Raw genomic sequence first — 57,671 nt, 5'->3', positions numbered from 1 at the left:
TTTAAAAACTCTGTTGTAAGGGGAACACTAAACCCAATTGTTGTTAAATCAGCTTCAATTTTATCTACAGCAAATAATTTCTTCCACTCTTCGATTTGCTCTTTATTATCAATGATTTCTTGGTAAAGTTCTTCCGGGACCCTGTCTAACGTTACGCAATAATTTGTTTCAACAACAAATTTCTTCTTAAGCCATAGTTTCTTTTGGAAATTCTCAATTTGCTCCAAAAACTTAATAATTTTGTTACCAATAGACTTGATTACTTTTACCTTTGAGATATATTGTTCAAAGCGTTTCTCATTTTCTGTATCTAAATCATCAAGATGCATAATTTCGTTTTTTATATAAAAGTCAAGTTCTCTTCGCAGGAAACCACCTAAATCTTTATGAATAAAATAATCGAATGTGTTCCTCGCTGTATAATCATTTAAATGTTTTTCTAAAATAGTTCGATTTTTATTTTTTTCTGTTGGTGATAATGTTTTTAGTTCGGCGATCCAATTTTCTAAACCGTCATAATTAAAAATTCGTTCAATCGTTTCCTCATTAATTTTTTCTCTTTTACGTTTTTGCTCATCTGGTCGATATTCAAAGCGAATAATTAATTCCCCATTTTCCTCAACTATTGGCTCATTATCGGTTAATATAAAACGCCGTTCTTTTCCTTCCTGCTCTTTATTGTTATTTTGTTCGGTACTTGCTTCAACTAACTTAAAATGAACTTTCCTTCCCGAAGGTAATGTAAACGTGTAATCCCGAAAATGTTCAGAAGATTTTACATAGTATTGATCAGCATTTGCCCAATGAAGTTTTACTTCTTCACCTTCATAAGGAATAGCATAAACATCTTTTTTATAACGGCGTAATGAAATAAAATCACCTTCATGGTAATAACGTTTAAAAAAGTTAGTTAAATCAGAATAGACTTCATTTTCTAAAGCAGTAATGTCTACTCCTTTATTTAATTGCTCTTGAAGTGCTCGATATTTTTCCGAGCTTTCTTTAGCAACCCCCATTTCAGCAAGCTGATTTTCTAACTTAACTATTTCTTGTATAATTGCTTCGATATCTGCATTTCGATATTTTTCAAAAGCCTTTTTTACTTGAGGCACTAATTCATTTTCTAAAAACCGCTTAATTTCTTCTCGCTTTTGATTCATAATGCGATAAATTCCAAAATCTAAATCAGCTTGATCAAACTGAAACATTTCTTCTAGCACTTTTATAAATTTTTCTAACTGCGTACTCACTTTCATTCCTCCTGTTACACGACTGTCCAACGTATCGTAAATAACTCTTCTTTTTCTGTTTTTTGCACAAGCTGTTTCTCAAGATCATCAATCAGTTTATCACGCTTTTCCATAATTTCATCTTCTATATCAAAAATTTGTTGTCTTTGCCTACGTTGTTTGCGCTCCATTTCTTTTATCTTTTTCTGTATCTCATGTTGTTCTTCTGTAGAAACTGCTAGGCGTGCACGTCGTTTTAATTCTTTTATTTTTGCTTTTGTATCACTTAACTCCCTTTCAGCAGCCAATATTAAATCATCTGCCCATTTCTCTAGGCGTTCGCGTTCCTCATGGAAAAAGCGGTTATTATTTTCAAGAGACTGGCTAATTGTCGCAGCTACATGGCGCTCAACATCAACTTTTAATTTTTGTTCAATCGTTTTTGACCATGTTGTTGGTTCTTTTACGATAGCAGAACAATTAAATAACTTCTCACAAATTTCTTGATCTAATACTTCTCCATCATCCGTTACAGCGTTAAACAACAAGTATTCTTCACGCTGATAAGAATGAGTAACTAATTTCGTTAGTGTTAGATAACCACTCTTTCCTTTTAATGCTTCAATAACAGAAATCTTAAAAGGATGATTCGTGATATCAAACACTAACTCTTTCGGTGGAGTAATAACCTTTTTACCTTGCTCTAGAACATACTCTCCTAAAGGATGGGATAAACGATATACCTGATATAAACTATTTTGTTTATCTTTATCCTTAGAGATTAACTGATAAGTTCCTGAATAAGTTTCACTGTTTTTAATTGGCTTAATTAGCTCAAACTGTAGTTTATCATCATTGAAACATGCATGATCCTCTAAAATAACCTTAGTTAATGACCAAAACATTTTAGTAAAGCGGTCTAAATGGTGTTTGGTATTATCAAGATGCAATTTAAAACGGCTATGAACATCCTCATCAAAGTATTCAAGTAAGCTCTTTCGTGTATCTTCCATTTTACTTTTAATTTGACTTTCTAACTCTTCTTGAAGTTGTTGAAAAGCAACTTGTATTTCTTCAGGTGTACGACACTGTTGGTAAATACTCAAAATTCTTTTTTCAAAATCCACGCCTGATTCGATGGTTCCTAAAACTTCATCAGAAGCACCTAAAACCCCAGTAAAAAGGTTAAATTTGTCTTTTAGAAGTTCATATACCCTTTTATCAGCATCGTTTCTTTGGTTTAAAAAATTGATAACAACTACATCATGTTGCTGGCCATAACGGTGACAGCGCCCAATACGTTGCTCAATTCTTTGCGGATTCCAAGGCAAATCATAGTTTATAATAAGTGAGCAAAATTGCAAGTTAACACCTTCAGCAGCCGATTCAGTTGCAATCATAATTTCCGCTTCATTGCGAAAATAATCAATAAGTGCCTGTCTCATGTCTGCTGTTTTAGAACCGCTTACTCGGTTTGTACCTTGATTTTTTTCAAGCCACTTTTCATAAATTCGTTTTGAATCACCATCTCTATTCGTGCCATTAAAAATAACTAACTTACCTGCAAATCCGTTCGACTCTAGAAAATTCTTTAGATATTCTTGTGTGCGTTTTGATTCTGTAAAAATTAATGCTTTCTGTTGCGCTCCCATCTTACTCATTTCTTTAAAACCTGTATCAATAGCAGTTAACAAAGCGCGTGTCTTACTGTCAATCTTAATAGAACGAGCCCATATAATGTAACGGTCTAATTCTTCAATTTCTTTCAGCAACTTTTCCTTATTGATTTGTGTTTTTATGTGCTCTGTATCTTCTTCATCTTCCTCATCAATGAAATCATATTCCATTTCATTTTCAGCTACTAATTCTTCAAGCCAATCATCTTTGTCTTCCTCTTGTTTCCCTTCGGATCTCAACAGTTCTACTAATCTTTCTTTCATTGTCTGTAGTGTACCAGCAACAGCTTGGGAAGAGGAAGCTAATAATTTTCGAAGAATAAGCGTGGTCAGTATGCGTTGTCGTTGAGGAATAGCATATGTATCTTCCCGTAATAAAAAATTTGAAATCGCTTGATAAAGCTCTTGCTCGTCATCTGTCGGTGTAAATGGTATAGTATACGCCTTTCTTTCAGTATAACGAATATATTCTTGCACTTGCGAACGTAATGTTCTATGGCAAAAACGCTTTAACCTCGCTTTTAATTCGTCCAAATCTCTATCATTACCCATATATTGGCTTCGGAAAGCACCAATATCCCCGAAAATTTGTTCGTCAATGAGTGTCGAAAGACCGTAAAGTTCTAATAACGAGTTTTGCAGCGGTGTTGCAGTTAATAAGAGCTTTTTTGTATCTTCGGTTGCCCATTTAATCCCTGTACCGAGTTTGTTATTTTTACGATATACATTTCTTAATTTATGGGCTTCATCAATCACTACTAAATCAAAGCCAGCTAAACGAATTTCATTACGCTTACGATTAGCAAAATGATATGATGTAATAATAATTTTATCTTGAGAAAACGGATTGCTATACCCGTTACGACAAAATTCATTAAATGATTTTGTTTCTAAAATCACATTGGGCAAGTTAAACTTTTCTGTTAACTCGGCACTCCATTGCTTACGAAGTGAAGCAGGGCAAATGATGAGTAATTTTCTCTTTCTTTCTGCCCAATATTGACAAAGCACAAGCCCCGCTTCAATCGTTTTCCCAAGACCGACTTCATCTGCCAATAACACACCTTTCGACAAAGGAGAACGAAACGCAAATAATGCTGCCTCAATTTGATGTGGGTTCAAATCAACGTTTGCATCAAATAACGAGCGAGAAAGCTTTTCAACTCCCCCATCTGCCGATTGTCGCGTTAATTCATTCGCAAAATATTTAGCATGATAAATTGTAGACATTATGACCACCCTGCGTTCTATTCCTATTTAACTTTTAATAACTTAGTAGACATAATCATGAATTATTTTTGCAAAAACGTATCCTTCGATGGCATGTTGTCAAATAATTGTTCCTAAAAAACTGTTAGATATTCGATCTTTACAGAAAACATTATCATATTTTTAAGGAAATTTTTCAAAATTCGTCACATATGTAAATAAACAGATACCCCTCTAGTTGTATCACCAGCCAGCGTTATTTTCCTTATAATACAAATTTGTTTCTTTAACATGTTTAAATATTTATTCTTTCTGTTTCTACGTACATTATAGACATACAAGAAAAAGTTGCTTTAGGAAGTGTCAAGTAGATCTATATATCGAAAGTTTAAGTTAGGCTTATACACTTTAGTTATATCCAAAGACTACATTAGCAATCGAAATTATATAAATATAGATTGATTTATCGGCATATATAAAATGTCTCAACAGCTCTTTTGCCTAACTTAAACGCCTTACTTTGTGAAATGTTTGCTTATTAATATGAGAGTTTTGCAAAATTAGATTTTTATTAGAATCAATTTCATAAATCATAGTATTTCTGAAGTATAGAGTACCCCTATACTAAAAACTTTGTTTTTTTTTAATTATGCAACTTGGTTTTGTTGCTGTAATAAAGCATTAATTCGATCAACTGCTAGTTTGCAGGTATTATAAATTAACGTCACCAGATTGAAATGCATTTTTGCTTTCTTTCCTGTACGATGACGGACATTGTTTAATTGAAAGTATTCCTTTAAATAAGCGTTAACGCGTTCGACTGCTGTACGTTCTTGATAAAGCAGTTTCCATCGTTCTGTCCCACGTGCTGGATAGGTAAATTTACGGATATCTATATCACATTTGATTTTGAAAACTTTTTGACAAAGGGTGTCTTCTCGTAATGGGCAAGTTGCACATTCCTTTGGACGTGTGAATTTTAATGTATTGTACTTAGCGTCAAAGCTGTCATATTGGTAACTATGTTCACGCACACAGGTTGGACGAAAATGTTCATCGAATCCTATATATTCTCCTTCTCGGCGAACGTTGTAAGGAATCACGACTCGCATGGACTGTGATACAGCTTGACGGTAAATAGGTTCAACATCATAACCAGCATCAAATATAGCTATTGTAAATTGACCGTTTCCTAAGTGATGAAGTTTTTTCAATAACGGAATCGCAGCTTTACAATCACTTAAATTACCTGAGGACATCAAGCGCGTGATGATATATTGACTTTTCGTCGAAACAGCTAAATGGGCTTTATAACCAAACCAAAATGTATTTTTTCCTTTACTATTCTTTTTCACACCCCATTTTGGCTCAATCGGTACATCCTTCCAAAGGGTTTCTAATGGGATATCCAGCTGTTCTTTCAGTTCTTTTTCATAGGTTGATTGATTTCCTTTTTTCTCTACTTGTTCGGCTAACCAAACAGCTCGTTCAGCTTTCGTTTTACGACCACGTTTTTTAGGAGTTTTAGGTGCTTTCTTTTCTGATGGTGTGAAAGCATCACGAGCTTCAAAGTGACTCGCATCGATGGCGACATGTTCATCATTTAGAAAGCCTTCCAACATCGCTGTTTTGATGAGTGTATCGTTCATTTTATCTAGCACATCTGATTCACTAATGACTTGAATCATGCGTGAATAAGAGCTTTCAGATGGTACGACATCAGACACAAGGAATCCACAGTCGAAACGAAATAAAGGATCATGAACCAAACGTTTGACTAAATCCTTGATTGTTGGAATACGTTCGACAATACGTATAATCAGCGATTGAATCATTGCACCATCATTCAATTCACGTGGTGCACCTTTCAATGTCTTTTTAGAAAACAATTGAAATATAGGCTGAATGTCGATTGCACTAAAAATGGCATCATAACGATGGGAACTTTCCATTTCTAATAATTGATGGATGTCAAAAAGAGAAATTTGTTTTACAATAGTCATAGGGTACTCACCTCTTTCGGATGGTTTGTTTGGTTACCTACCATTATAACGAAATTTGGGGAGGTACCCATTTTTTATTGTCTTGAATCCCTTGAAAATCGAGGGGTGAGAATTATGAAATCAACTCAATTAAAAAAATTTTTATTGCATTTTTGATGACGGAAATGAAATCTGCTTTGAACATATTTTGGTTAATTTTTACTTTTTATATATAATACCTATTTTTTTATTAATTTGAAATTCCCTTTTCATCACTCCAAACTCTTTTTTGAATTTTCATTAGGCTTACCAAAAGAATGTCCACTGTTCTTCAACCACACTTACCTTACCAATAAAACGGCCGCGCATTGATAGATACAATGCGACTTTTCCTTGCAAATGTTTGTTAAATCCTTAACAATTTTTCCTTTTATCTTAATTATTTCTATTATTACCCCCCACCACCACAAATCAAAAAATATTTTCATATAAAAAAAACAGAAGCTCTCGACTTCTGTTTTCTAAATAGTAACTATTGTACTTACAGGTGGGGCAATTCGCCCCGCTTTATATTTTATCTTTTGTTAATAGTAACTATTGTCCCTTAATCAATCCATCTTTCTATATTTGTCGGTATCGACAACAAAATTCACAAGACTGCTCCTTTAGGTAATTGTTCAATTAGCTTTTCTGTAGGAGAAGCAGGAGGAATGTCATCTCCATCATCTTCCATACAAGTTCGCATAAGTATCAATGCTTCCTCTACCATCTCTACCGCTTCAAGTAATGTGTCTCCATAAGTAAAGCAGCCTCAAGTGTATGGAAAATTAACGATATAACAGTTATCTTCTTTACTATTTTCAATGATAGAATAAAATTCATATACAGCCATTAAAACACATCCATTGTTGTTCGTGAAATACTTTCTATTTAATTTGAGGATCAATCTCTCTCCCCAAGATATTGTTTATATAACCTCTCCGCTTCCTCCTCCATCTCTTTCACCAGCCGCTTCGGATAGACCACTTTCGCATCAGCCCCCCATGAAAGCAGCCAGCGCACGAGCCCTTTGCTGATGATGGCTCTTGTGATTAAGCGAAAATGGTCGTCGTCCACCCTTTTGATGTCGGAGTTAAGGCCAAAGCGGTCAATCACGGCGGGCGCCAAATTATTTTTAAAAATCACCTCGATGGACGACTCTTCCCCGCCAAACATGAAAAACAGCAGATTGCGATACTTGTTGATATCAAAGCCCGGCTGAACGGCAAATTTCTGTTCCAGCAATCGGATATCCCTGATCCGGTCAATCCGGTAATGATGGATGTCCTCCTCCATCACGTTATAGCCAATTAAATAATACATCTCTTCATTCCAAATGATTCCATAAGGATGGATGAGGTAGGTTTTGGGGTTGGGGCTTCCGGATCGCACAAATTCTTTTTCCACCGAATATCGGCCATATTGGAACTGAATGGCCCTCTTTTCCGCAATGGCCTGGTGAATGGTTTGAACCGTGTTGGCAAATTGCGGACTGTCGATTTTCGCAAAGGTATGGACCAGCTGGTTCTCCAATAAAACCGCTTCATCTTCGGAAACAAAGGCTTTCAACTTTTCGATGATTTGCTGCGTTTCTTTCTCGGATATGAAACGGGCGGAAGAAATGGCATCCATCATATAGCGCAGCTCATGGATTTCAAAAAATCGATCCGCAATCCAATAATGTATAAATTGATTTCTTCCGCTTTGGCTTGTTTCCACTTTGATGAACGATTCCCCCGAAGTCAAAAACTTCAAATCATTTCGAACCGCTTTTAATCCGCCTTCTATTTGATGCATCTCCAAATATTGCAAAATATCTTCAATCGACTTCGGATGTTGTTTGGCAGAATATTTCCATAAATATTCAATAATCGCTAGGAGTCGTTTATATTTCACTGAACCCACCACTTACTAAAAGTTTTGATTTTATTATAAGCCATTACTAGGTTCAATTACTAAATCATCAATATATTGTAAAAATTTTATAAAGTTATCAATCTATTTCTACCTCTGTCCTTTTGGATAACCAAATACTGTAACTACTAATCCGGAAAAAAACAATACAAGGAACCAAATAATTATTCCTTTTATTTAGTCAACCAAAATGGAAAAGCAGTGAAATATTACGATGGTTACTCGGAGGAAGAGAAAGGCGTACCATACGATACAATTGCGATTGACTTAGAAACTTTAATTGAAGAAGGGCCACAAGATTGAGCTGCTTAACGTAAAAAGCTAAGCAGCCCGGAAATACACGTAATATTGTTCATTCAATGATCACAACCGGTTCAAACAACCAATCTCTTGATTTGTAATTATTATCATCTCTATTTATAACTTCCCGAATGATGCCATTTTCAATTAATAAATCTCTAAACCTTTTGCTCAGAAATACAGGTCTATACGCCCAGCTTCCATTGGCTTTCAACTCTTTCATGATATTTATATCTTTAATAGGGCATTGTTCAAGATTCCTTTTATTATAGTGATATGGGTAATCAATCCGCCCCCTAATGTTACATGTTTGACATCGTTCTTCCGGTTCCGTGATAAAATAATAATGTTTCATTTCGGAACTCCACGATGGAAGAACATTTGTAGGAATCACTTGAAATACGGGCTGTGCAGGCTTTTTGCCGCTATGTATCACCTCTCTCAATTCGTACCCTGTTATTTCCCACTCTTTCATTAAATGCGCCATTTTCTCCGATACAACCCAGTAATCGACACCGACATTGACCATATATCGATTCCCCACTTTTGAAGTATCCATGACTAAAGGGGAAGTCTGAACTTTTTCCTGAAGGCCGCAAGATGGGCAAATCGTCTTCCATTCAATTCCATCCTTTTTGTGTTCCAAAAATGCTTTGGGTGAATTACCTGTAGAACTTAACTTAAATAATGGCGATCTTTCAAAATCCAAATGATGAAACTTGCAGGAAAATGATTCACCACATGAAATTTGATATTCTTGTTTTAAATGTGAAATGAGATATGAAAGTGTACCGATTCCTTCCTTTCCGTTGATTCGGATTGGAACTTGAAGATATACTTCAGTCCCCATTTTCGGCTTATCCGGAAAGTTTAATGAAATATCAAATTTCTAGAAAACCCTTTCAAGCTCCGTTTTTAAAGAATATTCAGCAAAAAAGCCAATACTTATATAAGCTTCCATGCTGAATCATCCTCTTTGGTAAGATTTTAGGGAAGGTTTCAAAGATTTATTCCTTAGTTTTATATTGTAAACATTTAGGGAATTTTTTACAAAATAGTTTTATTGGAACTTGGTAGGAAAAGTATTGTTTTTATGAGAAATTCTTCAGGTAGTTTTGATATTGATAAAGTTCTATTAAACTTACTGAGCTTCCTTAGTATCATCAAACATCACAGATATTTGAAAATAAGATAGTGGGAAATAATGATATTCTCCAACATTTTGAGTGCTTGCTGGCAATCTTAAATCTATCCATTCATGTATCATTTTTATAAACTGTGTATATACTTTGTATATACACTTTTATTTTGAGGTGATATAATGAGTGCAGATAAGTATTTAGGCAATCAAAAAAATTTAGGAGGAAATCACATGGCAACCGTTACTGCACAAAAATGGGGAAACAGTTTGGGCATTCGGATCCCAAAAGAGGCAGCTGATAAATTAGGTATCAAACAGGGGTCGGAAATGATATTACGAATAAATGAAAGTGATGGAATCATCACATTGCAACCAAAAAAAAGTCGTAAAAAATACAATTTAGAAGAATTGGTATTCCAAATCACTCCGGAGAAAAGACATGAAGAAATTGACTTTGGAATTGAAGGACGTGAATTGATTTAATGTCGAAAGAAACGTTAAATCGAGGAGATTTTATTATTTTAAACTTTCATCCGCAAGCCGGCCATGAACAAGCCGGTACAAGGATTGCTATTGTTTTGTCACCAAGAGCTTTTAATGAAGCAACGAATTTTACGGCTGTTTGTCCAATCACAAATCAACTAAAAGGTTATCCGTATGAAGTTGCATTGCCAAAAGAAGGCATCTTCGTTAAAGATGGCAATCCAATTACCGGATCGATTTTGGCTGACCAAGTTAAAACATTAGATTTATCTGCACGTTACTATAAAATTTTAAAGAAGTATAATCCCCAAGATGAACAAATTGAAATCATTAATGAAATCATTGAAGAATGTTTAGCCAAAATAGAAACATATTTAGGGTTCTAAGTGGTTGTCAGCTCTTTTTTCGATAAGTCCTTTGCTTACAACTCATTTGTTAGAAAGAAATATAGAATTAACAATAAAAAATTCTATACAAAACGAGGATGGGACAAAAGATAAAAAACACCATTTTCTTCCGTGAGAAAATGGTGTTTTTTGATAATTGAAGAAAATTGATTTCCGTTCCGGGGACGCTTTCCGCGGGCCCGGCTCGAGCCCAATGTCATCAACTTATATTTACAATTAATGGAAGTTTATTAAAATACCAATTTTTAATTTAATATTCACAAAGATAGGTAATAAGACTCTTGTGTTTTTAAAAAGTCCACCAAAATCGTTTTAGAAGCCAATTTTTGGTTAATAAAACGAGGATGGTGGTTTTTTTGAAATCAAAAAGTACTTTTTTAGGGGCAATTGAGATTACTCGAAAGATGCTGAATGATGTGATGTTTATGATTGAATCTCGAACAAAGGAAACGTACTTTACGCGAAAAGAAAAGAAGTTAAATTTCAAAAATACAATTTTATTTAATTTAAATTTTGTCAAAAAGAGTCTTCAGATTGAACTTGACGACTTTTTTGACAAGTTTAATTTATCAGATATTAGTATTTCTAAACAAGGCTATTCTGCTGCACGAAAGAAGGTTTCTCCCCTCGCTTTTGTAAAACTCTCAAAAGCGATTGTTAATTGGTATTATGAAGAAAATTCTTTTAAAACTTATCGTGGATTTAGGCTTTGCGCAATTGACGGAAGTGTATTACAAATACCTGACACCGAGGAACTTCGAAATTATTTTGGGTATGGAAGAAATCAAAGGTCAAGCTATGCAAGAGCTAGAGCCTCTTGTATCTATGATCTTGAAAATGGGATTATAATAACTTCTAAAATCGATCCTTATAAGGTAGCTGAGCGAGATAGTGCAAAGAATATGATTAAAGAACTCGTACAAACCGGATTGAAGAACGACCTAATTTTGTTTGATAGAGGTTATCCGTCAAGAGATTTTATCGCTTTTTTAGATGCCATTGGCATCAAGTATCTTATGCGATGTCAAAAAAATACGATAAAGGAAATTGTCGAAGCGAAGAAAGCTGATCAAATTATACAAATAACACATGAGGGCCAAGTGGTTAATGCTCGTGTAGTTAGGTTCTTACTAGATTCTGACACAGAAGAAATACTTGTCACAAATCTAATAGAGGAAGGCTTCAATATTTCTGAGTTCAAAACTCTTTATTTTAAACGCTGGGGAATTGAAACTGAGTATAATAACGTGAAAAATAAAATCGAAATAGAAAATTTTACGGGTGGTTCGAAAATCGCAATTGAACAAGATTTCTATGCATCAATATATTTATCGAATATGGTCAGTTTATTGAGAAATGATGCCAATGAAACAATTAATGAGGAGAGTAAGAAAAAAAGACGAAAACATGATTATCAAGTAAACACAAATATCTTAATAGGAAAATTAAAAGATAGGATGGTTCACTTATTATTAGAAGATTGTCCAATCAAAAGAGAGAGAATGTTTACAAAAATCATGAAAGTGATTATAAGAAATAAGACACCTATTCGGTTTGGGAGAAGCTACCCACGAAGGAATGGTCTGTCCTCAACAAAGTATCCCCTAAACCAAAAAAGGTGTCTATAAACAATACATAGGATAAATATAACCTATTTGTTTATTAAATGTAAATAAATTAGGGGCTTAAAAAATAAATATTTAAGCCTCGGGCATTCTATTGCCTTTTTTACCTAACTTTAGAAAATGATTAAAGCTATAAAGGATGATTTAATATTTTTAAAAGGAGGCAACCGGTGGTTGCCTAATAACTGTAAATTTTTGGTTCAATAACTTTATGACATTGGGCTCGAGCCCAATGTCATCAACTTATATTTACAATTAATGGAAGTTTATTAAAATACCAATTTTTAATTTAATATTCACAAAGATAGGTAATAAGACTCTTGTGTTTTTAAAAAGTCTACCAAAATCGTTTTAGAAGCCAATTTTTGGTTAATAAAACGAGGATGGTGGTTTTTTTGAAATCAAAAAGTACTTTTTTAGGGGCAATTGAGATTACTCGAAAGATGCTGAATGATGTGATGTTTATGATTGAATCTCGAACAAAGGAAACGTACTTTACGCGAAAAGAAAAGAAGTTAAATTTCAAAAATACAATTTTATTTAATTTAAATTTTGTCAAAAAGAGTCTTCAGATTGAACTTGACGACTTTTTTGACAAGTTTAATTTATCAGATATTAGTATTTCTAAACAAGGCTATTCTGCTGCACGAAAGAAGGTTTCTCCCCTCGCTTTTGTAAAACTCTCAAAAGCGATTGTTAATTGGTATTATGAAGAAAATTCTTTTAAAACTTATCGTGGATTTAGGCTTTGCGCAATTGACGGAAGTGTATTACAAATACCTGACACCGAGGAACTTCGAAATTATTTTGGGTATGGAAGAAATCAAAGGTCAAGCTATGCAAGAGCTAGAGCCTCTTGTATCTATGATCTTGAAAATGGGATTATAATAACTTCTAAAATCGATCCTTATAAGGTAGCTGAGCGAGATAGTGCAAAGAATATGATTAAAGAACTCGTACAAACCGGATTGAAGAACGACCTAATTTTGTTTGATAGAGGTTATCCGTCAAGAGATTTTATCGCTTTTTTAGATGCCATTGGCATCAAGTATCTTATGCGATGTCAAAAAAATACGATAAAGGAAATTGTCGAAGCGAAGAAAGCTGATCAAATTATACAAATAACACATGAGGGCCAAGTGGTTAATGCTCGTGTAGTTAGGTTCTTACTAGATTCTGACACAGAAGAAATACTTGTCACAAATCTAATAGAGGAAGGCTTCAATATTTCTGAGTTCAAAACTCTTTATTTTAAACGCTGGGGAATTGAAACTGAGTATAATAACGTGAAAAATAAAATCGAAATAGAAAATTTTACGGGTGGTTCGAAAATCGCAATTGAACAAGATTTCTATGCATCAATATATTTATCGAATATGGTCAGTTTATTGAGAAATGATGCCAATGAAACAATTAATGAGGAGAGTAAGAAAAAAAGACGAAAACATGATTATCAAGTAAACACAAATATCTTAATAGGAAAATTAAAAGATAGGATGGTTCACTTATTATTAGAAGATTGTCCAATCAAAAGAGAGAGAATGTTTACAAAAATCATGAAAGTGATTATAAGAAATAAGACACCTATTCGGTTTGGGAGAAGCTACCCACGAAGGAATGGTCTGTCCTCAACAAAGTATCCCCTAAACCAAAAAAGGTGTCTATAAACAATACATAGGATAAATATAACCTATTTGTTTATTAAATGTAAATAAATTAGGGGCTTAAAAAATAAATATTTAAGCCTCGGGCATTCTATTGCCTTTTTTACCTAACTTTAGAAAATGATTAAAGCTATAAAGGATGATTTAATATTTTTAAAAGGAGGCAACCGGTGGTTGCCTAATAACTGTAAATTTTTGGTTCAATAACTTTATGACATTGGGCTCGAGCCTCCTCTGGCTCCTGCGAGGTCTCGAGAGGGCTCGTCGCAGGAAAGCTTTGAATTTACTTCCTTGAACTTGCTCCGCTTTGCGACTAAGCGTGCGCGACAGGAGCACTCGCCCCGTCACTCCTATCAATTTTCTACGATATCAATTTTTTACAAAAAATTCTTTTTGCAGCTCGTTCATTTTATTAGTTATATCCCAGCCTCAGAGGCCATTTAAATTAAAAGTAAGCATGTTTTTTCCCAACATAAGGTTTTTAATAAATTTTTTTGTAAAGTAAAAGTTTTATGACTTTTCCCCCTTGCCCCCACTTTTAATGGGGTGATTGTTCTTTATAATCTGCAATCTGCTTTACATTTGGTTCTGCTTCAATTTAAGAATAAGCCTATCAAAATGTCCTTCATATTTTACAAGTTGATAAAAACTGAAAATACCCCATTATTGCCATGATAATATATTTGCTTTTCTAAGCCACTTGAACAATTACTTACTCGACAAGAACAAAGGGGCATCAAAGGCCACTTCATTAATTACGTGAGCATTTTGCATATTTTTTGACCCAAGAGCCATAAGGATTTCAAAGACATAAAAAAGGACTTCACCCCTAAAATGTAGAATTTTTGAAGTGACGAAACAACAAAAAATTCAAAAGGAGGAAGTCACTTTGTATATTCTACAAGAAAGCCTATTTTCCTTTGAAGAACTGCAAAAATTAGAGTCAAAAGAGAAATTACCTATCTTTTTTAGCTCGCTTGATTTACGCCCTTATGCTAAACAGTTGAGAAGTTCTTCACCCCGAGGGGCTGACGGTCATTCCAGAGAAGGGATTCTAAGGGCTCTCATCGCTGCCCCACTCGAAGGCATCGACACCTTTACCGCCCTTCATCATCGATTGGATAAAGACCTTCGTTTCCGTTATCAATGCGGTTTATCGATTGATCGCCCCGCACCGTCTATCTCCACTCTCAGCCGGGTTTTTGCAGCACTTACCAAAAAAAAGCTGGCTGAAAAGATCTTCCTTGACTTGGTACAGTTAGCTCAGGAGGAAGGAATAATTGACGGCAGCCACCAGGCCATCGACAGTGCCGCCATTGATGCCTATGAAAAGAAACAGCCCAAAAAGCGTAGTGAACAAACGGGTAATGCCAATTGGGGCGCAAAATATGATTCCTTCGGCAATAAAATTACCTGGTTTGGCTATAAGATGCATCTTTCAGTCGATACCGCAAGCGAACTGCCAATGGCCATAAAAGTAACCCCTGCCCATGTGAACGATGGAGAAGTCGCACCAGAATTAATCGAGCAAGTGGCAGAGCGTACCAAATCCAAAATTGAATTTCTGATCATGGATGGCGGATATGACCAACTAAAAAACTATGAATCAGCCAAAAACATTGGAGCGCAAGCCATTATCCCGCTCAATTTGCGCAACGAAAAAGAGCCTCCTGAAGGGATTTCTTCCAATGGAACTCCGCGTTGTTCCATGGGTTATGAAATGACTTATTGGGGAGCTGATAAGGACCAGCTCAAGTTCAGATGTCCTCACGCAACCGGCAAAGTGGATTGCCCATTAGGAATGGCAGCCTGTTCATCTTCCAACTATGGAATGGTGGTAAAAGTCGACATCAAAAAGGATGTGCGCCGATATTCCAATCCGCACCGTGATACAAAACGTTGGAAAGAGCTTTACAACGAGAGGACAAGTGTAGAACGCTGTAATTCAAGAATGAAAAGCTACCTTACGTCGAACTCCCTACATGTATGGGGAATTGAGAAAGTAAAGAGCCATATTTACCTGAACGCTATTGTATTACTTGTTTCAGCGCTAGCGATGGCAAAGGAAAATAAAGGGAAGAAAGCCGCTTAAAAAAATTCAATGTGAAAAATTCTGCAGGTATGCCCAAAAACAGGATTATTGTAATATTTTGTAAAATAACATGCTGGTAGCTATTTGTCGAGTGCTTTATTTTTTATACTTTTATCCAAAAAATCTAATTTTGCAAAATGCTCACGTATGTACACCACATTGCTATGTATTATTTGTCACGGTTTTATATACGATCTTCTCTCGGCATACTCCACACATAATGGGCATACTTTGATTGTCTGATTATACTCATTTTTGTAAGTTCTCATATCATTGGTTTGACGTTTACAAAAATAACATACCTTTTTCGATGGTTTCCTTTTTTGATTTTTATTGCGGTTAAATAATTTTGTCAAAATACCCATACAAACTACCAACCTTTCCAAATCATTATCTACTAAACAACTATGAAACTGGATGATCTTGACAACCAGCTGAAAAAATAAAATGGATTTAGGAATATTTTATCATATTTTCCAACTCAGAATATCTCCTTTTACAAAAAACAGCCCGGATGTTCCAGACACCCGAGCGTTTAAAATGAAACCATATTTCATTCCCCTACATCGTTTCCACATCACGGAAATTTGTCGACTCCTCGATTTCCGTGCCTTTCTGAAACTCCACCAATCTCGCAAAGGCGCGCCAGTAATGGTAGACGAGACGGTCAATCCACAGAAGCGCCTGAACGTTGGACATGGCCACTTCCAATTTTGTTTCTCTTACCGCCGTTCGCTCATAATATTTTCTTCTGCGCACTCGTCTTTCTTCTGCAATTTTGTGGGCGGTTTTCTCCAACTCTTGCTCCATTTCCAACAACTTTTCTTCGCTGTCAAAACTTTGATTGATTTGTTCTAACGTTTTATGCCACCATTTCATCAATTTCTCGTGATGAAAAACTCCTTCTACCTTTTGTTGTTCTCGCAATACGCGAATTAATCGGCTGATATGGTCCAACACATGCAATATGGCAACATGTTGATTACGAAGTTTCGTTGAATCCGATTGCAAATCATTGAGGAATTTGCGGAGTAACACAATGGCTTCCTCTACTTCCTGCACTTTTTTTTCGTAGCTAGCCGTTCCCTTTTTCGCTTCAATTAATTCTAACATTGCATCCGTTAAATGTTTCATCATTTGCAATAATGTTTGATAAGCAACTTCTAAGGCAGCGGATGGAATGGATACCAATTGATCGTCGAGATTTCGAGTCAACGCATTCGCCTTTTCTGGCAACATTTTCGTTAAGAGCTTTGAAAACTGCTTTGTAAATGGAACGAAAATGATGGCCCCAAATACACTAAACAGCGTATGGAATAATGCAAGCCCCACGGTTTCATCAAAGCTACCGGTAAACGCAACAGTCAAAACCTCAACAAATTGTAAAATGTAGCGAATGAAAATGGTCACAATGAAAGCGGTCACAACATTAAACATCAAATGGGTTGCCGCTGTGCGTTTTGCTGCGATGGATGATCCAATCGAAGCCACAATAGCTGTTGCAGTCGTTCCGATATTTTGACCAACGACTAAAAAAGCAGCCTGTTCAAAATCAATCGCTCCAGCAAATAATGCAGTAAGCGTCGTTGCCATCGCTGCACTAGATGCTTGCATAATAATGGTCATAATAATGCCAATTCCAATTAATAACAAAATGGACAGAAAGGATTCAGTATCCAATGACTCAAAGCGAATCCAATGTTGGGCCGTTTCCATCCCTTTTTGGAGCAAATCGATTCCTAGAAATAGAAGGCCGAAACCGGTCAACACGCCTCCATATTTCTTGATGTCGCTTGGAGCCACATATTGTACAAATACCCCTAAACCAATCATCGGCAATGACATGGCTTGCAGGCTGATCTTAAACCCTAAAAGGGAAATAATCCACCCTGTACTTGTACTTCCAATATTGGCGCCAATGATAATACCAATCGACTGAAAAAAAGAAATAAGTCCTGCACTGACAAAACCAACTGTTAAAATCGTTGTTGCGGTTGAAGATTGAACGAGCACAGTCATAAAAAATCCTGTTAATAAGGATGTAAACGTTCCTTTTGTGAAAGTATGTAACCATTTTCTCAACGTTTCGCCCGCAATCTCTTTCAACCCGTTTGTCAACATCGACATTCCTAATAAAAAAATGCCGATTCCACCTATTGCATTAATCATCAAGCCACCTCCTTCACTAGAAAGGGCAATTCACTGGAATATTATTATTTTACAAAAAAAACAAAATTGCGTTCCTAGAAGAACGCAAAATTAGACGAAAGAATCAATAAAAATTCGACCATCTGATATGGGCAAGACGCAGTATTCATTTTGAAATTATATTTCACAAAATATTATTTCTATTCTGCATCAATGACAAATTGTTTCATTGACTCTCTCGAATCTTCCTCTTTTAAATAAATCACTAGTTCTTGGCGATATTCATTTCCCTCTAAATAGTGGTCAAGGGTATGAAAATCATATTTATAACTGCCAAAAGGAAACGTTACATATTCTCCCTTCACCGCTGCAAGTAAACCTGCAACATCGTGGGAGACCATTTGTAATAATTCTTGACCTGTAGATGTTAATACAAATATTACATTCATCTTCTTTCACCTTTTCATGAAAAAACGTTGCCTTTTAAGCAACGTTTTCTTAGTCTATTTATGTAAGCATATTTTACCATATGTATTAAGCATTGAACACTGTTGTGTCTTCTTTCCGCTTTGCAATTTTTCCCCAAGGAGTTCCGAGTTTTAATAATACCCAGCGATCTAAACCATACCAACCTGCTACTTTCCAAGCTAACATTAAGAGAATGCTGAGTAATAATAGACGTGGATTTGAACTTAACGTGCCAGCAAATAAGAAGGCAATATTCATCATCGATCCGAAAAAGGCTGCAATGGCTGTGAACAATCCTATTATTAATCCAATCCCAACAAGCACTTCCCCAAACGCAACTAAATAGCTAAAGATTGTCGCATTCGGCAAACAAATATGTTCTAAAAAGGCTGCATACCATCCCATTACATCATTCGTCGTGGATGCTTTTTCGATGGCACCTTGTAAATATCCGCTGACTGCCGCTCCCGCATTCTTACCAGTCCAAGCATCATCAAATACTTTATGAATTCCTGATTGGAGCCAAATCCATCCTACATAAATGCGGACAACTAGCCAAATGGCCGCGGAACGAGTGTCATTAAATAAAAATTGAGTCACTGGATTTTCCGGATAGAAAATCAATTCCTTTTTTTCCATTGTTTCACTCCTTTCACCACTTATTATATAGTGTTTTATTACTCCGAACTATCTTTTTTTTCTATATACAAATACTTTTTATAATGAAAATTCATGAATTTGAAAAAATTATAAATAATCGAGTAGGAGGGAGCGATTAACTCCCGTCCTCTCACACCACCGTACGTACGGTTCCGTATACGGCGGTTCAATTAAGATAATTGACGCAAGTTTTCATAACTTCCGTGAATAGCTGTTCTCTTTATGCCAGTGGTCACTCCACCCTCCAAGAGGTCTCCCACGGGATTCACCGCTTCCTTCCTCAAGTGAGGTACTACGTTTTCTGTGTTCATCATGACTCACTGAATGCCAAGGGCTATTCTCTCTTAATTGTTCGGTCCTTCTTAGTAGTTCTAAACCAACTAATACTATGACCTCTGCTGACTTCTGACGGTTCAGCTACTTATCACTAAGTAGGTTATGAAGCGTACTTCACATATCCGCCAGACCTCCCCGGGTAAGTACATGCACTTTCACACCATCTATCCGCCTCATTTACTCGATATGACCTTCGACAGAAAGAGCTTTGTTTTGTTTTGCAAACTCACTCAATCATACCTAGCCTTATATGAGGTTCGTGTTCCTCGGACCGGTGTTTTGCCTCCAGCTTCCTTCAGATTCCGCGTCACCACGGACACCCTTTCGTTGAGCTAACCTCTACTTCTGTCTTCGGGGTTCGGGACTTACACCCTATAGTTCATGTACATGCCGGGCGCACCAAAAAAAGATGCAACAGGTTGTCTGCTGCATCTTCATTATATTAAATCGTTACAGGTGCAAAAAACTCCTCATACAATGCGCGTAAGCATTGGTCTTCATATGGCTGCAATACACCAAATACGAGGCTAACTTCTGATGACCCTTGATTAATCATCTCGATATTTGCTCCAGTTCTAGAAATAGCTGAAGCTGCACGGGCTGCTAATCCTGTATTATTGCGCATACCTTCGCCTACAATGACAATCATGGAAAATCCGTGACGGAAATAAACATCATCTGCGTGAAGTTCTTCTTTCACTCGTTTGACAATGCGTTCTTCTTTTTCAGGATTTAATTGGTTGGAACGAATGATAATTGAAATATCATCCACTCCAGATGGCGTATGATCGTAAGAAATGTTTTCTTCCTCAATGATTTGCAATAGTTTTCTGCCAAATCCAATTTCTCGATTCATTAAATATTTAGAGACGTACAAAGTCGAGAAACCGTGATCTGCCGCTATCCCAATGACCGGTCGACCATTAGGCTTGCGGGATGGAACAATGCGCGTACCAGGAGCAGAAGGATTATTTGTGTTTTTAATATTCACAGGAATCCCTAGTTTGAATACAGGAATTAAAGCTTCATCATGGAATACTGAAAATCCTGCATATGAAAGCTCCCTCATTTCACGGAATGTAATTTCTTCAATACCGATAGGATCGTTTACCACTTTCGGATTTGCAGAAAAAACGCAATCAACATCTGTGAAGTTTTCATACAACTCTGCTTTGACAGCCGCCGCTAAGATGGAACCTGTAATATCGGAACCACCGCGATCAAATGTACGTAATACACCATCTTTTGTATATCCGAAAAATCCAGGGAAGACAATGATTTCCTCACTCTTGCCAAGATTTTTTAAGTTTTCATAAGCCTCTGGTAAGGCAACTGTTCTTTCAGGAGGGTCGTTTACAATTAACCCATCTTTTGGGCTAACATATTTCGCCTTCATGCCAATAGAATTGAAATATGCCGCAACTAATTTCGCGTTATTGTCTTCTCCACTTGCTTTTAAATTATCAATGAATAACTCTTTTTCTAATTTTAATGCAATGCGTTCGCGTAAATCTTTCTCTATTACTTCGCAAATGTTTCCGTCTAAACCTAAACCTTGGGCAATTTCAATATATCGATTTAACACATTTTGCAGCTTCTCTTCAACTTGATCATTCCGAAGAGCTGATTCTGCTAAATCGATTAACAAATCCGTCACTTTCATATCATCACCAAAGCGTTTCCCTGGAGCAGATACCGTCACGATTCTTCTTTTTGGATTAGCCTTCACAATATTTGCCACTTTTTTAATTTGTTCTGCACTTGCAACAGAAGTACCACCAAATTTACATACTATCATTTTTTTCATCAAATCCTTACTATCCAGAATTGTATTTTCCATAAAAACATTTGACTTTCCTCAGTGTACAAATTTTATAAAAAATCGTCAAGACCAATTAAATAAAAAGATAAAATATTTGCAAAATTTAATCCGATTATATTAATTCGTCCTAGTATATGTAGAAATTCACTACAAAACTGCATAGTTGCCTAACATAAAAAACTTCAATTTTTTTTAAAAGAAAACCGTGCACACCTATTCGGTAAAAATAGATGCACACGATTTTACTATATATCATGTGTCAGTATCGATTATCAATACTTAATATTTAGTAGTTTTATTATATACTATCTTCTTGATTTTTCTAGTCTAAATTTATTGTTGATTCATAGATTTTTATAACTTTTTATCATTAAAAAATCGAAATGACAGAAACTAGAATAATAATCATGACCATAAGTACTAATTGAACATACATCCAACATTTTATATGAAAATCGTCCATAGTAGAATGTATTTTTTGAGAAATAATTGTGACGAACCCGACAAGTACGATTTTAAGTAAAAGCAACAGCCCTAACGGCTTTAACAATAAATCCAATGGCGAATCATATTTATACGCTAACAAACTACCGGAAATAACTAACATCACAATGCAAACAAAAGCATATTCAATGAAAATGGCAATGAAGTTTTTTACCATTGTTTTATATTTAGAATAGAAAAAAATAACAATGGCAAGACCTGTAAACCAAATCGCAGCCGCAATCAAATGAAGGATTTCAAATAGTGCTAAAATAAGTGAGCGAAAATCTGCTGGATATTCGATTTTACAACCTATAAGTATCAGTACAAACAATAAATCGAACCATCGATTTTTATACAAAAACAATAACCCTAATACTGAGATCATAAGCGAAAGATACCAACCATACTGAATTGATGATTGATTTAGCAAGGAAGGAATGAATCCATCCGTTAATATATTCATTTCCATTAAAATAAGTGAAATCAATGCGAGAAAATGAAAGCATTGAAAAACAAATCCCCATTGCAAATATGTTTTTCGTACATAGAAGGAATAATTCTGTATAATTCTCCACCAAATCACCGATCCGACAAGTAACAAAAAACCAATGGTATAAAGGGATTGGATGGCAATCAAAATTAGTTGGGACTTTTCAGTAGGATTGTGCCATTCATGATGCTCTAAAAGAGTGATGGGCGAGAAATTTCTAGTAAAATGCATGAATTCGTAGAGGGGATTAGGGAATGCATTATTCACAGATTGAGTAGTACTCTCAATATAAGAAAGATTTTGAGGAAGGAAATTAGTGTCCGATGTTTGATTCATAAGCATTTTGAATGATGGATTATGCTCTACATGCGATAATGCTTGCCACTCATCATCCAATGCCACTGGCCAAAAAGCATAGAATCCATAGACTAAAATGGCAACAATCATCAATGGAACAAAGCGTTTCCTTATGATGATGAAAATCCTTTCCTCTTTTTATTATCATATTCAGATACACTTCAAATGGATTATTCCATCAAATATATCCTTACTTTCCTCGCTCTACGTTGTTGGAAAATTCCATCTTCCAACTGAAATATTCTTCTTCAGGATTTTTTTCATAACGCAACATTGCATCAAACTTATTCCCTTTTTTGCTTGTGAGACCTTTCACTAACACATTCCCATCTCTCAACAACTGCTTCACCATCGTTTTCGTCGGTTTCTTTTTCATGGAAGCCAGGAATTTATCATTTTTCCAAATGACAAATTTACATCCATTTTTCCAATTGCTGCAACCAAATCCTTTTTGCCCTTCAATGACCGCATGACCACAAACTGGGCATTTCCCTAACACTTCAAAGGTTTTCTTCTTTTTCTCCACTTCATTTAAAATCACATCTTCATCTTGTTGAATTGTATGTACAGCTTTTTTCGTAAAGTCAAAAATAAATTGTAAAAATCGTTCCCGCTGAAATTTTTGTTTTTCAATATCCGATAACGTTTTTTCTAATCGGCCTGTAAACTCTAAATCAAACAATTCTTTGATTGGAAATGTTTCAACAATTCGCTTCCCTAGCTCTGTGCAAATTAGATATTTATTTTTCGTTGTAATGTACCCAATTGATTTCAACTTTTTGATTGTTTCTGCTCTTGTTGCCGGCGTGCCGATGCTAAAACCGCTTAAAATGGTCGCCATCATTTCATCGCTTTCTTCCAGCTCTTCTCCCTTCCCTTTTCCGCACGTTTCCATCACCTTCAATAACGTTTTTTCCGTATGATGTTTCGGCGGCTTAGTAACATGAGAGGTCAGTTCATGGTCCTTGATTGTCACTAGCTCATGAAGGGTTACATTTGGAAGAATCATATCTTTTGACTCAATTTGTTCTACTTTTCTCCACCCTTCTACAATTTGAACTCTGCCTTTTGAAATAAACTCTCCTTTGATTTCGTTCACTTTCGTTATGATTTTAGTTTCTTCATGTTCAGCCACAGGCATAAATTGCATTAGAAAACGATTTTTAATCGCTTCATAAACGATTTTCTCATCATTCGGTAAACGGGCAGGCTTCACATACGTCGGGATAATGGCGCTATGGCTTTCGACCTTTGAGTTGTCAAATACACGTTTCTTTTTAGCAAAAACGATTTCATCTTCATAAGGTAAGCCTTTTTTTACAATTTGAAGAACCTTCATTGCTTTATCCACTAAACTTTCTTCCAATACGACGCTAGCTGTACGTGGATAGGTAATATATTTCTTTTCATAAAGGGATTGGGCAACTTTCAGCACTTTATCGGAAGTCCAACCTTTATATTTGCTCGTAATATACCCTTGCAAGTTTGTCAAATTGAATAAGTAAGGAGGATATTCTCTCTTTTTCTCTACGGTCTTTTCGATAATTTGTGCTTGATGATTCGCTAATGCTTTTTGAATGTTTTCTAATTCATCTCTATTCTTAAACTTTTCCTCTCCATTTACGTGATACGTTCCTTTATACACTTCCCCATTTTGGGTTTGAAAGGACGCTTCGAGTTTGAAATAATCTTCAGGTTTGAATTGTTCGATTTCTTTATCTCGATCATAAATTATTTTTAATGTAGGTAATAAAACTCTTCCGATGTTTAAAGCACTACCTGATCCTTTCTGATATTTTAACGTTGCAACAGACGTTAAATTAATGCCAATCACCCAATCCGCCCATTGCCGACTAATTCCTGCATCCAACAGCGGTCTCATTTCCGTATTTGGTTTTAATTGTTTAAGTCCTTTCAACACTTCTTCCTTCGTCCATTCATTTTGCAACATTCGATACACGGGCTTATTCGTTTTCAAATTATATATAATTGTATCGCCAATCAGTTGCCCTTCCCGATCATAGTCGCAGGCAGAAATAATCATTTCCACGTCAGGGCGGTTCATTAACTGTTGGATAATTTCCAGCTGCTTTTTTGCCCCAAAGTCTTCTTTCTCTTTATTTTTAGGATCTGTTTTCACTTTGTATTGAAATTTTTGTGGGATGAAAGGAAAGTACTCCATTCTCCATTTCGTCATTTTTGGATCATAATCTTTCGCATCATACAATTCAAGAAGGTGTCCGAAAGCCCACGTAATAATGTATCCGTTCCCTTCAAAATATCCTTCTTTTTTTGTTTTTATGTTTAACGCATCTGCAATATTTTTCGCAACGGATGGTTTTTCTGTTAATATTAATTTCATTTTTTACAATCACCTTGTGTTGACTAGTTTTATTTATAACTCAACTTTCGCACACAGATATTGTCAGACATCTCTTGATGTAATTGGGTAAAGACGCAATCCATTCTTGTACTTTACTTTTAAATAATTCCATGTTCAAACAAACATTAGCTTCTGCTAATGTTTGGAAGATCGCTAATAATTGATTCAATGCACTCTCTAGATTCATATCTTTTACATCTTCACATAATAGAAAAAAGAGATTTCCAATCGTTTTAGGATCGTTGTTTTGTCTACGCTCCCACTCTAAGAGTATAAAGCGAGTAAACACAATCGTTGTATGACTAATCAACAGATCATACGAACGACCTTGAAATTCTTTTGCTAGGTTAAGCAATGATTTGGTACACTTGAAAAATGTTTCGATGTCCCAGCGCATCCCGTAAATACGCACAATTTCTTCATCTGAAAGTGTGGTATCTGTACTCAAAATGGCTAACCATTCACTCTTTTTATTGCGGTTACGCACGAATACAATCTTGACTTGTCGTCCTTTTGCAAGATGAACATGGATCGAACCGAGTAGGTCTTTCTTTTCCATGGTACGCTTTGCTTTTTTAAAGAGTTCATCCAGAGTATGGGCTTCACCATCTATGAAATAACGTTGTTTTAGCTGCTTGACCATACCAATGACAAATAAACCTTTATCCGTGATTTTTTCAATCAAAGGCTCATGCGTAAACCAAGTATCCATTAACACATAATCAGCTGTAATTCCTGCATTTAAGGCATGATCCAATAAAGCAGAGACAACGCTTGGCTTATCTTGTTGTGCTTCAAGACGACGCTTGTAGCCGGAAGTGCGTTTATCAATGGATTCATCGACCCCGTTAAGTTGATTTTCCTTTTTCGCTGAACTCAATAAAGCAAAGTCTACAGGTAGAAAAGAATATCCATCAGACCAACCAAGAGTAAGCAACTGAAACCCCTTATAGAATCGTTTCTCTGTATGATCAAATACTCGTGAAAGAAGTTCAACAGACTTGCTTCGGTTGCGTGAAAAGAGTGAATCATCAACAATAAACACCTTCACTCTGTTGTTTGATGTAAGCTTTTTTATACGTCCAGTAAGATCTTGACATAAGGAAAGTAAAAAAGTTCGCCAAGCATAAGTAGATGAATTTAGAAAACGGTAGATCGTATCTTTTTTAGGTAAGTCCACGGCTTTCTTACTTTGAAGTGCTTGAAACCAATTTTTATATTGGAAAACAAGCAAAAAAATAAGACGGAAAATAGATAAGCATGAATAACCAAATCCCTTAGTAATTCTCGCTTTTCTCAAATGTTTGCCTATATTTAATTCAGAAAATCTTCGTTCAAGTTCTTTTGGTAGTTGTGCAAAAGTATCTTTTTTCGTTATCATAATGGTGACACCTTCTTTGGTATTTGGTTTGTTCACCATAATTTTACCAAAAGATAGGTGTCTTTTTCTTTTAAAAAAATAAAATCAATAAAAAACAAGAGAAATAATGAAAGACGATATAAAACAGTCATATCAAGAGTTGCAATAAGATATTACTCTGCGAAAGTTGAGTTTATAATTATAATGTTATTTTCTTTGATTAGAATGTATTGGGATAACCAGAAATTTTATAGAAAAAAGTATTTGATATTGATATAATGTCACTACAAAGGTAAGGGGAGTTTATTGCCATGCAAAATGTTTCAAAACGAACGATTTTATGGATTGTACCTATACTCATCCTTTTTATTTTTTGGTATATGTATAAACCAACGGATGGTGCTGAATATATATCTTATATTAAAACACAAATTTTTGGTAGCAGCCCTTCGTTAAGCTATGAAGAGGCTTTAAACAAAACTTGCGAAAATGAAGAATGGATTTATTTTAAAACGAACAATCGCCAACATGTTGTAGAGTTTAAAGGAGTTTGTCCTGTTGATGGACAAGAAAAGGCGGATATCAACTTGCAATTTATTGTGGAGAAAGATTTATCAGACTTTAAAGTTGGAGCAATGTTATTGAAAGGCGAGCAACAAACTCCTGAAAAGCGGGATGCGTTTTTAAATGAAGTTCTATCAAGTCAATGATTCATCAGAGCGAATGAAGTAAATTCGCTCTGTTTTTTTATTTTAGGGATATTGACTAATGGCTCACCTTAGCATTTGCTGGTAATTTTCATCGATTGGCTATTCTCTTCCTAATTTTGGATTATATTGAGTTTGCTGATGCCTTTTTCATCCATTGACTATTATCTTCTTGATTTTGACTATTATCGTATCGGGCGAGGCACCCTTTTTCTTCCGTTGGCTATTATCTTGCCGAGTTTGACTATTATCCTTGCATGGTTGACTATTATCTTCATCATTTTGACTATTATCGTATTGGACGAGGCATCTTTTTCTTCCGTTGGCTATTATCTTGCCGAGTTTGACTATTATCCTTGCATGGTTGACTATTATCTTCTTGATTTTGACTATTATCGTATCGGGCGAGGCAACTTTTTCTTCCGTTGGCTATTATCTTGCCGAGTTTGACTATTATCCTTGCATGGTTGACTATTATCTTCATCATTTTGACTATTATCGTATTGGACGAGGCATCTTTTTCTTCCGTTGGCTATTATCTTGCCGAGTTTGACTATTATCCTTGCATGGTTGACTATTATCTTCATCATTTTGACTATTATCGTATTGGACGAGGCATCTTTTTCTTCCGTTGGCTATTATCTTGCCGACTATTATCGTATCGGGCGAGGCACCTTTTTCTTCCGTTGGCTATTATCTTGCCGAGTTTGACTATTATCCTTGCATGGTTGACTATTATCTTCTTGATTTTGACTATTATCGTATTGGACGAGGCATCTTTTTCTTCCGTTGGCTATTATCTTGCCGAGTTTGACTATTATCCTTGCATGGTTGGCTATTATCTTCTTGATTTTGACTATTATCGTATCGGGCGAGGCACCTTTTTCTTCCGTTGGCTATTATCTTGCCGAGTTTGACTATTATCCTTGCATGGTTGGCTATTATCTCCACGATTTTGGCTATTATCGAACATTGCAGATTTCGATTACACTTCATCATGTTGTAACTCAAAAAATAAAAGGCAAAGAGCACCTCAATAGTACCCTTCGCCAAAAAAAGTAGCATTATTTTCTTCCAGCAATTCCCGGATGTGTCATTTCATATGGATTTAAGATTTCATTTAACTGTTCTTCTGTTAATACGCCATACTTAATGCAAAGTTCACGGATGGATTCCCCTGTAAGATATGCTTCACGTGCTAATTTTGCAGCTGTTTCATAGCCTACATGTGGGTTAATTGCAGTGATGATTCCAATGCTTTTCTCAACATATTCTTTCATGCGTTCTTCATTTGCCTTAATGCCTTTTAAGCAGTTTTCTGTAAAGGATTTAAAGACATTTGTCATAATCGAAATCGATTGAATTAAATTGAAGAATAACACAGGTTCCATCACATTTAATTCAAATTGGCCTGCTTCAGATGCAGATGTAATTGTTAAATCATTACCGAACACTTGGAATGCCACTTGGTTCATCACTTCTGGCATAACAGGATTCACTTTACCAGGCATGATAGAAGATCCAGGTTGTCGAGCAGGAAGAACGATTTCTGATAAGCCTGCGCGTGGTCCAGATGCCATTAAGCGTAAATCATTGGCAATTTTAGACATGTTGATCATGCAAACTTTTAATGCAGAAGAAACTTCTGTATAGCAGTCTGTATTTTGAGTTGCGTCCACTAAATGTTGTGCACTTCTTAATGGATGTCCGCTGAATTTCGCTAAATGCTCTGTTACGATTCTTATATATTCAGGATCTGCATTTAAGCCAGTGCCGACTGCTGTTGCACCCATGTTGATGTCGTATAAATTGTTTCTCGTATTGGCAATACGTTCAATATCGCGGGCAATTACACGAGCGTATGCTTCAAACTCTTGTCCTAATAAAATAGGAACAGCGTCTTGCAAGTGCGTTCTTCCCATTTTAATAACGCCAGCGAATTCATCTGCTTTTTTCATGAATTCTTGTTGCATGTATTTTGTAGTTTCAATTAATTGATTTAATAAACTTAACACAGCAATATGCGTTGCAGTAGGGAAAGCATCGTTTGTTGATTGAGACATATTTACATGGGAGTTTGGACTAATTTTTGAATAGTTTCCTTTTTCCTCTCCCATTAATTCCAATGCGCGGTTAGCAATCACTTCATTTGCATTCATATTAATGGAAGTTCCTGCCCCGCCTTGAATTGGGTCAACAATAAATTGATCATTCCATTTTCCTTCAATCACTTCGTCAGCAGCTTTTACGATATATTGCCCAACTTCTTTATCGAGTAAGCCAACTTCCATGTTTGCTAATGCGGCTGATTTTTTTACAATCCCTAGTGATTTAATTAATTCTGGATGAATACGATAACCTGTAATTGGAAAATTTTCCGTTGCCCGAATTGTTTGTACGCCATAATAAGCGTCTTTCGGAATCTCCTTTTCTCCTAAAAAGTCTTTCTCAATACGAACATCGGTATTCATAATAAAAACAATCTCCTTTTCTTTCTATCGAAGCTCTAAGCAAACGTTTACATTGTCGAACTTGTATTAGAGTTTCTTTATTAAATCCTACACTATTCTATCATAGAAAAATATAAAAAGAGCCCTGTTTCCTAATAATATTTTGTAATAGTATTGCCAAATTCACATAAATGTTATTTAATAGATTCTATATTGTTTTATTTCAGAGTTTTCGGAAAATTATAGGATATTAATATAGTTTTGAGGGAAGTCAAATGAATGTATCTGCTATGATTAAACTGTCAGTTAGTATGGCCATTTTTGGTTCCATCGGTTTATTTACAGTGAATACAGGGATTCCTGCTGTAGAGCTCGTATTTGTTCGTTGTATCTGTGCAACTTTATTTTTAGGTGGACTATGGTTGTTAACCGGAGGACATAAGACAGAAGTTTGGGATCGTAAAGAAGTATTACAAACTCTATTTTGCGGAATATTCCTCGTATTGAATTGGGTGTTTTTATTTAAGGCATTTGAAGAAATGTCCATTTCCGTAGCCATTTCTATTTATAACTTAGCACCCATTTTCGTTGTGATGTTAGGTGCGGTATTATTGAAAGAACACATTACGATTGGGAATATTCTTGCCATTATCATCTGTTTTGTTGGCTCTGTTTTTATTGTTGGAATGGAACATTTACATTCCATTGAAGCTTTTATGAATTCTGGATTTATATGGGCCATGTTATCCGCCATTTGCTATGCGTTGACGATGTTTTTAAGTAAGACGCTAAAAGGATTATCACCTTATGCAACGACATTTGTACAAACAGCTTTGGGCATACTCATTTTGTTGCCAATGTGCGATTTTACGGTGTTTCATGGTTTAACAAGCACAAACATAATGTTTATAGTGGGAACAGGTATTATTCATACTGGATTTGTTTACTATTTATTCTTTGACAGTATTCGTAAATTGCCGACAATCATTGTTTCTGTTTTAACTTTCCTAGATCCAGTTGTAGCGATTTTACTCGATATGGTGATTCTTGATTTTAGACCAAGCCTCTTGCAGACTCTTGGTATTTTGTTTATTTTTGGCGGAATCTCATATACGGTATTAAAGCCCAGAAAATATACACAGGAGAAGTTAGCGTAATAAAAAATTTCTTCTTTCTTTTTATTGACGATTAAGTTTCGCTTTGATGATATGAAACATTCCCTGTTTATCGAATATTAAATTCACTAACTTGAAAAGTATTTTGGAAATATCAAAACACATAAATAAAAGGCTGCCTGGAAAGTAACGACTTGTTAGGCAGCCATTTTTACATTGCAAAGGGCACAAAACTTACCCACTTTTATACTCAGTTATTATTTCTCTCCATCATTTGCTTCCAGACGGATCCTTTTGCTTCTTCGCCTTGCTCGATTCGTGCAATAGCCATCTTTACTTGGAGTTTCACCTCAAATTCCGGATCATTTTCCGCATCCCTTAATGCAGGAAGACTCCGTTCCGTTCCAGATTCATATAAAAACATAGCTGCACGCCAGCGGACAAGTTTATTTTTATCTTTTAACGCTTCCATCATGGCCGGTTCAAATTCTACAAATCCAAGATCGCTCATGCAATCTCCTGCAGTGCGGCGAACCGCGGCGCTTTTATCTTTCAATGCACGAACAAGAAGCGGCACAACTGCCTTATCTTCAATCATGCCTAAATACACTGTTGCGAGTCTCCGAATGGACATCTGTTCATCTTCCAAAGCTTTTTCCAATAATGGAAGATCATCCAAATCCGGATCCGGAATTTGATCTAGCATTTGGAAACGTTCCTTCCAATCCTCCACCTCAAACTCTTCCACCGTAATTTTCTTTCTTTTTACGGTTTCTTGTTTTTTTGCATTTGCTGCTTCCACTATGCGGGCAATCCGTTCATCTGGATATGTTGCTTCAATTTCTTTTAAGACGCTTTGCGCAATTTCTTCTTTATCTCCATAGCGAATGCCAAAATCTGCCCACTTACGTTCGAAAATATAGTTTTCGTCTGTCTTGTCAACTTTAATTTGATGAAACGCATTCACAAACCGCTCACCAGTTGAAATCCGATGTTCACCGGAAGAATCAAACACTTTAATTTGAAGCGGCAATCCTCTAAACATTTGAACGTGGACAAAAACTTCTCCATAATGATCCACAGCTTGTTCCTTTTGTTCCACCTCTTCTGTTTGATCACCAAGCGCATTGCGAACTTGGGATAAAATCGTTTCCCATTGATATTTTGCATTCCGCTCAACCGCTAAAAAATCTAATACGCGATAAACACCCTTAACGCCTTCAATTTTCAAGATTTCTTGGATTTCACTTGGCGCTTCTTCTATATTTTCTTTCGTATAATTAAAGCTTTTGCCAAAAGGCAACTCCTCATCCACTACCACTTTCATTGAATTGGGACTCGGTGTTGGCTCAATCGTTACTATTTTCAATATTCTTCCCTCCATTTAATTTCCGTTCACAATTCCATCTAAATACGTCCATCTTTCAATCAATCGTTCATATTCAGCATTTAGTTCGTTTAATTTATCTGTATATTCCTGTAGTTTCACATAATCCGATCCACAGCCTGCCATTAGTTCTTCCGTTTCCGCTATTGCCTCTTCCACTTGTGCAATTGTTTCTTCAATTGTTTCCCACTCTTTTTGTTCTTTATAAGTTAATTTTTTCTTTTCATTTTTTGGCTTCTCTTGCTTTGGTTTTTCTTGTTTTTCTGCTTTTATCTCCAGCTTTTCAGCTTCGGATTTCTTCGCTAAATATTCTGTGTATAAATCCAAGCTTTCCTCTACATTCCCTTTTCCATCTAAAATCCATAACTTTTTCACAATTCGATCTAAGAAGAAACGGTCGTGGGAAATGGTAATCACAACACCTGGGAAATGTTCAATAAAATCTTCCAATACTCCAAGTGTTTCAATATCTAAATCATTTGTCGGCTCGTCCAATAACAATACATTTGGCTGTTCCATCAATAATCTTAATAAATGCAGTCGTTTCCGCTCACCGCCTGATAACTTCCCAATCGGTGTACCGTGTGTATGTAATGGGAATAAAAATCTTTCCAACATTTGGGCAGCTGAATAACGAAACCCTTCCGAGTCGGTAATGTCGTTCGAAGCCTCGCGAATATATTCAATCATTCGCTGATTTTCATTCATTTTTGGAAGCATTTGATGAAAATGGGCTATCTTAACGGTAGGTCCAACAATGACTTCTCCTGCATCTGGCTGAATTTCCCCTGCCAATATCTTTAATAAAGTCGATTTTCCATATCCGTTAGCACCAACAATGCCGATGCGATCCCCTTGTTGAATCAGAAAATTAAAGTCTTTTAATATCGTTCGCTCCCCAAACGATTTGGATAAATGGACGCCTTCTAAAACCTTTTTCCCTAATCGGGTAGTCGATAGCGACAGTTCAAGTTTTGCTTCTTCTTTATGCCGTTCAATTTGCTTGTCTAATTCTTCAAAGCGCTGAATTCTTGCTTTTTGTTTCGTCGTTCTTGCTTTCGCACCGCGGCGTATCCATTTCAACTCATTGCGGTAACGATTGCGTAATTTTTCTTGCGTTGCCTGTCTATTTTCTTCCCGAATTGCTCGCGCTTCTAAGAAATCCGCATAGTTGCCGTTATGGCGATAAAGGGTTTGATCCGCGAGTTCATAAATATGAGTGGCAATTTCATCTAAAAAATAGCGATCATGGGTGATAAAAATAACGGCTCCTTTTAAGCGAAGTATCATTTCTTGCAGCCATTCCGTTGATTCTGCATCAAGATGGTTCGTCGGCTCATCCAATAAATAAAGATCCGCCGGTTCAATTAAAACCTTCGCTAAAGCCACACGCTTTTGCTGCCCACCTGATAAATTCGAAACATGCTCATCAAACAAATTAATGCCCAGTTTCGTTAAAGCTTGTTTTGCGAGAGCATTAACATCCCAAGCTTTTTCAGCGTCCATTCGCTGCTGCAGTTGGAATAATTGGTTTTGAAACGCTTCTGATTCAGGCTGAATGGCGAGTTTTGATACGACTTCTTCATACTCTCTATTTAATTGCAAAATGGGAGAGTTTCCTGAAAAGACAGCTTGCAGAACGGTAAGTCCTTCTTCAAATACAGGTTTTTGCGGCAAGTAGGCAATTCGATATTTGTTTGGATGGTCCATTTCGATGGAATCGGCTTCTTGTTCGCCAGCTAAAATGGAAAGTAAAGTTGACTTCCCAGTACCATTAATTCCGATCAGACCTGCCCGCTCTCCTTCATAAATGGTAAATTCAACGTTTTTAAATAGTGTTTTATCTCCAACAGTTTTTGTTAAATTCGAAACAATTAAATGACTCATCGTATTCCATCTCTTTCAATATAAACTTCTATTCATTCTATCATTTATTATATAGAAATTTTTATCTCCTTGCATTCTTCAGTATCTTATCAAACTGTTCCACACTGGAAGATTTATTTTCTTCTATTTTTATTTAATCTTCGCTCTCAAAATTATTTTTTAAAATAATATTATACTTATAATGCCTGAATACAGATTTATTGTAAAATTTGGATAAGCTTTGGATAATTATCGACAAAATCTAAAACAATTCATGTCTGTTTTGTGAATTTTACACTATAGCCATAGTGAAAACGATGTTAAATTTCTTATTTTGATATAGAATTAACTCAAAGTGAATTGAAAGGAAATCGAAAATCGATTTTCTATTAGAACGTTGAAAGGAGTACATCCATATGAAACGAACTCTGCTGTTATCTCTCCCAATGCTTCTTGTCTTCCTCGCAGGTTGTGAACCTTTATTGGTGTTAGACCCAAAAGGACCTCAAGCAGCACGTCAAGCAAGTGACATTATGATTTCCATCGGGATTATGGCATTTATTGTAATCGTTGTCATGGTTTTATTAGTTTACATGCTTGTTAAATATAGAGCTTCGAAACTACCGGAAGATTACGAACCTCCTCACATTGAGGGTAGTCCTTTGATTGAAGGACTCTTTATTGGTATTCCAATCATTATTGTGGCCGTTCTTTCGTTTATTTCAGTGAAAAGTAACTACATTGTAGAAGCAACTCCACAAGGTTATGAAGATCAAGAACCATTAATCATTTACGCTTCATCTTCCAACTGGAAATGGCACTTTAGTTACCCTGAACAAGATATTGAAACGGTGAACTACTTATATATACCAACGAATCGACCAATTGAGTTTAAACTTTATTCTTACGGACCTATTACAAGTTTCTGGATTCCACAATTAGGTGGTCAAAAATATGCGATGGCTGACATGGTGACAACACTTCATTTAGCTGCGGATACACCAGGAGAATATATGGGACGTAACGCTAACTTCAGTGGTAAAGGTTTTGCTGAAAATACATTCACTGTAACAGCCATGAATCAAGCAAAATTTGACGAATGGGTGGAAGAAGTTCATGCCAATGCTGAACCATTAACTGAAGAAACTTTTAATAAATTATTAGAACCTGGTCATCTTGGAAGAATGACGTTTACCGGAACACACCTTGGATTCAATCCACCTCCAGAACATGACCACGGTGCAGATGAAGGAACGGAGCTTGAACATACAGAGCACGAAATGCATGCTGAGCATTCACACGAATAAACGTAAATCTAGTAATTTACGTAATAAACTTTGAGAGGAGAAAAATCCATGGAATTTTTTGAACGATTTGCTGTGCCGCATCCAAGCCCAGCAATCTATGCATCTATGGTAGCGATTGTTGTTGTCTCCCTAGCCATTGTCGTTGGTTTAACATATTTTAAAAAATGGGGGTACCTGTGGCGAGAATGGCTTACGACTGTGGACCATAAAAAAATCGGGATTATGTATTTAATCTCCGCAATTTTGATGTTGTTCCGTGGTGGAGCTGACGCGATTATGATGCGTGCACAGCTCTCCATGCCGGAAAATCAATTATTGGATGCGCAACATTATAATGAAATTTTTACAACGCACGGTGTAGTCATGATCATCTTTATGGCAATGCCTTTCATCTTTGCCTTCATGAACATCGTCGTTCCATTGCAAATTGGAGCTCGTGACGTTGCCTTTCCAAGACTTAACGCTATCAGCTTTTGGCTTTTCTTCTTTGGCGCGATGTTATTTAATATTTCGTTCGTTGTCGGTGGTTCACCAGATGCAGGATGGACGTCTTACTTCCCACTTGCTGGAACGGAATTTAGTGAATCTGTCGGAACGAACTATTATATGATTGCTATTCAGATTTCGGGTATTGGATCCTTAATGACTGGTATCAACATGATTACTACGATCTTAAAAATGCGTGCTCCAGGAATGTCGCTGATGAAAATGCCAATGTTTACATGGGCTACATTTATGGCTTGTGTCATTATCATCTTTGCGTTCCCAGTATTAACAATTGCGTTATTAATGGGTACAACAGACCGCTTATTTGCGACAAACTTCTTTACTTCTACAAATGGCGGTATGGACATGCTTTGGGCAAACTTCTTCTGGGTCTGGGGACACCCGGAAGTATATATCTTAATCTTACCAGCCTTTGGTCTTTACAGTGAGATTATTTCTACTTTTTCTGGACGAAACCTTTACGGATATAAATCAATGGTAGGATCAATGGTGATTATCTCCCTGCTTTCATTCCTAGTTTGGACGCACCACTTCTTTACGATGGGTCAAGGTGCTTTAACAAACAGTATCTTCTCCATTTCAACAATGGCCATTGCGGTGCCTACTGGAGTGAAAATCTTTAACTGGCTGCTTACGATGTGGAAAGGGAAAATTCGCTTTACTGTTCCAATGCTGTACTCAGTAGGATTCATTCCACTATTTACAATCGGTGGGGTTACTGGGGTTATGCTTGCGATGTCAGCAGCGGACTATCAATATCACAATACAATGTTCTTAGTCGCTCACTTCCATAATACAATCATACCTGGTGTCGTATTTGCGATGTTAGCTGGCTTACATTACTACTGGCCAAAAATGTTCGGCTTTATGTTAAATGAACGCATTGGTAAATGGGCTTTCTGGTTCTTATCAATCGGATTCGTCCTTGCCTTCTTCCCAATGTACATTACAGGTTTAGACGGACAAGCACGCCGTATGTATACGTATTCAGAAGCGACAGGTTTCGGTCCTTTAAACTTTGTTGCATTCATCGGTGCAGGTTTAATGACAATTGCCTTCTGCATTATCGTCTATAACATTTTATATAGTATTAAAAATTCTCCAAGAAATGTTGGGGATGACCCATGGAACGCTCGTACATTGGAGTGGGCAACGCACAACCCAGTACCAGAATACAACTTCGCACGCACTCCACATGTAGCATCGAGTGAAGCATTATGGGATGTGAAGAAAAATGGACATGAATTATTTAAAGGTGACATTGAAAAAATCCACATGCCAAATAATAGTGGTGTCCCATTTATTATGGGTGTGATTTTCTTTATCGCTGGATTCTCCTTCGTATTTGCATTGTGGGTTCCTGCAGTCATCGCGCTAATCGGTATTTTCGCATGTATGGTGCTTCGTTCCTTTGAAAAAGATGATGGACGCTATATTTCAGTGGAAGAAATTAAAGCAACGGAAAGCACATATGGAGGTGCTAATTCATGAAAATCGATCACACGCAGCCTCTTGAATATGGTACACACCAAAACCAATTGAATATTTTAGGTTTCTGGATTTTCCTTGGTGCGGAAATCATGCTGTTTGCAACACTTTTTACAGCCTACTTCATCATGGAACATCGAACAGGAAATGGACCAACTGGACCGGAAATCTTCGAAATTTCACCAGTGCTTATTGAAACGTTTGTATTGCTCACAAGTAGTTTCACCATTGGCCTTGCTGTTCATGCAATGAGAATCGGACGTAAAAAGGCCATGTTAGCATTTTTAGGTATTACCCTATTACTTGGTCTAGGGTTCCTTTCAGTAGAAATCTTTGAATTTATGCATTACTACCATGTTGGTGCAACTTATCAAACAAGCGGATTTACTGCTGCACTCTTGACAACGCTCGGTACCCATGGTGCCCACGTTACCCTCGGATTGTTCTGGGGACTCAGCATCATCATTCAGGTGGCAAAAGACGGCATAAATGCACGAACAGCCAATAAATCCTTTATCTTCTCTCTCTACTGGCATTTCCTAGATGTTGTCTGGATTTTCATTTTCAGCTTCATCTACTTGAAAGGAATGATGTAATATGAAAGAATTATTTCCTGCAAAACAAGTCGGCGGCTATATCTTTTCATTAGTGTTTACGCTTATTGCTCTGCTTGTATATTTTCTGGATTTTACTTTCCCAATAGCAATGTCAATCCTACTTGTCACAGCTTTTGTCCAAGCAACAGTGCAATTAGTGCTATTTATGCACGCAGGTGAAACGGAAGACGGTAAAGCGATTTATACAAATGTGCTTTACGGAATTATTATCGCAGTCGTTACAATAATTGGTTCATTATTGATTTTAATTTGGGATATGTAATGGACATGGAAAAAGCTTGAATCTTGCATTCAAGCTTTTTTATTATTTGACTGAAATTCAAATTGGATTAAATGAAGAAATAGGCCAATGAGTAATAAATAAAAACTCCCTTTCACGATACTAATACCGTACCACATTGATAGATTGGAAACAAAACTAATTCCAAGTAATATCAAACCCAGAATAAAAAGCAACGCAAACAGATTCATAAAATATTTCAACATAGTCCTCTCCCCCTTGCTGTCAACAATCGTGAATACCCTTTTGTATATTTTCCGTTCACAATTTAGACAAATTTTTTCTTAAAAAAATAATACCATACTTTTTATACTTCAAACATAATAATTGTATTTTATGAACTTTTTTTGTTTTATGTTTACACTTTTATTAAAATGACTTTCAATTCATCTTTTTAACTGCTCTCAAACTTTGTTCTCCTTATGCATATTCCTATCCATGACTTTTCGTTTTATTATTCTTACTTTTTTCATTTTTTAAAATATTTTATATTAATTATTTATAAAAAATCATTCTAATTTATATTGACGATTCAAATGAAAGCTGTTATCATTTTTCTAAACTTTTTAATATAACATAAAAACCTTGTATAAATTCAAGAATACGGCTTGAATGTTTCTACCAGCTACCATAAATAGCTTGTCTACAAGGAATGAAAACTTATTATACATAATATTTTTATTCCATTTTGTAGAGAAACTTTGGCCTAATTGTCGCCAAAGTTTTTTTATTGGGGAAATCTATTAGCTGTAAACTTGCTTTCATATATTCTTTGATAAAACTAGGAGAGTACATCATGAGAAACTTTTTTAAATTTACAGAACGAAATACATCCTATAAACAAGAAACATTAGCAGGGATTACGACTTTCTTATCCCTTGCCTATATTTTAATCGTTAATCCGCTTATTTTGAGCCAATCTGGGATGGATCAAGGAGCAGTATTCACTGCAACAGCTCTTACTGCCATCATTGGTACACTACTTATTGGGCTGCTTGCTAACTTTCCCATCGCCATAGCTCCCAGTATGGGATTGAATTCTTTCTTTACTTTTTCCGTATGTATTGGAATGGGGATTGACTGGAAAATTACACTAACTGGGGTTTTTGTTGCGGGCATTATTTTTACGTTATTAAGTTTAATGAAAGTTCGAGAAAAAATTATTACGATTATTCCATCAGATTTAAAATACGCCATCGCTTCCGGAATCGGGTTCTTCATCACGTTTATCGGTTTAAAAAATGGTGGTATTGTTATAAGCAATGAAGACACATTTGTTTCCATTGGAGATTTGACTTCACCGATGACTCTGCTTGCAATAGTTGGACTCACTATCACAATTATTTTATTAGTGCGTGGAATCAATGGCGGCATATTCTATGGAATGTGTATAACAACCATTATAGGTATGATGTGCGGCTTAATTGAAGTTCCTTCATCATTCATTGGAAGTATCCCAAGTATTGAACCAACTTTTGGTGTCGTGTTTAATCACTTAGATGAAATATTTACACCTGAAATGTTGACAGTCATCTTTACCTTTTTAATTGTTGCCTTTTTTGATACGGCTGGTGCTTTAATTGGATTAACAAGCCAAGCTGGCATGGTCAAAGATGGTAAAATCCCGAATATAGGTAAAGGATTGCTTGCTGATTCTCTTGCCGGTGTATTTGGTGCTATTCTAGGAACTTCAACTCCTGCCACAAGTGTTGAATCGTCAGCTGGTATTGCTGTCGGAGGAAGAACGGGCTTTACATCTGTCGTCATTGCAGCGTGTTTCCTAGTTGCGTTGTTTTTCTCACCGCTTGTCAGTGTGATTTCGGCGGAAGTGACATCCGCTGCATTAATTATTGTCGGTGCCTTAATGGCAATGGAAATCCGTAAAATCAATTGGACAAAGTTAGAAATTGTAATTCCATCGTTTTTAACAATAATTATGATGCCACTTACGTCTAGCGTAGTTATTGGTATTGGATTAGGGTTTGTCCTTTATCCCATTTGTTTAATGGCTCAAAAACGTTTTAAAGAAGTTCATCCAATGATGTATTTACTTTGTATTCTATTTATTTTATATTTTGCGTTTTTCATCTAAGAAACACATTGATGAGTGATGTCAAAAGTAATAACCACTACATAGAATAGTCTAAAAAAATGCTGATAGAAACCCTCCTCTGAATGAAAGTGCCTGTGAAATTTTTTACTGCGAAATTTCACAGGCAATTGTATTTTACACGCAATCCCATCATCGACACTTTATCTATTATATTAAGAGTATTTTCGTTGTAGTCCTTCATGCTGATTACAATGAAAAACGGCTTTCAAAAGAACTTCTACACCATTTATTTTAAAAATATCAAAACCTTACATTTAGAGAGGCACTTCTAAATGTAAGGTTTTCATTATTACGCTTTTAATTTCAATGGCAAAAATGCATAATTTTCATGTGTAATAATGTCCAACGGTTGAACTTGAAGAGGGGCTGAAAATATTGGACCATCGATCACCGTTGTATGGAACTCGCCCCCTTCGCCGCAAGGATCAATAGATCTTTGCTGAAGCTCGTCCAAGAAGTCTCTAGTCAAGATTCTTCCTAAGTCTTCTATACGCATACCGAGTGATAAATTCACGGTTGTCACCATAGCTATAAAGCCTAAATCAATAAATTCTTCAACTAGCGAACGATGATTTTTAAGGTAAAGGGGCATGCTTAATGTGATCCCTACTTTATTTGTGACATCTGCGTGCCATGTTCCCTCATATGCTACGTCCACGTCTCCAGTCACGAGGACTTCCGCACCTTTTTTCTTCGCCTCTTGTAATAGCTCAATGAAATGTTGTTCATATGTTGTCCAGCTTGCTCCCCGTGAATAAATGGGATAACCAATAGCTTGAGCTTGCGCAGTTAAAAATTCAGGAGTCAGTCTGTGCGAGTGGGAATGTTCTTCTGTTTCATCCAGCATTGCAATTAGTCCAAGTGGTTCTGCTACTTGCTTCGCTTTATATAAAGCAAGCATACTATCCTTTCCCCCGCTAAAGGATGCGATAAATTTTTTATTTTTTACTCTTTCCAGCCAATCATTCACTATCGTTTCAGCCTTTCAATATATGTTTTTTCTTATTTATTATAAACCCTTTATAGACTCAGTGCTTCGAAAAACAAAAAAACGAATTAAAGTGTAAAATAGCTCTACTTCTATAGTTACAATTTGCTATATAGAAACAAACAGTTTGAATTCGAAACTGGCTGTATATAGAGCATTAATTTTAAATATGACTCCCTTTTATTTTTGATTCATCATTTTTTCATAAGCTGTTTAAACAATACCTCTTTAAATGCTTGATCATGTTCAATTTTAAAGGCTCTTTCAAAACTTTCCTCCGCATGTTTTTTCATATAACTTTTTGTGAATCGTAAAGTCTCAGCAGGAGATTCTAAAATTTGTTTAGCTATTTCAATACATTTATTTAATACTTGATCACTTTCCACAAGGTAATTAACTAATCCAATTTCATACGCTTTTTTTGCATCAATTATTCTTCCTGTAAAACAAATATCCTTCGCAATTCCTTCTCCAACTATCCAGCGAAGTGGAGTAAAAATAGGAGGAGCTCCAAATTTTATTTCGGGATGTGCAAAAGTTGCATCAACTGAACAGATCCCTTATTTTGTTAAATTTATAACTCCTAATGTTTTTTTAATGTTGAAAAAAAGAGGAATTATGTTCAACTATTGGAACATAATTTCCTCTTATTGATTTATAACCACGATTTTTTCTTGTATTCATCAACTTTTTAGTAATGATTGATACATCTCTTCTAATGAAATTACACGTCCTTTATTATCTTTATATACAACATGTTCAGGTTTGAAATGGATTGGCGATTCAAGACCACAAGCAGCCGCTATACGGAAAAGTCCTTCCCTTAAGGTAATGACATAATTAGCCGTACGATATTTCTTTTCATCAACGACAAGAGCTTTTTGCAAATCAGCGTCTGTCGTTGCAACTCCAACAGGACAAGCATTTGAATGGCATTTTAATGCTTGGATGCATCCTACCGTAATCATAAATCCACGTGCGATGTTGACAAGGTCCGCTCCCATGGCTAAGGCAATCGCAATCCGATCTGCAGAGAACAGTTTGCCGGAAGCGATGATTTTCACCTGATTCCGTACACCGTAATTGATTAATGCACTGTGAACTAATGGCAAGGCGGATTTAATTGGCAATCCGACACTATCTGCTAACTCTTGGAAGGATGCACCTGTTCCACCTTCCCCACCATCAACCGTAATGAAATCGGGACCTTTTCCAGTCTCTTTTATCGCTTTTGCTAAAGCTTCTGATTCATCGGGGCTTCCAATAACTACCTTCATGCCAACGGGTTTTCCTGTTTTTTCTCGAATTTGTTCCATAAATTCAAATAATGAAGGGAAATCATTAAACTCTTTAAATCGGTTCGGACTATCGATTGCTTTAAACGGCTCCACCATACGAATTCTTGCAATTTCCTCTGTCACCTTTTCAGCGTCGATATGGCCACCGCGTGTTTTCGCACCTTGAGCTAATTTAATTTCGAATGCCTTAATCTGTGGAATCTGACTTTTTTCCAATAATGCATCCCAATTAAAATTTCCTTCTTTATCTCGCACACCAAACAAACCAGGGCCGATTTGCATAATAATATCGACATTACCTTTTAGATGATATTCCGAAAGCCCTCCTTCCCCAGTGTTCATCCATGTCCCTTTCGCTAATCCTAACCCCTCTGATAAGGCAGTAATGGCATGATCTCCTAAGGAACCATAACTCATAGCAGACATGCCGATTTGCCCTTTCACAATAAACGGATGTTTCGTTTTTTCTCCAATGACAATTGCATCTTCATCATGTAATAAAAATGCCTTTGAAACATGATCTTCAAATATTTCCTTTCTTTGGCCAAATAAAGGCTCTTTCACTAAGAGGTATCTTTTTGTCTTTATTTTTTCATCGTCCATTTTTAATTCTTCTGTTAACTTAGGAAACATGGAGTTGCGAATATAAAAACCGGGTTTTTCAAAATCTCGAAGTGAACCAAAACCAATTACATCCCGTTTATATTTTGCCGATTTGACAATAGTTTGATATTCGATACGTGAAAATGGCTTCCCCTCAGTATCATTGTTAAATAAATATTGGCGCAATTCAGGACCAATCGTTTCAAATAAATAACGGGCTCTCCCAATTAGTGGATAATTGCGAAGTACAGGATGTTGCTTTTGCGTCCGGTCAATAAAATATAGATATAATCCAATCACGACAAGAATGAATAAAAGGAAGCCTATTAGTACCGAACCAATTACAATCAGCACATCTGCAAGATTCAATATGGATACCTCCAAACAATATTAATTGAAAAAATCCCTATAGTTTAGATTTCTCAATCATATGGAAACTATTCAATTTTAGTTGCGAGAATTCCGATGATGTATTTTCTTCATTTCTGTCAGAAAGAATTTAGACTAAAAATCTGCTGCTTCTAGAATCTGATCCGCCAATAAAATCTATACATTAAACATTTGGAAAATATATCTTGATTTTACAAATTACTTAATAAATCGTTCCCTCAAATATTTAAATAATAGCCAAAACTTTGCTTTTAATAGTCAAACTCCGTAAGATAATAGTCAAAATAACACACTTAATAGCCAAGCAGCTCAAAATCGCCCCTATAAAATCCGATAATAGTCAATTGCTAGCACATATTAGTCAAAATCCAAAAGATAACAGTCAAAGTAACTTACTTAATAGCCAAGCAGCTCAAAATCGACCCTATAAAATCCGATAATAGTCAATTGCTAGCACATATTAGTCAAAATCCGTAAGATAATAGTCAAAGTAACATACTTAATAGCCAAGCAGCTCAAAATCGACCCTATAAAATCCGATAATAGTCAATTGCTAGCACATATTAGTCAAAATCCGTAAGATAATAGTCAAAGTAACATACTTAATAGCCAAGCAGCTCAAAATCGACCCTATAAAATCCGATAATAGTCAATTGCTAACACATATTAGTCAAAATCCGTAAGATAATAGTCAAAGTAATGCTCTTAATAGCCAAACAAATAAAACCGTCCTTACTACAAAATCATGCAAAGTCAAACTATGAAAGATATAGCCAACCTTTACAATATTTCATCTCCAAAATTAAAGGGCAGTCTAAACAAAATTCTAGACTGCCACGAAAAACAACCTATCCAAATAAACTCCCCACTGCAGTAATAGAAGTCGCTAAATCTTTTCGATAGTTCGAATCCTTTTCATTTAAACTATTGATGCTTACCTCATTTCCTCCAAGCGAGGAGTGAACATACAGTCCATTCCCCATATACATGGCGATGTGTCCAGGGAAATAAAGCAAGTCGCCTTTTTGTATTTTTTCAAAGGGTATTTCCTTGATTGGGAAACCTTCTACAATTTGTGCATCTCGGTAAATATAAACACCATTCAACATGTATGCCATAGAACATAATCCAGAACAATCAATTCCCAGCGGCGATTTTCCTCCCCAACGATAAGGCGCCTTTAAATAGCTCAATGCAGTTTGAACAACATTTTCTCGAAACGCTTCCTCAGAATCCAATTCTACAATTCTTTCACGTATCCAATAAGAGCGACTATAACCAATCTCGCCATTCACCAATTTTACTTTAACCCATTCTGGATTCAAACTCGAATCTTCCACTAATGAAATAGAAGATCCCTTCACTAATGTAGCGATTTTCGCGCTTTGAATTTTTGGTTCCGCTAAAATATCTGCGAAGTTTTGAATGATGACATGTTTTGCTTCTTTATCCCATTGCCCAGCTTTTCCTTCATTGATGAGCAATTTTTCTTTTAAACAATACCCCTTATATCGATAGGCGGTTTGAACATGTACCCAAGTGCCACAATCTTCGAGTATCTCAACAACCATGCCATATAATACTTCGTCAACACATTCAGAAGTAGAATACGGGTGTTTATGTAGGGGTACAATCATATCACTTGCAACTGCTTTCATAGGGTATCCCCCCTATTCGAAATAGTCATATACGATTTTGGAAATGCGGCCGATGAATCGCTTTCCGAATTCAAAATCATTTAATTCCGTTAGAAAAACTCCGATCAAATAGTCCATAGTTGGATGATAGACAATTCCTGCATCATGACAAACCGTATCCAAACTGCCTGTTTTATGGGCAATCCGGACGTCCGCTATATATCTCTTTAAGCGTTCATAGTCTCTTTGCTTGCACAAAATATCAATTGCTATTTTATTAAATTCGTCTATTAATAATTGTTGTTGATAAATCAATGAAAATAAATGTGCCATATCTCTCGCAGTCGTCACATTATCGTACCCAAGATTTATTTTTTCAAAATCCATCATTTTGCGTTCCAGGTTTGTATGAGCCAAACCGATTTTCTTAAAATAATGGTTCAACTTTTCAAAACCAAGTAAATCAATGAGTTCATTTGTTGCAGAATTATCGCTCGTAATAATCATCCATAATAGCAACTCATAGATGGTACAGGATGTTAAGTCTTGCTCCGTGATTACACTAAAATCCACTTTATTTTCTGGTGAAATTTCTACTACATCTGTTAAAGAAAATTGATTTTCTTGTACATAATGCAATACAGCTAATAAAATGGGAACTTTTATAATACTCGCACTTGGAAAGACTTCATCCATCTTTTCAGCAATCAGGTATTGATCCGTTTTCAAATCTTTCACAACAAGATGCACCTTACAATCTGCTTCATCTAGCAAGGTTCGGATTTGCTCCATCCTAATCGCCACCTACCCCATTACTTTTATCATTCTCAATTCGGTATTAAATGAAATCTTCTTGCCTAATGGCAGCGTCATCGTAGGCAGCACATGACCACATGTAATGTCCATTAAGATCGGTTTACCTGTCGGAACTAATATTTCTTCAAATATAGTGTGCAATCGTAAACTTTGTTCAGGCTTATCTGGATTTTGTGGACCACAATTTGTCCAAGCTCCCAGCAAAATGCCCGCAGCATCATCCAGTTTACCTGCAAGTTTTAATTGTGTAAGCATTCGATCAACACTTCGCTCATATTCATCGATATCTTCTAAAAATAATATTTTTCCTTTCGTATCAATTTCATAAGGAGTGCCCAATGATGAAGCCACCAATGTCAAATTGCCGCCAACCAATTCACCAGTCGCTTCACCTGGTACTAATACTTTCACGGGATTCCCAGGTGCATTTTCTAAAAAATAATCCGTGCGTTCTGTATCCATGACGCTTGTCAAAAACGAATTCCACGTATAATCGTCCATTTCATCTTTAATGAATTCCGTAGATGGCATAGGCGAATGGAATGTAACAAAATGACATAATTGGTTGAATACAATATGAAGCGCTGTGACGTCACTATACCCAGCAAAAACTTTTGGGTTTTCTTTAATCATCTCTAAATCCAACAATGGCAAAATTCTTTGGGCACCATATCCTCCGCGAATGCAAAAAATCCCATCAATTTCAGGATTGCGGAACATTTCATTGATTTCTTGTGCCCGTAAGTCATCTTTTCCAGCTAAATATCCATGCCTTTCTTTGCAAGTTTCGCCTACAACGACGTTAAAGCCAAGGTCTTCAATTGCTTTGATGGCTCTAGGCAACACTTCAGATGGAGTTGGACTGGACGCACTAACCAACCCAATCGTATCACCCTTTTTTAACGATTTTGGTATTCTCACATGCTAACCCCCATTCTTCTCGTTTCACGGTAACGGGCAATTTCTTCTTCGTTTGCCAATACAAAATGTCCCTTTTCTATTTCAATAAAAGAAGGCGGCATTGTTTCATAGTTATGCTGAGTAGGGTCATAGATTTCCACCTTTTTACTACGTTCTTTATACGGATTTGGTTCAGGCACAGCTGATATTAATGCACGGGTATAAGGGTGAATGGGATTGGAAAACAATTTTTCTGTTTCTGCCAATTCCACAATATTCCCCTTATAAATCACTGCCGTTCGATCTGTGAAAAAGCGAACAATGGATAAATCATGGGCAATGAATAAATAAGTTAAATTATTTTGTTGTTGTAGGTGTTTCATTAAATTCAATACTTGCGCACGGATGGAAACATCTAAAGCTGAGATTGGTTCATCTGCAATAATAAACTCTGGTTCCATCACTAAAGCACGAGCAATTCCAATTCGTTGACGCTGACCACCTGAGAATTCATGAGGAAACCTTGAGGCAAATTCCGGTAAAAGGCCGACTTGTAGCAAAGCATTTCTTATTTTCTCTTGTCGTTCTTTTTCACTGGAATAATTTTTAGTATTTATTAAGCCTTCACTAATGATATAGTCCACTTTTGCCCGTTCATTTAAAGAAGCCATTGGATCTTGGAAAATCATTTGAATTTTTTGTGTGATTTCACGATCCCAATCACGAGGGATTTTTCCATTGATTTTCCTTCCTTTAAATAATATCTCCCCACTTGTAACTTCATTAATGCGCATAATCGCACGGCCAATCGTTGTTTTTCCTGAACCAGATTCTCCTACTAATCCAAATGTCTCTCCTTTATAAATTTGAAAGCTGACATCTTTGATGGCTTCAAACTTTTTCTTACCTTTTCCAAAGGTCACATTTAAATTTTTCACTTCAAGTATTACTTCGCGATTAGCCATTTGCTTATTGTCTCCCTTCTTCAAAAAATTTTTTCAACACTTCGGGAGGCTCTACTTTTGGGGCATTGGGATGAAGCAGCCACGTTTTGGCATAATGGGTATCACTGACTTTAAAGTATGGAGGGCGTTCTACAAAATCAATTTTCAATGCATATGGATTACGTGGCGCAAATGCATCTCCTTTAATTTCATTAAATAAATTCGGCGGCGTCCCTTTTATGGAATAAAGTTCTTTCCCTTTTTCACCTAATTGTGGTAGTGATGAAATTAATGCCCAAGTATAAGGATGTTTTGCATTGAAAAAGATTTCATCCGTTTTCCCAAATTCAATAATGTCACCTGCATACATCACCGCAACGCGATCCGCTACTTTTGCTACAACCCCTAGGTCATGGGTAATATAAATCGTTGTCAATTGATATTTTTCTTGGAGATTTTTCAACAACTGCAAAATTTGCGCTTGAATCGTTACGTCAAGAGCTGTTGTTGGTTCATCACAAATTAATATTTTTGGATTACATGCAATCGCGATGGCAATCACAATCCGTTGACGCATACCACCTGAAAACTCATGAGGATATTGTTTGTAACGTTTTTCCGCATCTTTTATTCCAACATCCCGAATTATTTGAAGAACTTTTTCGTAGGCTGATTTTCCCTTTAGTCCTTGATGCAAAATGACCGCTTCCTCAATTTGCTTCCCAATCGTTTTTAACGGATTAAGAGAAGTCATAGGGTCTTGCGTCACCATCGCAATTTCTTTCCCTCGAATTTTCAACCAATCATTTTCCGTTTTAAATTGCGCTAAGTCATAATCTTCATACAAAATTTTCCCTTGATCAATATAACCGTTTTTATCCAATAGCCCTATGATCGATTTCATTAATACAGATTTTCCAGAACCTGATTCTCCTACGATGGCTAAACTTTCACCTTTATATAAATCTAAAGATATATCACGAATAGCCGTCAGTTCTCGTCCACGCAATGTAAACTTTATGACTAGATTTTCAATGGACAAGATTTTGTTCTTCTCATTTACCATTTGAATGCCTCCTATACGTGATTTTTCGGATCAGCCGCATCAGCGAATGAGTTACCTATAATATAGAAAGAAATCGTAATCACACTTAATACGATACTTGGGAATAGTAGCTGATATCTTAAATCTGGAGACATCATTAATACTCGACCTTCGTTAATTAAGTTGCCTAATGATGGCTCACTTACAGGCAACCCTAAACCGATATACGTTAAAAATACTTCTGCTCCAATTGCATAAGGAACAGCTAAACTCATTCGCAACATAATGATTGAAATTAAATATGGTAACAAGTTTTTTAAAATAATACGATAACTTGGCGTTCCTAACGTTCTTGATGCCAAGTTATATTCACGGTCACGCAAGATGACAATTTGGTTGCGAATAAATCTTGCCATCTCAACCCAGCCAGTTATACACATTGCCACAATAATCGTAGTGATATTTGGTCGTAATATTAAAGACATTAAGATCAATACAATCGTCGTTGGTATATTTTCAATCACGTTATAAGCATGAGTGAGAGGTGCTTCTAATTTCCTTGAATACCCCCACAGAGCACCGATGGTAATCCCAATAATCGCCTCAACAATAGCTACGACCACACCAATAAATAACGATGTTCTTGTTCCTGCCCATATGCGAGACCATAAATCTTGTCCAATGGAGTTTGTACCAAACCAGAATTCCTCGTTTGGTGGGACATTGCGGGCTTGGTAGCCAGTTTCAGGATCCAGGTAGATTTCCGTTGGCGATTTTTGGTTAGGTAAATATGGCTGAATCAGAACAAATAAAACAATCGCAATAACTAAAATCAATAAACTTACTGCTACTTTATTTTTTAAAAAAGACTTCCAAGTAGAGCGCCAATAAGAATAATTCGAATAGCCGATTTTTTCTGCATTGTTTTCATCTGCTACCGCAAATTCAAATAATTGTTTACTAGATTTGTCCGTAATATTGCGTATTTCTTCAGAATATAAGCCCATCAGCTAACACTCTCCCCTTTGCCGAATTTGATGCGAGGATCAACAAGGGCCATTGCTACATCTCCTAAAAATAATCCAATGATCCCTAAAGATGAGAAGAGTAATACAAGAGCTTGAACGACTGGATTATCTTGACGCTGGATGGCGTCAACGAGCAACCCGCCCATTCCCGGTATGGAATATAAAGATTCAATATAAATGGAGCCAGTGATAGTTAGCAAGATGGTTGCTGGCAAATACTGAGCCAATGGAATAAAAGCATTTCGCATAACATGTCTAAACATGATGGTGCGTTCTTTTACACCTTTAGCCCGCGCTAGTTTAATATAATCTTTGTTTAATTCATCGACCATATAACGTCGCATCCACATGGCATAAGAAGCGATTGGCCCTAAAGACAGTGAAATTAATGGCAACACCCAAGTAATGGGCTTGTTTTCATTAAACAACATAGGTAAATTCAAGAAGTCCGTTATATATACTTGAATGAGCAAGTAATAGACCATGGAAGGAACTGCCACAATGAACACAATATAGCCCGTCCCAAGCCGATCTAACCATCTTCCTTTAAATTGAGCCATGAAAATTCCTAATGGAACGCCCACGCTAATGGATAAGGCAACAGCTGCGACTCCAAATGCAAATGAATACACGATTTTATCTGCAATAATATCAATAACGGGTACATCCGTACGATATGTAATGGATTTGCCCAAATCGCCACGCAATAAATCTAAATAAAAGTTTCCTAGCTGAACGAGGATTGGATCACGCAATCCTAAATTCGTTAAATAGACTTCTTGTTGTTCGGGTGTCATTTTATCAGCAGCGGCACCTAAATAACCTTCTTCAGGCAATAAGCGTAATAAAAAAAACACGACTGTAATAATGACAAATAGTGTAACCACTGACTGTAACAGCCGTTTTACGATATATCCTAGCATGAGAACCCCCCTTGTTTACCTAAATAAGAGAAGAAAGGAGATGTAAGTTAGCCATCTCCTTCTTCAAAGATCGACTATGAATCTTTTCATTAATTGAATAAATTCATAGTGAATTATTGACTTGCTTTAGCTAGCGCTTCAGCACGCTCTTTCTCCCATTGCGCTTTCGCTTCTTTAAATTCTTCGTTGTTCATCGGTTTGTCTAGCAATTTTTGCCCTTTAAATTTCTCCATTGTTACCCCAAATGGTGAATATTGTGCATCAAATGGATTTAATTTAGATGCTACGTATCCAGTGCCACCTACTTTGTAAGGAACAACGAATGCTTCTTCGATTAAGAAAGCTTCTGCCTCGGCAAACAATTCATAGCGTTCTGCAAAATCAATTGCTGCTTTCGCTTTGTTTACCATATTTTCATAAATCGGTTGACCATTCGTATCAGTATATCCTTCAGCTAATTCTGGTTTGTTATATGTTCCACCTATTGTAAATGGATCTGTATAAGTGGATGGATCTGCATAGTCTGGACCCCAGTTCACTTCCATAAATGCAAACTTTCCTGGTCGCCGAACTTCTCCAAGGAATCCCGTTGAAGGGCCAGCATAAACAATAATGTCAATATAATCTTTGCCTAACAAATTTTCCATTTGTTGTTCAATAACTTGAGAGCGGTTTGCCCAGTCAGGCATTCCAGAGTTATATGGCATTAATACTTTAACAGGGAAAGTCGCTTTACCTTGAAGTTCTGCCATCGCTTTTTCTTTATATTCAAGCGCTAAGTCAGGGTTAAATGAATCATTATTTGTAAACTTCGCTAATGGTTCTAATTGTGTATAGTCAACACCATCTATATCAACAAAGTTTTTAGGCGTAATCGTATTGTTTAATAATGATTCAGGATTATATGGTTCGTCCGTCAACATAGCAGAAACTCGGTCAAGCGCATGGAATAATGATTTACGGAAGTTTTTGTTGTTTACTGCAATCTTCCAGTTTTCCGGTTCATATTCTGCATCAAATTGTGGATTAAAGTTTAATGCATAGAAATATGAATAGAAGTTGCTTCTACTTTGACGAATTAATTCTTTTTTCTCTGAATCTTTGAACCAATCATCTAAAATGGCAGTTGGAATTGCCGCTTCGTCCACTTCTCCACGTAAGAATAATTCTGGTGCAACAGTAGCTGCTTCTTTGTTATACTTATATTCAATTTTGTCAATTAACACATTTTCATGATCCCAATAAGTCGGATTTTTCGTTAATACACGTTTATTTTGAGGTTCAAACTCAGTTAAAATATAAGAACCATTGTATAAAAGGTTTTCTTTTGATGTACCAAAGCTGTCTCCCTTTTCAGCTAAAAACTCGCCATATACCGGGAAGAAACATACATAGTTCAACATGGAAAGAAAGTAAGGCGTTGGTCCCTCCAATGTATATTCAAGGGTATATTCATCTAAAGCTTTTACCCCAACTTGAGAAAAATCTGTAATTTCTCCTTCATAGAATGCATTGCCGTTCTTCACAACAGTTGCAATCCATGCAGTTGATGATTCATTTTTTGCATCGAGCACATAATGTAATCCATCTACAAAGTCTTTTGCTGTTACTTCAGCTACTTCATTACCTTCATGGTCTACCCATTTCACACCTTTTCGAAGTCTAAATGTCCATACTGAAGCATCTTCATTTGTTTCCCAAGATTCAGCTAAACCTGGTTGAACAATGCCGTATTTGTCATATTCAATTAATCCATCTACTAAGTTTGCAGCAACTGCAAATTCATTAGTTTCAGATGTTTTTAAATAGTTGAGCGTTTTTACTTCTCCGGAATATACTGTGCGAAATACAGATTCATCTTTTGTTTCTTCATCATCGCTACAAGCTGTTAGCATCATAACGATACAAGCGAGCAAAAACAGTAAATACTTTTTCATAGAACCCCCCATTTTTTCTCTAACTTTCTATTGAAAATCCTAACCCAGGATCCTCCGACATTCTAATCCATTGGCTTTCGAATGTTGGACCACCTGAAATAGGATCTTTCAAACATAGGCTTGGCCCATCTAAATCAACGAGCGTAATGTTCTTTTGTGACGCAGCAAAATGAGCCGCAGCGCTTACGCTAATTTTTGTTTCCAACATGCAACCAATCATGCATGCAATTCCATTCGCTTCTGCAATATGGGAAATTTTTTGTGCCTGATAAATACCACCCGTTTTCATCAGTTTAATATTGATACAATCACAAGCACGCATTTGAATAACCTTAAGTGCATCTTTTGCTGAAAAAACGCTTTCATCTGCTAAAATATTTGTTTCTGTATGAGCTGTTACATAGTGCATGCCTTCCAAATCAGCATAGTGAACAGGCTGTTCGACTAATTCGATGTTGACATTTGCATCCTCCAATTTACGAATTATTCTGACAGCTTGTTTTGGAGACCAGCCTTGGTTGGCGTCTACACGAATTTGAATGTCAGGTCCCACAGCGTTTCGGATAGCGATAACTCTTTCCGCATCACTTTCAGGATCTTTCCCAACTTTCACTTTTAAAATTTGATAACCACGTTTCACTGCTTTCAAGCTGTCATTGACCATCGTTTGTGCATCATTAGCACTAATGGTGATATCCGTTACAAGCTCTTTACGATAACCACCCAACACTTTGTATAAAGGAGCATTATAACGCTTTGCAAACAAATCATAAATAGCCATATCTACTGCGGCTTTTGCACTTGTATTTTTATATATGCATTGATCAAGGCGTTCCATAATGAACGCAATTTCTTCGATTTCCAATCCGATTATTGCAGGTTTTATGTAACGCTCAATTGCGTTTACAATTGATTTTCTCGTTTCACCAGTAATGACAGCCGTTGGAGCTGCTTCCCCAATCCCAATTTCTCCCTCATCTGTATAAACGTAAACACCAATATTTTGAATATTTTCGACTGTTCGAAGTGCCGTTTTAAAAGGTGTAATAAGGGGCGCTGCAACTTCGAAACACTTGATGTCTGTAATTTTCATGTTGGCTCACCTTGATTCATTTAAGTTAAAAACTGCAATATTCGTAAAACGTCAAAATAGTTATCTGTTTCATATTCCACTGTATTATGAGGCTTAAATTTTGCTCCAGGATAAAAAGAATTTCGATATGCACGTGTATGATCTCTGTAAATAATTTCGACATTGAATTGCTTTGGAAGCTCTATTTTAATTGAATCTCTATCAACCTTCATCGCTTCTTCTACCAATCTCTTTGTTTCGCTAATTGCTAATTTAGGGCTAATACTTACAGTAGCCCCACCAATTCCCTCCTTGATAGGAAGCGTAACAATATTTTCGTTAACAGCCTTGATTTCCTCTGTCAGTCCAACATCTCCACTGACAAATGCAACAGGAACTCCATGTAGTGCTGCCGCATAAGCATTAATTAAAAATTCACTTGCATATTCACCGTTGATTTTCACATCGGCATTCACGACCAATGTGTGGGCCAATGGATTTCGATGGCTTCCACCTTTACTGTGATAACCGATGAAAATGGCGCGATCAAAACTTTCATCTAATCCAGCAACCATACACATTGGATCCCCTGTCCAGCCACGAATTATTTTCACATTTACTGGTAAGTTTGAAATATCAATATTCCTTGCAGAGTCATGGGCATCTTTTAATACGATTTCAGTTGCTCCACCCGCTATTGCTCCTTCGATTGCGGCTTCAACTTCTTTTGTCATTTGCTTTTGAAAAGGGGCATAATCCGGTGTATTTTTTTCCGTCTCAATCCAAGTTGTTGAGCCAGCAACTCCTTCTAAATCTGCACTAATATAAACTTTCATATAAACTGAAACTCCTTTACATCATTGTTTTCTAGTTCTGCTAATACTGGGCCATAAGGGACGACTTGTTCATTTACTCTCCTTGCCCAAGAGATATTTCCGAAATCATAATGCCACCATTCATCAGCGTAATTTGTAAAGCCGACATGGATTAAACTGTTATATAATATTCTTCTATTTTGAAGTGCTGTAACATTTTCTTCTGGATGATCTTCAAAATATCTCGTTGCTGATTTTTCGTTCATTTCATCAAACTTTGTGCCTAAGTCTAGTTCGTTTCCATTCGCATCGCCTAAAGTTAAATCAATCGCTCCCCCTGTAATATGGGGGGAAGTACGTGTTGGCTCAATGCTTGGATACGCAACATATTTTAAAGTGATTTGAAAAATTTCCTCTTCCGTCAGCTCAGGATGCTGCATTTTCGTTTTTTCTAAAAACAGATTGAATAGAGATTGCTGAACCTGAAATGGACGAAATCCATCGAATAGAATGAAACTATACTGACGAGGCAATATTTCTATAGCTTTCTTGATTCGTAGATAAACTCCCTTACGTAAATAGATTGATTGAATACTAGATGGAATGATTAGTTCATAATAAATAGGTCTGATGTATAATCGGTTCGGTACTTGTTGCACTTTAATAAGTGGTTCCTGAACTTCAAGTATTTGTGGATTCCATTTTTGTGATGGAATTTTAAGATCTTTAATGGGTGAAAGTAGAAAATCCTGTATGAAAATCACCTCAAATAATCGTTAATACTATTAAATTTTCATAATGAATTACCATATGACAGAATGTTTTGATAATTCTGTATTCAAACGAAATATATCATACTTTCCTTGTTTTTTTCTAGTTCCTTTTTGGTTAATTATTATAAATAAGTATATATAGTATTCATTGATATCATTTTATTATTAGTTCGCTATTTTTATAAAACTTAGGGTTTGAATAATAAATGCATTTTGCAAGCACGTGTATTCTTTGCTTCCTCTACGGAAAATAGGACCAATTCATTTTATTTACCAATTAAATGAATGAACGACATGTCCATTTCTTCCAGTTGTTGTAACAGCTTGGGATAAGGAATTTAAAATTGCTTCTTCCGTTGTTTCTGCAGCAGCAATAAATAATTGATTCATGATTGGATGATCTTCTCGTAGTTGGATTCTAGATTCAGTAATATAATCAGTGGAATGTGGAATTTTGTGAGCAGTCGTAAAACCAATTACAATATCACCACTGCCGTGAGAATAATGGCTTCCTGTTCTAGCTAGTCCAATTCCACAACGTTTAATTACGCGCAATAATTGCCGGCTGCTTAACGGTGCATCTGTTGCTAGTATAATGATGATTGAACCATCTGTCGGTTTAAGAGTGGAATCCTCTTGACGTTGGTTTCTTATATATTGCTCACGTCGAAACTCAACACTTTCTCCAAAATTACTCAACACTAAACATCCAACTGCATAGGATTGGTTCTCAGCCGTTACAATTCGAGATGACGAACCAATTCCTCCTTTATAACCAAAGCAGATCATTCCTTTTCCTGCTCCAACAGCTCCTTCCTCCACTACTTTATCAGATGCATTTTGAATCGCTTCAATGGCATGTTCAGGTGTGACAGGACATGCACGGATAGAATTTAAATAACTATCATTACACTCTCCTACAACAATATTAATGGTTCCTGTTGAGATACCAATCTCAGGATTTTGTTCTAACATATATTCTAAAGTGCCTTGAGTGACAGCTGGAACGCCAAACGTATTGGTTAACATAATCGGTGATTCGATGACACCTAATTCATTGATTTGTACAAGGCCTGTTGTTTTTCCAAATCCATTCAGGACATAGCTAGCTGCAGTTACCTTTTCTTTAAATAAATTACCGCCATGCGGTAATATGGCAGTTACACCTGTACATGCATATGTACCTTGATCATCTATTGGATAATCCAGCGTCACATGACCCACCTTTACCCCTTCCACATCGGTTATGCAGTTTTTTTCTCCTACTGGCAATCTTCCAATGGTGATTCCAAATTCTCGAATCTTTTTCCTCATATTCCAACCCCCATCGATTTTTATAATGTATTTTAATAGAATTGATAGGTTTGGAAAAGATTAGAAGAAACAAAAAGCACATGAGCTGGATTTAAAATCAAACAGATCGTTGAAATAATATATTTTAAAAATATGAAAAATTTGAAGGAAATAGAACCAACTTCTCTTTATTTTTCTCATTTTTGCAAACATTTTCATATCTATTTAGCGTCATAATCTATATTTATAATTAAATTAAACATATTTTGCTAGAAAAGATGTTGATTCAATCTGAAAGTGAAAAACTAACAGGTTGCCAAGTAATTTTATTGGCAAAAATAAAACGATATAAAATTTGAATGAAACGGTGCTATGTTTGGACGAGCGATAATATGATAGTAAAAAAGCAGTTGGAAGGAGATTTGATTGAGAAAAAGTGAATTTGGAGGTTTTATTCTTCGGATTGTTCTAGGAGTTATTTTCATCGTTCACGGATTAGCAAAATTGCAGGAAGGAATTACTGCCGTAGCAGACCGATTTGCCAGCTACAATTTACCGTTCCCAGAAGTTTTTGCATATGGTGTTACAGGTCTTGAAATCATTGGAGGAATTTTCATTGTCATTGGTTTTTCCATACGTCTATTTGCTTTTTTATTCATTCTTCTGATGGCAGGAGCCATTGCAACAGTGAAATTTGCTGTTGGGTTCCTCAAAGGTTATGAATTTGATTTAGCTTTGATGGCAATGGCTACTTATTTACTTTTTGCAAGCAATCGTTTTCTTGCTCTTGATAACTTCATTGTAGAAGGAAAAGAAAAAAGGAATAAAGTACGATAAAAAACAAAGGTAGAACGTTGCAGCAATTCATGCTACTAAGTTCTACCTTTTTATTGATTATTGTTTTGTAACTAATTCTAAGTCAACTGGTACGAATTCTTCTACAGATTCACCGTTTAAATATTTAATAGCTGTTTCTACAGCAATTTTACCAATTTCCTCTGGTTTTTGCGCAACAGTTGCAGCCATTACGCCTTCTTCAACTTTCTTCACAGCATCATCTGTAGCGTCAAATCCAATTACAATAATATCTTTACCAGCTGC

Annotated in this window: 48 protein-coding genes and 1 riboswitch (2 of these 49 running past the window's edge); of the genes, 15 read left to right on the top strand and 33 right to left on the bottom strand. The window is 36.2% G+C overall.

Annotation, left to right across the window (positions count from 1 at the left end):
- From UtA1_RS09970 to UtA1_RS17655, 6 genes are all read right to left on the bottom strand, one after another.
- Nucleotides 1–1,250 carry the start of a site-specific DNA-methyltransferase gene (locus UtA1_RS09970; RefSeq protein WP_096550896.1) on the bottom strand. The gene continues 1,498 nt to the left of window position 1, outside the view, so the window shows 1,250 of its 2,748 coding nt (coding positions 1–1,250); its start codon is at nucleotides 1,248–1,250; its stop codon lies beyond the left edge, outside the window.
- A gap of 14 nt (nucleotides 1,251–1,264) precedes the next feature.
- Nucleotides 1,265–4,135 carry an SNF2-related protein gene (locus tag UtA1_RS09965; RefSeq protein ID WP_096550895.1) on the bottom strand — a complete coding sequence of 957 codons (2,871 nt, stop codon included), beginning with the start codon at nucleotides 4,133–4,135 and terminating at the stop codon, nucleotides 1,265–1,267.
- A gap of 626 nt (nucleotides 4,136–4,761) precedes the next feature.
- The gene (locus UtA1_RS09960; protein WP_096550894.1) at nucleotides 4,762–6,117 is read right to left on the bottom strand and encodes a transposase; all 1,356 of its coding nucleotides are present in this window, start codon (nucleotides 6,115–6,117) and stop codon (nucleotides 4,762–4,764) included.
- 628 nt (nucleotides 6,118–6,745) lie between these two features.
- Nucleotides 6,746–6,865, bottom strand: a complete 120-nt coding sequence (locus tag UtA1_RS17915; RefSeq protein WP_331854370.1) for a hypothetical protein — start codon at nucleotides 6,863–6,865, stop codon at nucleotides 6,746–6,748.
- 173 nt (nucleotides 6,866–7,038) lie between these two features.
- A complete protein-coding gene (locus UtA1_RS09955; protein WP_096550893.1) occupies nucleotides 7,039–8,031 on the bottom strand; it encodes a helix-turn-helix transcriptional regulator in 993 nt (330 codons plus the stop codon).
- Nucleotides 8,032–8,401: 370 nt separating this feature from the next.
- Nucleotides 8,402–9,199: a hypothetical protein gene (locus UtA1_RS17655; RefSeq protein WP_232019829.1), complete on the bottom strand. Its 798-nt coding sequence runs from the start codon at nucleotides 9,197–9,199 to the stop codon at nucleotides 8,402–8,404.
- 471 nt (nucleotides 9,200–9,670) lie between these two features.
- Between UtA1_RS17655 and UtA1_RS09935 the strand changes: the two genes are divergently transcribed.
- The 5 genes from UtA1_RS09935 (at nucleotide 9,671) to UtA1_RS09915 (ending at nucleotide 15,761) form a co-directional block, all read left to right on the top strand.
- Nucleotides 9,671–9,973 carry an AbrB/MazE/SpoVT family DNA-binding domain-containing protein gene (locus UtA1_RS09935; RefSeq protein ID WP_096550892.1) on the top strand — a complete coding sequence of 101 codons (303 nt, stop codon included), beginning with the start codon at nucleotides 9,671–9,673 and terminating at the stop codon, nucleotides 9,971–9,973.
- Nucleotides 9,973–10,359 (top strand): type II toxin-antitoxin system PemK/MazF family toxin, encoded by a 387-nt coding sequence (locus UtA1_RS09930; protein ID WP_096550891.1) that lies wholly within the window; start codon nucleotides 9,973–9,975, stop codon nucleotides 10,357–10,359. Before UtA1_RS09935 ends, UtA1_RS09930 begins: the two co-directional genes overlap by 1 nt.
- Nucleotides 10,360–10,736: 377 nt before the next feature.
- Nucleotides 10,737–12,008: an IS4 family transposase gene (locus UtA1_RS09925; RefSeq protein ID WP_096550285.1), complete on the top strand. Its 1,272-nt coding sequence runs from the start codon at nucleotides 10,737–10,739 to the stop codon at nucleotides 12,006–12,008.
- A gap of 392 nt (nucleotides 12,009–12,400) precedes the next feature.
- Nucleotides 12,401–13,672 (top strand): IS4 family transposase, encoded by a 1,272-nt coding sequence (locus UtA1_RS09920; protein WP_096550285.1) that lies wholly within the window; start codon nucleotides 12,401–12,403, stop codon nucleotides 13,670–13,672.
- Between the two features lie 886 nt (nucleotides 13,673–14,558).
- Entirely contained in the window at nucleotides 14,559–15,761 is a 1,203-nt protein-coding gene (locus UtA1_RS09915; protein ID WP_096550268.1) for a transposase, read from the top strand.
- Nucleotides 15,762–16,322: 561 nt separating this feature from the next.
- Here UtA1_RS09915 and UtA1_RS09910 read toward each other — a convergent pair.
- The 8 genes from UtA1_RS09910 to UtA1_RS09875 all read right to left on the bottom strand — a co-directional run bounded on the left by UtA1_RS09910 (nucleotide 16,323) and on the right by UtA1_RS09875 (nucleotide 26,292).
- A complete protein-coding gene (locus tag UtA1_RS09910) occupies nucleotides 16,323–17,930 on the bottom strand; it encodes a Na/Pi cotransporter family protein (protein ID WP_096550889.1) in 1,608 nt (535 codons plus the stop codon).
- Between the two features lie 179 nt (nucleotides 17,931–18,109).
- On the bottom strand, nucleotides 18,110–18,358 hold the full coding sequence (locus UtA1_RS09905) for a hypothetical protein (protein WP_016839130.1): 249 nt from the start codon (nucleotides 18,356–18,358) through the stop codon (nucleotides 18,110–18,112).
- A gap of 85 nt (nucleotides 18,359–18,443) precedes the next feature.
- Nucleotides 18,444–19,016, bottom strand: a complete 573-nt coding sequence (locus UtA1_RS09900; protein ID WP_096550888.1) for a DoxX family protein — start codon at nucleotides 19,014–19,016, stop codon at nucleotides 18,444–18,446.
- Between the two features lie 191 nt (nucleotides 19,017–19,207).
- A complete protein-coding gene (locus tag UtA1_RS17165) occupies nucleotides 19,208–19,351 on the bottom strand; it encodes a hypothetical protein (protein WP_172597784.1) in 144 nt (47 codons plus the stop codon).
- Nucleotides 19,352–19,815: 464 nt separating this feature from the next.
- Entirely contained in the window at nucleotides 19,816–21,171 is a 1,356-nt protein-coding gene (locus UtA1_RS09890; RefSeq protein ID WP_096552476.1) for an aspartate kinase, read from the bottom strand.
- Between the two features lie 394 nt (nucleotides 21,172–21,565).
- Nucleotides 21,566–22,621: a hypothetical protein gene (locus UtA1_RS09885; protein ID WP_145986158.1), complete on the bottom strand. Its 1,056-nt coding sequence runs from the start codon at nucleotides 22,619–22,621 to the stop codon at nucleotides 21,566–21,568.
- A 97-nt stretch (nucleotides 22,622–22,718) separates the two neighbouring features.
- A complete protein-coding gene (locus UtA1_RS09880; RefSeq protein WP_096550885.1) occupies nucleotides 22,719–24,890 on the bottom strand; it encodes a type IA DNA topoisomerase in 2,172 nt (723 codons plus the stop codon).
- Nucleotides 24,891–24,930: 40 nt separating this feature from the next.
- Nucleotides 24,931–26,292, bottom strand: a complete 1,362-nt coding sequence (locus UtA1_RS09875; protein WP_096550514.1) for an IS4 family transposase — start codon at nucleotides 26,290–26,292, stop codon at nucleotides 24,931–24,933.
- Nucleotides 26,293–26,582: 290 nt separating this feature from the next.
- Between UtA1_RS09875 and UtA1_RS09870 the strand changes: the two genes are divergently transcribed.
- The 3 genes from UtA1_RS09870 to UtA1_RS09860 all read left to right on the top strand — a co-directional run bounded on the left by UtA1_RS09870 (nucleotide 26,583) and on the right by UtA1_RS09860 (nucleotide 27,895).
- On the top strand, nucleotides 26,583–26,981 hold the full coding sequence (locus UtA1_RS09870; RefSeq protein ID WP_096550884.1) for a glucosamine 6-phosphate synthetase: 399 nt from the start codon (nucleotides 26,583–26,585) through the stop codon (nucleotides 26,979–26,981).
- Nucleotides 26,982–27,113: 132 nt separating this feature from the next.
- On the top strand, nucleotides 27,114–27,428 hold the full coding sequence (locus tag UtA1_RS09865) for a hypothetical protein (RefSeq protein ID WP_145986157.1): 315 nt from the start codon (nucleotides 27,114–27,116) through the stop codon (nucleotides 27,426–27,428).
- Nucleotides 27,416–27,895 carry a hypothetical protein gene (locus UtA1_RS09860; protein ID WP_126434479.1) on the top strand — a complete coding sequence of 160 codons (480 nt, stop codon included), beginning with the start codon at nucleotides 27,416–27,418 and terminating at the stop codon, nucleotides 27,893–27,895. Before UtA1_RS09865 ends, UtA1_RS09860 begins: the two co-directional genes overlap by 13 nt.
- Before the next feature lie 147 nt (nucleotides 27,896–28,042).
- Here UtA1_RS09860 and aspA read toward each other — a convergent pair whose 3' ends face one another.
- Complete coding sequence (gene aspA, locus UtA1_RS09855) at nucleotides 28,043–29,449, bottom strand: aspartate ammonia-lyase (protein WP_096550882.1); 1,407 nt, start codon at nucleotides 29,447–29,449, stop codon at nucleotides 28,043–28,045.
- A 254-nt stretch (nucleotides 29,450–29,703) separates the two neighbouring features.
- Between aspA and UtA1_RS09850 the strand changes: the two genes are divergently transcribed.
- Entirely contained in the window at nucleotides 29,704–30,585 is an 882-nt protein-coding gene (locus UtA1_RS09850; protein WP_096550881.1) for a DMT family transporter, read from the top strand.
- 208 nt (nucleotides 30,586–30,793) lie between these two features.
- On the opposite strand, the gene UtA1_RS09845 is transcribed toward UtA1_RS09850, so the two are convergent.
- Nucleotides 30,794–31,912: a conserved virulence factor C family protein gene (locus tag UtA1_RS09845; RefSeq protein ID WP_096550880.1), complete on the bottom strand. Its 1,119-nt coding sequence runs from the start codon at nucleotides 31,910–31,912 to the stop codon at nucleotides 30,794–30,796.
- Nucleotides 31,913–31,927: 15 nt separating this feature from the next.
- Nucleotides 31,928–33,817, bottom strand: coding sequence for an ABC-F family ATP-binding cassette domain-containing protein (locus UtA1_RS09840; protein ID WP_096550879.1), 1,890 nt, complete (start codon nucleotides 33,815–33,817; stop codon nucleotides 31,928–31,930).
- Nucleotides 33,818–34,212: 395 nt separating this feature from the next.
- Between UtA1_RS09840 and qoxA the strand changes: the two genes are divergently transcribed.
- The 5 genes from qoxA (at nucleotide 34,213) to UtA1_RS09815 (ending at nucleotide 40,087) form a co-directional block, all read left to right on the top strand.
- Nucleotides 34,213–35,103: a cytochrome aa3 quinol oxidase subunit II gene (qoxA, locus tag UtA1_RS09835; protein ID WP_016839141.1), complete on the top strand. Its 891-nt coding sequence runs from the start codon at nucleotides 34,213–34,215 to the stop codon at nucleotides 35,101–35,103.
- Between the two features lie 48 nt (nucleotides 35,104–35,151).
- Nucleotides 35,152–37,101, top strand: coding sequence for a cytochrome aa3 quinol oxidase subunit I (gene qoxB, locus UtA1_RS09830; RefSeq protein WP_096550878.1), 1,950 nt, complete (start codon nucleotides 35,152–35,154; stop codon nucleotides 37,099–37,101).
- Nucleotides 37,098–37,694: a cytochrome aa3 quinol oxidase subunit III gene (gene qoxC / locus UtA1_RS09825; RefSeq protein WP_096550877.1), complete on the top strand. Its 597-nt coding sequence runs from the start codon at nucleotides 37,098–37,100 to the stop codon at nucleotides 37,692–37,694. The genes qoxB and qoxC overlap by 4 nt, the downstream gene beginning before the upstream one ends.
- A 1-nt stretch (nucleotide 37,695) precedes the next feature.
- On the top strand, nucleotides 37,696–37,977 hold the full coding sequence (qoxD, locus tag UtA1_RS09820; protein WP_096550876.1) for a cytochrome aa3 quinol oxidase subunit IV: 282 nt from the start codon (nucleotides 37,696–37,698) through the stop codon (nucleotides 37,975–37,977).
- Nucleotides 37,978–38,560: 583 nt separating this feature from the next.
- Nucleotides 38,561–38,661: riboswitch (purine riboswitch) on the top strand.
- Nucleotides 38,662–38,791: 130 nt separating this feature from the next.
- A complete protein-coding gene (locus tag UtA1_RS09815; protein ID WP_016839444.1) occupies nucleotides 38,792–40,087 on the top strand; it encodes an NCS2 family permease in 1,296 nt (431 codons plus the stop codon).
- Nucleotides 40,088–40,397: 310 nt separating this feature from the next.
- Here UtA1_RS09815 and UtA1_RS09810 read toward each other — a convergent pair whose 3' ends face one another.
- The 15 genes from UtA1_RS09810 to UtA1_RS09740 form a co-directional block, all read right to left on the bottom strand.
- Complete coding sequence (locus tag UtA1_RS09810) at nucleotides 40,398–41,078, bottom strand: Dph6-related ATP pyrophosphatase (protein WP_096550874.1); 681 nt, start codon at nucleotides 41,076–41,078, stop codon at nucleotides 40,398–40,400.
- A 212-nt stretch (nucleotides 41,079–41,290) separates the two neighbouring features.
- On the bottom strand, nucleotides 41,291–41,596 hold the full coding sequence (locus UtA1_RS09805; protein WP_232019947.1) for an enoyl-CoA hydratase/isomerase family protein: 306 nt from the start codon (nucleotides 41,594–41,596) through the stop codon (nucleotides 41,291–41,293).
- Nucleotides 41,597–41,779: 183 nt separating this feature from the next.
- Nucleotides 41,780–43,366: an FMN-binding glutamate synthase family protein gene (locus UtA1_RS09800; protein WP_096550873.1), complete on the bottom strand. Its 1,587-nt coding sequence runs from the start codon at nucleotides 43,364–43,366 to the stop codon at nucleotides 41,780–41,782.
- Between the two features lie 869 nt (nucleotides 43,367–44,235).
- A complete protein-coding gene (locus UtA1_RS09795) occupies nucleotides 44,236–45,045 on the bottom strand; it encodes a C40 family peptidase (RefSeq protein ID WP_016839439.1) in 810 nt (269 codons plus the stop codon).
- Between the two features lie 12 nt (nucleotides 45,046–45,057).
- Entirely contained in the window at nucleotides 45,058–45,816 is a 759-nt protein-coding gene (locus tag UtA1_RS09790; protein ID WP_096550872.1) for a serine hydrolase, read from the bottom strand.
- A 12-nt stretch (nucleotides 45,817–45,828) separates the two neighbouring features.
- The gene (locus tag UtA1_RS09785) at nucleotides 45,829–46,761 is read right to left on the bottom strand and encodes a S66 peptidase family protein (protein WP_096550871.1); all 933 of its coding nucleotides are present in this window, start codon (nucleotides 46,759–46,761) and stop codon (nucleotides 45,829–45,831) included.
- A complete protein-coding gene (locus UtA1_RS09780) occupies nucleotides 46,758–47,705 on the bottom strand; it encodes an ATP-binding cassette domain-containing protein (protein ID WP_016839436.1) in 948 nt (315 codons plus the stop codon). The genes UtA1_RS09785 and UtA1_RS09780 overlap by 4 nt, the downstream gene beginning before the upstream one ends.
- A gap of 4 nt (nucleotides 47,706–47,709) precedes the next feature.
- Nucleotides 47,710–48,750: an ABC transporter ATP-binding protein gene (locus tag UtA1_RS09775; protein ID WP_096550870.1), complete on the bottom strand. Its 1,041-nt coding sequence runs from the start codon at nucleotides 48,748–48,750 to the stop codon at nucleotides 47,710–47,712.
- Between the two features lie 11 nt (nucleotides 48,751–48,761).
- On the bottom strand, nucleotides 48,762–49,736 hold the full coding sequence (locus UtA1_RS09770; RefSeq protein WP_096550869.1) for an ABC transporter permease: 975 nt from the start codon (nucleotides 49,734–49,736) through the stop codon (nucleotides 48,762–48,764).
- Nucleotides 49,736–50,680 carry an ABC transporter permease gene (locus tag UtA1_RS09765; protein ID WP_096550868.1) on the bottom strand — a complete coding sequence of 315 codons (945 nt, stop codon included), beginning with the start codon at nucleotides 50,678–50,680 and terminating at the stop codon, nucleotides 49,736–49,738. The genes UtA1_RS09770 and UtA1_RS09765 overlap by 1 nt, the downstream gene beginning before the upstream one ends.
- A 113-nt stretch (nucleotides 50,681–50,793) precedes the next feature.
- Nucleotides 50,794–52,617 carry a peptide ABC transporter substrate-binding protein gene (locus tag UtA1_RS09760; protein WP_016839432.1) on the bottom strand — a complete coding sequence of 608 codons (1,824 nt, stop codon included), beginning with the start codon at nucleotides 52,615–52,617 and terminating at the stop codon, nucleotides 50,794–50,796.
- A 19-nt stretch (nucleotides 52,618–52,636) separates the two neighbouring features.
- Nucleotides 52,637–53,710, bottom strand: coding sequence for a mandelate racemase/muconate lactonizing enzyme family protein (locus UtA1_RS09755; protein WP_096550867.1), 1,074 nt, complete (start codon nucleotides 53,708–53,710; stop codon nucleotides 52,637–52,639).
- A 20-nt stretch (nucleotides 53,711–53,730) separates the two neighbouring features.
- Nucleotides 53,731–54,525: a M55 family metallopeptidase gene (locus UtA1_RS09750; RefSeq protein WP_016839430.1), complete on the bottom strand. Its 795-nt coding sequence runs from the start codon at nucleotides 54,523–54,525 to the stop codon at nucleotides 53,731–53,733.
- A complete protein-coding gene (locus UtA1_RS09745) occupies nucleotides 54,522–55,268 on the bottom strand; it encodes a M15 family metallopeptidase (RefSeq protein WP_232019827.1) in 747 nt (248 codons plus the stop codon). Before UtA1_RS09745 ends, UtA1_RS09750 begins: the two co-directional genes overlap by 4 nt.
- 279 nt (nucleotides 55,269–55,547) lie before the next feature.
- Nucleotides 55,548–56,591 carry a DmpA family aminopeptidase gene (locus UtA1_RS09740; RefSeq protein WP_096550866.1) on the bottom strand — a complete coding sequence of 348 codons (1,044 nt, stop codon included), beginning with the start codon at nucleotides 56,589–56,591 and terminating at the stop codon, nucleotides 55,548–55,550.
- A gap of 405 nt (nucleotides 56,592–56,996) precedes the next feature.
- On the opposite strand from UtA1_RS09740, the gene UtA1_RS09735 reads away from it, so the two are divergent.
- Nucleotides 56,997–57,407, top strand: a complete 411-nt coding sequence (locus UtA1_RS09735; RefSeq protein WP_096550865.1) for a DoxX family protein — start codon at nucleotides 56,997–56,999, stop codon at nucleotides 57,405–57,407.
- Between the two features lie 57 nt (nucleotides 57,408–57,464).
- Here UtA1_RS09735 and rbsB read toward each other — a convergent pair whose 3' ends face one another.
- Nucleotides 57,465–57,671, bottom strand: the 3' portion of a protein-coding gene (gene rbsB / locus UtA1_RS09730) for a ribose ABC transporter substrate-binding protein RbsB (RefSeq protein WP_096550864.1). Its footprint extends 720 nt past the window's final position; 207 of the gene's 927 nt are visible here — the last part of the coding sequence; its start codon lies off the right edge, out of view; the stop codon is at nucleotides 57,465–57,467.

It is taken from the genome of Ureibacillus thermosphaericus, assembly GCF_002370195.2.
Classification (GTDB): domain Bacteria; phylum Bacillota; class Bacilli; order Bacillales_A; family Planococcaceae; genus Ureibacillus; species Ureibacillus thermosphaericus.
This window is presented reverse-complemented; position numbering and strand designations above follow the sequence as displayed.

Bases quoted from the DNA above. Each gene is read 5' to 3' on its own strand.
- UtA1_RS09965 (WP_096550895.1), bottom strand. From the start codon at position 4,135: ATGTCTACAATTTATCATGCTAAATATTTTGCGAATGAATTAACGCGA.
- UtA1_RS09960 (WP_096550894.1), bottom strand. From the start codon at position 6,117: ATGACTATTGTAAAACAAATTTCTCTTTTTGACATCCATCAATTATTA.
- UtA1_RS17915 (WP_331854370.1), bottom strand. From the start codon at position 6,865: ATGGTAGAGGAAGCATTGATACTTATGCGAACTTGTATGGAAGATGAT.
- UtA1_RS17655 (WP_232019829.1), bottom strand. From the start codon at position 9,199: ATGGGGACTGAAGTATATCTTCAAGTTCCAATCCGAATCAACGGAAAG.
- UtA1_RS09935 (WP_096550892.1), top strand. From the start codon at position 9,671: ATGAGTGCAGATAAGTATTTAGGCAATCAAAAAAATTTAGGAGGAAAT.
- UtA1_RS09930 (WP_096550891.1), top strand. From the start codon at position 9,973: ATGTCGAAAGAAACGTTAAATCGAGGAGATTTTATTATTTTAAACTTT.
- UtA1_RS09910 (WP_096550889.1), bottom strand. From the start codon at position 17,930: ATGATTAATGCAATAGGTGGAATCGGCATTTTTTTATTAGGAATGTCG.
- UtA1_RS09905 (WP_016839130.1), bottom strand. From the start codon at position 18,358: ATGAATGTAATATTTGTATTAACATCTACAGGTCAAGAATTATTACAA.
- UtA1_RS09900 (WP_096550888.1), bottom strand. From the start codon at position 19,016: ATGGAAAAAAAGGAATTGATTTTCTATCCGGAAAATCCAGTGACTCAA.
- UtA1_RS17165 (WP_172597784.1), bottom strand. From the start codon at position 19,351: ATGATGAACACAGAAAACGTAGTACCTCACTTGAGGAAGGAAGCGGTG.
- UtA1_RS09890 (WP_096552476.1), bottom strand. From the start codon at position 21,171: ATGATAGTATGTAAATTTGGTGGTACTTCTGTTGCAAGTGCAGAACAA.
- UtA1_RS09880 (WP_096550885.1), bottom strand. From the start codon at position 24,890: ATGAAATTAATATTAACAGAAAAACCATCCGTTGCGAAAAATATTGCA.
- UtA1_RS09875 (WP_096550514.1), bottom strand. From the start codon at position 26,292: ATGATAACGAAAAAAGATACTTTTGCACAACTACCAAAAGAACTTGAA.
- UtA1_RS09870 (WP_096550884.1), top strand. From the start codon at position 26,583: ATGCAAAATGTTTCAAAACGAACGATTTTATGGATTGTACCTATACTC.
- aspA (WP_096550882.1), bottom strand. From the start codon at position 29,449: ATGAATACCGATGTTCGTATTGAGAAAGACTTTTTAGGAGAAAAGGAG.
- UtA1_RS09850 (WP_096550881.1), top strand. From the start codon at position 29,704: ATGAATGTATCTGCTATGATTAAACTGTCAGTTAGTATGGCCATTTTT.
- UtA1_RS09840 (WP_096550879.1), bottom strand. From the start codon at position 33,817: ATGAGTCATTTAATTGTTTCGAATTTAACAAAAACTGTTGGAGATAAA.
- qoxA (WP_016839141.1), top strand. From the start codon at position 34,213: ATGAAACGAACTCTGCTGTTATCTCTCCCAATGCTTCTTGTCTTCCTC.
- qoxB (WP_096550878.1), top strand. From the start codon at position 35,152: ATGGAATTTTTTGAACGATTTGCTGTGCCGCATCCAAGCCCAGCAATC.
- qoxC (WP_096550877.1), top strand. From the start codon at position 37,098: ATGAAAATCGATCACACGCAGCCTCTTGAATATGGTACACACCAAAAC.
- qoxD (WP_096550876.1), top strand. From the start codon at position 37,696: ATGAAAGAATTATTTCCTGCAAAACAAGTCGGCGGCTATATCTTTTCA.
- UtA1_RS09815 (WP_016839444.1), top strand. From the start codon at position 38,792: ATGAGAAACTTTTTTAAATTTACAGAACGAAATACATCCTATAAACAA.
- UtA1_RS09795 (WP_016839439.1), bottom strand. From the start codon at position 45,045: ATGAAAGCAGTTGCAAGTGATATGATTGTACCCCTACATAAACACCCG.
- UtA1_RS09790 (WP_096550872.1), bottom strand. From the start codon at position 45,816: ATGGAGCAAATCCGAACCTTGCTAGATGAAGCAGATTGTAAGGTGCAT.
- UtA1_RS09780 (WP_016839436.1), bottom strand. From the start codon at position 47,705: ATGGCTAATCGCGAAGTAATACTTGAAGTGAAAAATTTAAATGTGACC.
- UtA1_RS09775 (WP_096550870.1), bottom strand. From the start codon at position 48,750: ATGGTAAATGAGAAGAACAAAATCTTGTCCATTGAAAATCTAGTCATA.
- UtA1_RS09770 (WP_096550869.1), bottom strand. From the start codon at position 49,736: ATGGGCTTATATTCTGAAGAAATACGCAATATTACGGACAAATCTAGT.
- UtA1_RS09765 (WP_096550868.1), bottom strand. From the start codon at position 50,680: ATGCTAGGATATATCGTAAAACGGCTGTTACAGTCAGTGGTTACACTA.
- UtA1_RS09760 (WP_016839432.1), bottom strand. From the start codon at position 52,617: ATGAAAAAGTATTTACTGTTTTTGCTCGCTTGTATCGTTATGATGCTA.
- UtA1_RS09755 (WP_096550867.1), bottom strand. From the start codon at position 53,710: ATGAAAATTACAGACATCAAGTGTTTCGAAGTTGCAGCGCCCCTTATT.
- UtA1_RS09750 (WP_016839430.1), bottom strand. From the start codon at position 54,525: ATGAAAGTTTATATTAGTGCAGATTTAGAAGGAGTTGCTGGCTCAACA.
- UtA1_RS09740 (WP_096550866.1), bottom strand. From the start codon at position 56,591: ATGAGGAAAAAGATTCGAGAATTTGGAATCACCATTGGAAGATTGCCA.